Origin of the sequence: Brevundimonas diminuta (assembly GCF_022654015.1) — a bacterium.
Taxonomy (GTDB): domain Bacteria; phylum Pseudomonadota; class Alphaproteobacteria; order Caulobacterales; family Caulobacteraceae; genus Brevundimonas; species Brevundimonas diminuta_C.
The window spans coordinates 1,178,714-1,233,557 of record NZ_CP073063.1 but is presented as its reverse complement, the minus strand read 5'-3'; the positions used below and the strand labels follow the sequence as shown (position 1 = coordinate 1,233,557).

The following is a 54,844-nucleotide window of genomic DNA, read 5'->3' as shown; positions in this document are numbered from 1 at the left end:
CGAGCCGCTGATGCTGGCGCAGGGGACGCCGGTCTGGATCGCGCGCGATCGTGTGGCGGGCGCCAAGGCCGCCGTCGCAGACGGCGCGCAGGCTCTGGTGCTGGACGACGGCCATCAGAACCCGGCCCTGGAAAAGACCGTCAGCCTGATCGTAGTGGACGGCGAGACGCGCGGCGACGAATGGCCGTTCGGCGACGGATCGGTCTTTCCGTCCGGCCCCATGCGCGAGCCGCTGAAGGCCGGGCTGGCGCGCGCCGACGCCGTCGTGGTCATGCTCCCGACCGATGTCGAAGAGGCCGATCCCGAACTGCTGGCGGTCTTCGGCGCCCTGCCCGTCTTCGTCGCGCGCCTGACGCCCGAGGGGCCGCCGCCGTCGGGGCCCCAGGTCGGGTTCGGCGGCATCGCCAAGCCCTGGAAGGTCGAGCGCTCGCTGAAGGCGGCGGGCTGCGACCTGATCGACTTCGTCCCCTTTCCCGACCATGCGGCCTACAGCGCCGCCGACATGACGTTCCTGACGGACCGGGCGGCGGTGTTCGACGCCGGCCTGGTCACGACGGAAAAGGACTGGGTCCGGCTGACGCCCGAGCAGCGCAAAGATGTCGTCGCCTGGCCGGTCGTCGCCCGGTTCGAGGACGAGGCGGCTTTCGCCGCCTTCCTGAAGGACAGGATTCAGTCGGCGCGATAGACCACGCCGGACTTCATCACGAACTTCATCCGCTCCAGCTCGGTCACGTCCGTCAGCGGATCGCCCGAGACGGCGACGATGTCGGCAGGCATGCCTACGGCGATCTTCCCGGCCTCATTGGCGATGCGCAGGTGTTCGGCGGCGCCGACCGTGGCGGCCTGGATGGCCTCGAGCGGGCTCAGGCCGGCGCGGACCAGAAGCGCGAACTCCTGGGCGTTGTCGCCGTGGGCCGAGACGCCCGAGTCGGTGCCGAAGGCGATCTTGACCCCGCCTTCATGCGCGCGGCGCGCCATGTCCAGCATCTTGGGCCCGGCCTCCAGCGCCTTGGCCGTCTGGGCGGGGGTGAAGAAGTTGTCGGGTCCCGAGGCGATGCGCGCAACGAAATCCCCGGCCAGCAGGGTCGGGATCAGCCAGGCGCCGTTCGACTTGAACAGGCGGATCGACTGATCGTCCAGATAGGTCCCGTGTTCGATGGAATCGCCGCCGGCCCGTAGGAAGGCGTTGATGCCGTCCACCCCGTGGGCGTGCGCGGTCACCTGGCGGCCCATGCGGTGGGCGCTGCCGACGATGGCGGACAGTTCGTCGTCGCTGAACTGCTGGTTCAGGCCGGCGGCGGTGTTAGACAGCACGCCGCCCGTCGCGGTGATCTTGATGATGTCGGCGCCGGCGCGAACCTGGGTGCGCACGGCCCGCATGCAGTCCTCAGGCCCCGAGCAGATGCTCTCGGACGACAGCAGGTGCATGACGTCCTCGCGATAGCCGTTGATGTCGCCATGCCCGCCGTGGATCGACACCGACGACCCTGCCGCAATGATGCGCGGTCCCGGCACGTCGCCGTTCCTGACCGCGTTCCGCAGGGCGAAGATGGCCTGGTTCGAGGCGCCGAGATCCGCCACCGTCGTAAAACCGGCCATCAGGGTGCGACGCGCATAGCGGGCGCCGACCATCGCCTGATCCGCGTCTGAAAGCGTCACCTCTTCAAGGCGTGCGTTCGGGTTCTGCTGGCTCGTCAGATGGACGTGGCTGTCGATCAAGCCGGGCAGGATGAAGGCTTGGCGCAGGTCCACGACCTTGCCCTGAGAGGCATCGCCGACGAAGCCGTCGCGCACTTCGACGATCTGGTTCCCTCTGATCACGAGAGTTTTATCGCGCTGCACAACGCCGTTCGATGGATCAGCAAGCAACCTTCCGGCTTCAACGAACGTTGTGTCGGGTTGCGTCGAAACGCCTGTGGACACGGGGGTTTGCTGGGCATGAGCGCTTGCCGCCGACGCCATCAGCGCCGCCAGCGCGATTCCGAAACGTTTCATCGATCTCTCCCCGCGACGCGTCGGCCGCAAAAATGCCCCACAAGGCTCAGGTTGCCTCGCCCGTAACCAACTGAAACAAACACGCCTCAAGACCAACCGCAACGAGGGCGTCGCATGCGGCTATCGAGACGAGGACTTATTCTGGGCGGATCGGCCATGCTGGCGGGATGCGCCAGTGCGAGCGCTACGGCGCCGCTGACGACGGCTCAGAACGGGACTCCGATCGCCATGCCGCAGGTCGGTCTGCCCACGGTCCAGACCTCCGCCCTGACGCCGCCACCGCTGGATCCACGCGGTCACGTTCGCAAGGAACTGATGGAGCGCGCCATGACCGCGCTGGACACCCATCATCACCGCTTGCCTCTGCGCGACCGGATGTATCTGGTCGATTTCCAGAAATTCTCGGGCGAGGAGCGGCTGTACGAAGTCGACCTCATCGCGGGTGAAGTGAAGGTGCTGCGCACCTGCCACGGTCGAGGATCGGACCCCAGCCACACCGGCTATGCCCAGCGCTTTTCCAATACGCCGGATTCCAACATGTCCTCGATCGGCGCCTATGCGACCGCGGGCGCCAACTGGGGCGCGCAACAGGGGCCGAACGTGCTGCTGGACGGGCTGGAATATTCCAACGACAAGGCGCGCGAGCGGGCCATCATCGTCCACGGCGCAGACTATGCCGATCCCGACTTCCTGGCGCGTGAAGGCAAGCTGGGTCGCAGCTACGGCTGTTTCTCGGTCGCCCACACCGACCTGCCGGCCTTGCGTGAACGCATGGGCGAAGGCCGACTGCTGTTCGCAGCGGCGTAGGCTTCAGCCCCGCTCCAGCGCGCGCCAGCCGATGTCGGAGCGGTTGAAGCCGCCTGGCCAGTCGATCTTCTTGATGGCGGCATAGGCGCGTTCGCGGGCCTGGGCGATGTCGTCGCCCTCGGCGCAGACGTTCAGGACGCGGCCGCCCGAGGCGGCCAGCAAGCCGTCGTCGCGGCGCTTCGTCCCGGCATGGAAGACCTGGACGTGGGGGCCGAAGTCCTGATCGGCGCCGCGGATGATCGAGCCTTCCAGCGGGCTATCGGGATAGCCCTTGGCCGCCATGACCACGCAGATCACCGTCTGAGGCTTGAAGGCGGGCGAAGCCAGTCCCGAGACGTCGCCGCGCGCGCAGCCCAGCAGATAGGGCACGATGTCGCCCGCCATCCGCATCATCAGGACCTGGCATTCCGGGTCGCCGAAGCGGGCGTTGAACTCGACCACCTTGGGGCCGTCCTGGGTCGCCATCAGGCCGGCGTAGAGGACGCCGCGATAGGGCGCGCCCTCTTCGGCCATCTTGCGTATCGTCGGCTGGACGATCAGCGCGTCGGCCTGCTGCACCAGCTCGGGCGTAAAGACAGGCGCGGGCGAATAGGCGCCCATGCCGCCGGTGTTGGGGCCAAGGTCGCCGTCGAAGGCGCGCTTGTGGTCCTGGGCGCCGCCGAACAACAGGGCGCGTTGACCGTCGCACAGGGCGAACAGCGAGCCTTCCTCGCCGTCCATGAACTCCTCGATCACGACGCGAGCGCCGGCCGCGCCGAACCGGCCGCCCAGCATGCGCTCGATTTCGGCCTCGGCGTCGGGGCGATCGGGGCTGATGGCCACGCCCTTGCCGGCGGCCAGGCCGTCGGCCTTGATGACATAGGGCGGTCGGAACACGTCCAGCGCCGCCTTGGCGTCCTTGACCGTGTCATAGACGCCGTAACCGGCGGTCGGGATCTCGTGGCGCTCAAGAAAGCCCTTCGAAAAAGCCTTGGAGGTTTCCAGCTGCGCCGCCTTGGCGGTCGGCCCGAAGCACGGAATGCCGGCTGAAGCCAGACGGTCGGCAAGACCAGCGGCCAACGCCACCTCGGGCCCCACGACGACCAGGTCGGCCTTGATCTCTCTGGCCAGGGCGGCCAGGCCGTCGGCGTCGTCCGCCTTGATGGCGCGCAGCTCGCACAGCTTCTCAATGCCGGGGTTGCCTGGTGCCGCCACTAGGCGCGTGACCAGCGGCGACTGGGCGATCTTCCAGGCCAGGGCGTGTTCGCGGCCGCCCGATCCGACGAGAAGAATGTTCATGAGATCGGGCAATGACCGGCCGGCGCCGGCCGGTCAAGCGCCCGTCAGACTTAACGCCGCATTCAGCGTCCTATCAGCGCGCTGGTGGGGTCCAGGCCGGCAGGGCCTGAAGCTGACCGGGCGTCAGATCGGTAACCAGATCCCGGTCGCCGTTGCGGTCGATCGGAGACACATCCGCGACCGGAACCAGCACCTTCATGTCGCCGGGTCCCTCCAGTTCGACGACCAGATGGGTCAGGGCGCCCGAGGCGTCCAGCACCAAGGTTTCCACGTCGCCCAGATCGACGTTGGCGCGCGAATACAGATCCGCGTCTTCCAGTTGGTCGCGGGTCATGTTGAAGGCCAAGGCGGCGTTCGAGGCGGCGGCATCGGCCTGCTGGCCCGGAAAGGCCACGGGCGCCGCGCCGGGCGCAGGGGCCTGGACCACATCGTCGTCGCGATCCGAGCAGGCGACGACGCCGCCGGTCAGGCAAAGCACGGCGGCGAGCGGGACGAAGCGGTTCATACGGCCTCCTTGGGCATTAGAGCAGCGCCGAGACGACATAGACGCCGAGCCCCAGCAGAATGATGCAGCCGATGATCAGCCACGGGCTCATGGCCCCGCCGCCCCCGGCGCGGCGCGACAGATCGCGCTCGTGCGGGTCGCGGTCAGAAGGATCGGTTCCGGGCGGGTCGGCGGGCATGAAAGTCGAACGACAGGGCGCGCGCAGCGTTCCCGGACGGATCGACGCAGGCTAGGGTGGGCCCCATGAGCGACGACTCCTACGTATTCGAAGGCCCGGCCGAGGTCCCTGCCCCTCGCGACAACAATCCGCCCCTGTCGATCTCGGAGTTGTCGTTCGCGCTGAAGCGCACGCTGGAAGACCGTTTCGGCCATGTGCGGCTGCGCGGCGAGGTCTCCAAGGTCAACCGCCACGCATCGGGCCACGTCTATCTGACGCTGAAGGACGACAAGTCAGCCATCGACGGCGTGGTGTGGAAGGGATCGGTGCGCGGCCTGGGCGTCCAGCCAGAAGCAGGGCTTGAGGTCATCGTCACCGGCAAGATCACCTCCTATCCGGCGCGGTCATCCTATCAGATCGTGATCGAGAGCATGGAGGCGGCCGGCGCCGGCGCCCTGCTGGCCCAGTTGGAGCGGCTGAAGGTCCGCCTGCGTGAGGAAGGTCTGTTCGAGCCGGGTCGCAAGAAGCCCCTGCCCGCCTTTCCCGCGACCATCGGCGTGATCACCAGCCCGACTGGCGCGGTGATCCGCGACGTGCTGCACCGGATCGCAGAACGCTGGCCCTGCCGCGTCATCGTCTGGCCTGTGGTCGTTCAGGGCGAATCGGCCTGCGGCCAGGTATCGAACGCCATCCGCGGCTTTGATGCGATGACTGCGGACGGGCCGATCCCCCGCCCCGACCTGCTGATCGTCGCGCGCGGCGGCGGGTCGGTCGAGGACCTGTGGTGCTTCAACGACGAAGGCCTGGCGCGGACCGTGGCGGCGGCGCGCATTCCGATCATCTCGGCCGTGGGGCACGAGACCGACACCACCCTGATCGACTTCGTCTCGGATCGCCGGGCGCCGACCCCGACGGGCGCGGCCGAAATGGCGACGCCGGTGCTGGCGGACCTGCGCTATGCCGTCGCCGACATGGACCGGCGCATGGTGCAGGCGGGCGGACGGCTGATCGAGGATCGACGCACGCGCCTGCGGGCGGTGGCGCGCGGTCTGCCGGCGCGGCCCGAGGACCTGCTGGCCCTGGCGCAACAACGGCTGGACCATGTGTCGAGCCGGCTGGGATCGGGCTTGCAACGCAACGTCGCTCTGCACGAGCGGCATCTGGCGGTGACCGGCGGCAAGCTGAGCCCGGCCCTGCTGCGCACGCGGATCGAGCGGGGGCAGGATCGGCTGCGCGGCGCCGGCGACCGGTTGGGCGCCGCGCTTCAGGCGGGCGTGGCGCGCGGCGAGCGGCGATTGTTGCAGGTCTCGGCCCGCCTGTCGCCCGAACCGCTGCATCGACGGCTAGACCAGCGTCAAGCCCGGCTTGAAGCCGTCGGTGCGCGGTTGGATGCCTTTCCCAAGCATCGACTGGAACGTGAGACGGTTCGCCTGGCGGCGCTGTCGCGCGCGCTGACGACCCTGGACCCCGGCCGCCCCAAGCCCGGCTTCGCCCGCGTTGAAGATTCAGACGGCGCTTGGATCACCTCGGCCAAGGCGCTGGAGGCGGGTCAGGCGGTCCGGCTGGTGTTCGGCGACGGCGTTCAGCCCGCGACAATCGACGGCGGCGAACCCCGTCCGTTCCCGCCGCGTCCGGCGGCCAAGCCGAAGCCTTCCGCCGCCGATCAGGGCAGCCTGTTCTGACGGCGGCGGATATGATCCGCGTTTTCCGCTTCGCCCCGGCGCCGCTTCCTGCTAACGGCGCCGCATGAAGATCACGCGCCTCGCCGTCACCGCCTATGTGTTCGCCCTCCTGATCATCGTTCTGGATCAGCTGACCAAGGCCTGGATCATCAGCGGCCTGTCGCTGCAGGAAGTCGGCCGCATCCCCGTCTTCCCGCCGATCCTGAACTTTAGCTGGGTCGAGAACACCGGCGTCAGCTTCGGCCTGTTCGGCGGCGGCGAAGCCCGCTGGGGCCTGGCCATCTTCTCCATCGTCGTCTCGGCCGGCCTGGCGTGGTGGGCGACGCAGTCGAACCGTCGCCTGCTGATCACCGCGATCGGCTTCGTCATGGGCGGAGCGCTGGGCAATGTGATCGACCGGATCCGCTTCGGTTATGTGGTCGATTTCATCGACTTCTCGGGCACCGGCGTCTTTCCCTGGGTGTTCAACGTCGCCGACAGCGCCATCACCATCGGCGTCGTGCTGCTGATCATCGACAGTCTGGTGTCTGACAAACCCGCCAAGGTTGGCGCGGCCGTCGAAAAGTCGTAATCACCCCGTCTTCACTATGCCGACTGCGCCATCGCGGCGCTTCCTGCATCAGCCGACCAGAGCCTGAAACCATGCGTATCCGCAGTGTCGCCGTCCTGACCCTCGTCGCCTCCTCCGCGCTCGCCGTCTCGGCCTGCGGCGGCATCAAACAGGGCATCGGCCTGACCAAGGTGGTGCCGGACGAGTTCGTCACCGTCTCGACCGCCCCGCTCAGCGTTCCGCCGGAATACGGCCTGCGTCCGCCCGCGCCGGGCCAGCCGCGCCCGCAGGAGCTGGCCCCGGAAAGCGCCGCGCGTCAGATCCTTCTGGGTCAGCGTCAGGCCGTCACCCGCACGCCGGGCGAACAGGTGTTGGTGGCCCAGGCCGGCGGCGAGCAGGCCGACCCGCTGGCCCGCTATGTCGTCGATGACGAGTTCGGCGATCTGGCGCACAAGGACGAAAGCTTCGCCAACCGCCTGATGTTCTGGCGCAAGGACGACGCTTCGACCCAGGCGCCAACGGTTCGTCAGACCGCCGAAGGCCAGAAGACCATCGACGCCTCGACCGAGGCCGCCCGCCTCCAGGCCCTGACCGGCGGCCAGCAGGCCATCACGATCCAGCCACGTCGCGGCAGCGGCTTCAAACTGCCAGGCCTGTAAGAACCGATACGACGGACGCTTGCCACGAGGGCGTCCGTCCTTATTGTAAACGGACCTGATCAGGAGCCGTTTGCATGACCGAAACCGTCGATATCGCCGCCCTGTCCGGGATCGACCAGCTGCGCCTGGGCATGACGGGCGGCTTCATCGCGCCCATCGCCCGCACCGTCGGTTTCGAGCTGACCGAAGTGGAAGAAGGCCGCGTGGTGTTCGAGGCTATCCCCACCACCGCCGTCTATAATCCGCTCGGCACCGTGCATGGCGGCTGGATCGCGACGGTGCTCGACTCGGCCTGCGGCTGCGTCGTGCATTCCACGCTTCGGCCGGGCCAGACCTATATGACGCTGGAGCTGAAGACCGTTTTTCACAAGGCGCTGACGGCCGGCACGCCGGTTCGGGCCGAGGGTCGGATCGTTCAGGCCGGTCGCCGCGCGGCCTTCTCGGAGGCCGATCTGCGCGGCCTGGACGGCAAGCTCTACGCGACCGCGACCTCGACCTGCCTGGTGATGGAGCGCTGAGGGCAGCAAGCGTTTGCCGCGCCTCGCTTTAGCCGCTATCAGCGGCGAGCGTTGATGATCGGCCGCCGATCGTCGTGCGCCCTCTCTCGCTGTCGGAAAAATAAGCTGATGCGTCGCGTGTTCACCGCCCTGGCCGCCCTCTCCATCGCGGCCTCCATCCTGCCCGTCGCCGCCGAGGCCCAGACCTCCCAGCGTCAACGCGAGCGCAGCGGGCAACAGCAGCAGGCCTCGGGTGAAGACGCCGCGCCGTCGCGCGCGCCGCGCATCGCCCCCCTGCGTCGCCGCGCCAACGCCGGCCCCTGCCCCTATGTGAAGATCCTCTACGACGCCGCCCGCTACGTCGAGCTGGAAGGCGGCCGCGCCGCCGTAGCCAATGTCGGCTACACCGGCGAGATCGAAGGCATCTCTTCGGACTGCGAATATCGCGAGGCCGATCCGATTCGCGTCGACATGGACGTGCTGTTCAACCTGGGCCGCGGACCACAGGCGACGGGCGAGCAGCGCACCTACCGCTACTGGATCGCGGTGACGGAGCGGAACAACGCCATCCTGTCCAAGGAATATTTCGACCTGCCGGTGAACTTCGAAGGCCAGCGCACCGCCTCGGTCACAGAAAAGCGCACCATCGTCATTCCGCGCGCCGGCATCGAGACAAGCGGCAGCAACTTCGAAATCCTGGTCGGTTTCGACGTGACGCCGGAAATGGCCGAGTTCAATCGCTCGGGCAGCCGCTTCCGCGTCAACGCCGGCACGACGCCGGCCGCCCCCGCGCCTGCCTCCGCACCGAGCCAATAATGTCTGATCTGAAGACCGTCCTCAGCGAAGCGGTCGCCGCCGCCTTCGCCGCCGAAGGCGTGGCCCCGGCCCTGGCCCGCGTCACCGCGTCGGACCGCCCTGACCTGGCCGATTTCCAGTCCAATGGCGCGCTCGCCGCCGCCAAGGCGCTGAAGGCCAATCCGCGCGAACTGGCCGGCAAGATCGCCGAGCGGCTAAGCGCGGATGCGCGTTTCGCCTCGGTTGAGGTCGCCGGACCCGGCTTCATCAATCTGAAACTCTCCGACGCGCTGCTGGCCGAACGCGCGACCGAGGTGGCGAACGACGCCGCCCACGCGGGGGCCGCGACTGTGGCCGAGCCTCGTCAGGTGGTCATCGACTACGGCGGTCCCAACGTCGCCAAGCCGATGCACGTCGGCCATCTGCGCAGCGCCATCATCGGCGAGAGCCTGAAGCGGTTGTTCCGCTTTCGCGGCGACCATGTCACCGGCGACGCCCACTTCGGCGACTGGGGCTTCCAGATGGGCCTGCTGATCGTCGCCTGCGGCGACGAAGGCCTAGCCGAGGCCTTTATGGCCGAAGGTGACGGCCCCTTCCCGGCCGAAAGCCCGGTCACCCTGGCCGACCTGGACCGCCTTTATCCGCAGGCCGCCGGCAAGGCCAAGGAGGATCGGGCCTTCCGCGACCGCGCCCGCAAGGCGACGGCGGAACTCCAGAACGGACGTTCAGGCTATCGCGCGCTGTGGCAGCATTTCGTGGCGGTCAGCCGTGAGGCGCTGAAGCGCGAATACGGCGACCTGTCGGTCGATTTCGACCTGTGGAACGGTGAAAGCGACGCCGATCCGCAGATGCCGGAAATGCTGGCGCATCTGAAAAAGACCGGCCTGCTGGTCGAGGACGACGGCGCCCAGGTGGTCCACGTCGCCAAGCCCGGCGAGACGCGCAAGAAAAAGCTGGCCGACGGCTCGGTGATCGAGGCCCCGTCCCCCCCGCCCCTGCTGGTCATCAGCTCGGAAGGTTCGGCCATGTACGGCACGACCGACCTGGCCACGATCCTGGACCGCAAGAAGGCCCTGTCGCCCGATCTCGCCCTCTATGTCGTCGACGAACGCCAGGCCGAGCATTTCGAACAGGTCTTCCGCGCCGCCTATCTGGCCGGTTACGCCGCAGAGGGCGCGCTGGAGCATCTCGGCTTCGGCACGATGAACGGACAGGACGGCAAACCCTTCAAGACCCGCGCGGGGGGGGTGCTGAAGCTACGCGACCTGATCGATCAGGCGACCGAAAAGGCGCGCGAGCGTCTTCACGAGGCCAAGCTGGGCGACGACCTGTCGCCGGAAGAGTTCGAGGCCATCGCGCACAAGGTGGCCATCGCGGCCCTGAAGTTCGCCGACCTGGCGAACGCGCGCACGACCAGCTACGTCTTCGATCTCGACCGCTTCATGAGCTTCGAAGGCAAGACCGGGCCGTATCTTCTGTATCAGTCGGTCCGTATCAAATCCCTGCTGCGCAAGGGCGCCGAACAGGGACTGACGCCCGGCGCCATCGTCATCGCCGAACCGGCGGAGCGCGATCTGGCCCTGACGCTTGACGCCTTCTCGACGGCCGTGTCGGACGCCTACGACAAGCGGATGCCGCATCTGGTCGCCGAACACGCCTATCGCGTGGCCCAGTCCTTCTCGAAGTTCTACGCCGCCTGCCCCGTGCTGATCGCGCCGGACGAAGCGACCAAACGCTCGCGTCTGGCCCTGTCTGCTGCGGCTCTGCGCCAGCTTGAAATCGCGTTGAGCTTGTTGGGCATCGACACGCCTGAGCGGATGTAAGCAGGTCTCGATCCTCCCCCGTTCACGGGGGAGGGGGACCGCGAAGCGGTGGAGGGAGCGGATACGCCCGCCGCCCGCCGGTCAGAACCGAGCCTGTTTTCGCCCCCTCCACCATGATGCGCATGGTCCCCCTCCCCCACCATGCGGGGGAGGATCGCCGTTTCGGATGACGCCTCGAACCTGATCCTTTAGGCTGGCGGCCGTTACGGAGCCGCTCCTCATGTCTAATCTCGACGCCTATATCGCCGGCCTGCCCAAGGCTGAACTGCACCTGCATATCGAGGGCTCGCTGGAGCCCGAGCTGATGTTCGAACTGGCGCAGCGCAACGGCGTGTCCATTCCCTACGACAGCGTCGAGGCGGTCAGGGCGGCCTATGATTTCTCGAACCTGCAGGACTTCCTGGACATCTATTACGCGGGGGCAGCTGTCCTGCTGACGCGGCAGGATTTCGAGGATCTGGCCTTCGCCTATTTCCAGCGCGCGGCGGCGGATAATGTGCGCCACGCCGAAATCTTCTTCGATCCCCAGACCCATACCGATCGGGGCGTGCCGTTCGGCGTGGTGGTCGAGGGGCTGATCGCGGGCATGGACCGGGCCAGGGCGGAGCTGGGCGTGAGCAGCGGCCTGATCCTCAGCTTCCTGCGCCACCTGACCGAGGACGAGGCGTTTGCGACGCTGGAGGCCGCCAAACCCTATCTGCATCATTTCATCGGGGTGGGTCTGGATTCGTCGGAGGTCGGTCATCCGCCGTCCAAGTTCCAGCGCGTCTTCGCCGCCGCGCGTGAGCTGGGCCTGAAACTGTGCGCCCACGCGGGCGAGGAAGGCCCGCCCGCCTATGTCCATGAGGCGCTGGACCTTCTGAATATCGACCGGATGGACCACGGCAATCGCTCGATGGAGGACGAGGCGCTGGTGCAGCGGCTGGCCGCCGAGCAGATGACCCTGACCGTCTGCCCTCTGTCGAATCTGAAGCTGTGCGTGGTCGATGACCTGAAGCACCATCCCGTCCCCGAGATGCTGCGCCGGGGCCTGCACGTCACCCTGAACTCGGACGACCCGTCCTATTTCGGGGGATATGTGAACGACAACTACAGCCGGCTGGCCGAGGCCGTCGGCCTGACACGCGATCAGGTGACGCAACTGGCCAAGAACAGTTTCGAAGGCTCGTTCCTGGGCGAAGCGGAGAAGGCGGCGTTCGTGGCTGAGGTCGAGGCCTACGCGAAGCGCTGAACCCTCCCTTCTCGTCATTCCGGGGCGTCCGAAGGACGAACCCGGAACCCAGGAGGCTCACATCCGGCCTCAGCTGTATCGTGCAGAGAGGATGCGGCCCTGGGTTCCGGGTCTTCGCTACGCTGCGCCCGGAATGACGAAAGGGACAGGTGATCGCTTCCTCGAACCAGATGTTCCTGATATGTTCCGTCGATGGACCAGGCTGGCACCAAGGCTGAAGACAGCGCGAACCTCCGCTGGCTGTTCGTCGATCTGAACGCCTTCTTCGCCAGCGTCGAACAGCAGATGAATCCGGCCTGGCAGGGCAAGCCGGTCATCGTGCGGCCGGCCGAGAGCGAATACACCGGCGCCATCGCCGCCAGCTATGAGAGCAAGGCCTGGGGCGTTCATACCGGGATGCGGGTGTCCGAGGCGCGCAAACTGTGCCCCGATCTGATCGTCGCCGAAGCGCGCCCCGACCTCTACGTCAAAATCCATCAGCAGATCATGGCCGAGATCGACCGCCATGTGCGGGTGTGGAAAGTCGGATCAATCGACGAATGCTCGTGCGAACTGCTCGGTTCAGAACGGCTGGAGGCGAACGCCGTCGCCCTGGCCCGGCGGATTCAGGCGGGCATCCTGCAAAACGTCGGCGACTGTCTGCGGTCGTCCGTCGGGCTGGCCCCGTCGCGGTTCCTGGCCAAGACCGCCTGCGGCATGCAGAAGCCCGCCGGGCTGACGGTGCTGCGCGCCAACGAGTTGCCCGGTCCCTTGCTGGACCTGCCGCTGTCGAAATATCCGGGCATCGGCTCCCGCATGCAGATCCGGTTGCAGGCGGCGGGCGTCACCGACACGGCCGGCCTTTGGAACATGAGCGCGAAACAGGCCCGTGCGATCTGGAACAGCATCGAGGGCGAACGCATCTGGCGCGGCCTGCACGGTCTGGACAGCGAACCGACGCCGGAGAAACCGCCCGCCTCGATCAGCCACAGCCACGTCCTTGCCCAGGCCATGCGGACCCCGGACAAGGCGCGCGCCGTGGCGCGGCGGCTGGTGGTCAAGTGCGGGGCGCGTCTGCGCCGCATGGGCCTGACCGGCGCCAGCCTGACCCTGCATCTGGACATGGGGCCGAAGGCGACGCCCCGAAGTGGTCGACGCGGTTGGGAAACGGCGGCGATGAGTTGTCCCATCGCGCCGACGCAGGACACCTTCGCCCTTCTGGCCGCGCTCGACAGTCTGTGGCGCAAGGTCGAGCCGGAGCTGGAGGCGGGACGCCTGAGCTATGTCGGGGTCGGGGTGCACGGCCTGAAATCACGCGACGCCTTCGAGACCGACCTGTTCGCCGCCGGCCCGGATCAGGACGGCGAGGCCCCGTCCCTGCGCCTGTCCCAGGCGCTGGACGCGCTGAACCGCCGCTATGGCAAGGACACCGTCAGCATCGGCCCCAAGGCCGGCCTGCCCGACTATATCGGCGCCAAGATCGCCTTCACCCGCATCCCCGAGGCCGAGGATTTCTGGGAGTGAGGCCCACCTAGCTCAGCAGGGACGCCGCCGCGATCTCCGCCACGCCCAAGGCCCGGAAACTGTCCCGAGCCGCCTCGGTTTGCGGCGCGATGGCCCGACTGGCGTCGGCGATCACCACGGCTTCGAACCCCTCGCGAACCGCGTCCTCGGCGGTGAAGCGGACGCAGTAGTCGAAGGCCAGACCGCACAGGAAGACGCGCGTCACGCCCAGTTCGCGCAACAGGCCGGCCAAGCCCGTCGGGGTGCGGTGATCATTTTCGAAGAAGCCGGAATAGCTGTCGACCGCCGGATTATAGCCCTTGCGGATCACGGCCATGGCCTTGTCGACCGTCGGCGCTGCATCAGGATGAAAGTCGGCGCCAGGCGTGCCCTGAAGACAATGATCCGGCCACAGCATCTGGCGACCGTAGGCCACCTCGATCTCGGTGAAGGGCGCCGCGCCGTGGTGGTTGGAGGCGAAGCTGATCTGATCCGGCGTATGCCAGTCCTGGGTCACGATCACCCGGTCGAACCGGGCCGACAGGCGGTTGATCAGCGGCATGATCCCCGCACCGCCCGCCACCGCCAGACGGCCGCCTTCGCAGAAGTCGTTCTGCGGATCGATGACCAGAAGGGCGTCGCCCATCACACGCCTGCGTAGGCGTCAATCTCGTTGGCCGAACCGAGCGCGACGGGGATGCGCTGGTGCAGATGCTCGGGCTGCACGTCCAGAATGGCCTGACGACCATCCGTCGTCGCCTTGCCGCCCGCCTGCTCGACCAGGAAGGCCATCGGATTGCCTTCGTACATCAGCCGCAACTTGCCCGGCTTGTTCGGCTCGCGCCGGTCCCAGGGATAGAGGAAGACCCCGCCACGCATCAGGATGCGGTGAACATCCGCCACCATGGCCGCGACCCAGCGCATGTTGAAGTTCTTGGCCCGAGGCCCCTCATCGCCCTTCAGCAGGTCGCCGACATAGGTCTGCACCGGCTCGGCCCAGTGGCGCAGGTTCGACATGTTGATGGCGAACTCCTTGGTGTCCGGCGAAATGGCGATGTCGTCGTGCGTCAGGATCCAGTCGCCGTCGTTCGACAGGGTGAACCCCTTTACGCCCGCGCCCGTCGTCAGCACCAGCATGGTCTGCGGCCCATAGACGGCGTAGAGGGCGGCGACCTGATTGCGGCCCGGCTGCATGAAATCAGCCTCGGTCGGGGTCGCGGTCGCGGACTTCAACACTGAGACGATGGTGCCGACGGGGGCGTTGATGTCGATGTTGGACGAACCGTCCAGCGGGTCGAACAGCACCAGATAGTCGCCGGCCGGGTTCGAGGCCGGCTGGACGTCGTCCATCTCTTCCGACGCGACCCCGGCGACGGCCGGGCTGGCCAGCAGGGCCTCGGTCAGCATGTCGTTGGTCATGACGTCGAGCTTCTTCTGCTCCTCGTCCTGCACATTGATCTGTCCCGATGCGCCCAGCGCCCCGGCCAGGGCCCCGCCCGCGACGACCTTGCTGATGTCCGCGCAGGTGGCGGCGACCACGGTCAGAACCGTCTTCAGCCCATCGGGCGCATCCAGGGCGGCGATATGGGCGTCAAGGCGTGTGCGGGTCATGCGGTCGGTCCGGTTCTGGGCGTTGCGCCGTTTTGGCGGGGGACAGGCCCCAGGGCAAGGCGGCAGGGCGAAGCGACAACGAAAACGCCCCGGCGAAAACCGGGGCGCTTCCTTATCCTTCGGCGTCGTTGATCAGATCGGCAGGATCGCCGTACCGAACGCCCGCTTCAGTTCGTGGGCGGCGAAGGTCTGGGCCGCCGCCGCATCCGGCACGACCGCCGCCATGCCGAAGAACTCGTGCGTCGAGCCGTGGAAAGTCTTGTGACGCACGTCGACGCCCGCCTGCTCCAGCTTTTCGGCCAGAAGTTCGCCTTCGGTGCGCAGCGGATCGATCTCGGCGCAGATCACAGTCGTCGAGGGCAAGCCCGACAGGTTCGCCTTCTCGACGATATTGATGCGCGGGTCCTGCGCATCGGCCTCGTTGGCGAAGATGTGCTTCACGAACCACTTCATCATCGGCTTGTTCAGCGGCTTGGCGTCGGCGTTCTCGACGTAGGACTCATTGTCCATGTCCACGCCGGCGACCGGGTAGACCAGCACCTGATGTTTGGGCGCCGGCAGTCCGGCGTCGCGCGCCATCATCGACACGCCGATGGCCAGGTTGCCGCCTGCGCTTTCGCCCATCACGGCCACCTTCTGCGGGTCGCCGCGGAAGGTCTGCGCATTCTCCAGCACCCAGCGGTAAGCCGCCAGGGCGTCGTCGTGGGCGGCGGGGAAATGATGTTCCGGGGCCTGGCGATAATGGACCGAGACCACGATCACATCGGCCATCTTGGACACGCCGCGCGGGCCGCCGTCATAGACGTCCAGATCGGCGATCACGAAGCCGCCGCCGTGGAAATAGACGACGACCGGGTGCAGCTTGTCTTCGGAATGGTCGTGCGGCTTGTAGATGCGCGCCTGGATCGGGCCGGCGGCGCCGGGAATGGTGATGTCGCTGGTCTTTACGCCCATGTCGTCGCTGGGGTCCTTGCCGTCCTTACGCAACAGCGATTTCACCGCATCGGTCGGGGTCGGTTGCTGGCGGGCCTCCTCTGGCGACAGGGTCTCGATCGGCTTGCCGCCGAGGGACGCCAGTTCGTCCAGAACCTTCTGCATCGGGCCATCGGCCTTGGCAGGCGTATCGCGCGGCTTGTCGTTGTCGCCGAACAGCTTGTCTATAATGGACATTTTCGCATTCCTAGGTTTGGTTTCGGGGTTCGGAACGACAACCCGCCGCACGCATCCTTGTTCCCGGCCCGCTTGACTTGGCGCTTGAGTCGATGCCTTAGGTCGCAGGCTCTCGCGGGAGAGATCGGGCGCTGGAAACAGGGTTCGACGCCGAAGGCGCAACCGCCCCGGAAACGCTCAGGCAAACGGACCGCGAAGCATACGGACGCTGGAAAGTCGCCCATTCGGGCGCGCCGACGGAGCAAGGCGACATGATTTGGTCGCCGGAATCTCTCAGGCTTCAGGACAGCGGGGGCGCGAGGACGGCGGAGCTCCGCCACAACACGCGACCGTGAAAGCCTGAACCATGACCGACCAGACCCTGAAGACCACGCCCCTGAACGCCGCGCACCGCGCGCTGGGCGCCCGCATGGTGGGCTTCGGCGGCTATGACATGCCGGTCCAGTACGAAGGCGTTCTGGCCGAGCACCGCTGGACGCGGGAACACGCCGGTCTGTTCGACGTCTCCCACATGGGCCAGTGCAAGATCACCGGCGAGGACGCGACCGCCCAGTTCGAGCGTTTCGTGCCCGGCGACTATGCGATCCTGAAGGCCGGCAAACAGAAGTATTCGCTGCTGCTGAACGGCGAAGGCGGCGTCATCGACGACCTGATGGCCGGACGGCCGGATCACGACGGCCTGTTCGTCGTCGTCAACGCCGGCAACAAGGACGAGGACTTCGCCTTCTGGGAAGCCAACCTCGAAGGCGACGCCAAGCTGACGGTGCTGGACCGCGCGCTGATCGCCATCCAGGGGCCGGAAGCCGCCGAGGTCATGGCCGCGCACGAGCCTATCCTGGCCGAAATGGGCTTCATGGAATGCGCCCGTCTGATGCTGTTCGGCGCCGACTGCTACGTCTCGCGCTCGGGCTACACCGGCGAGGACGGCTATGAGATTTCGGTCCCGGCAGATCAGGCCGAGCGCATCTGGAACACCATTCTGGAAGACGCTCGCGTCAAGCCGATCGGCCTGGGCGCCCGCGACAGCTTGCGTCTGGAAGCGGGCCTGCCGCTGCACGGCCACGACATCGACCCGACCACCTCGCCGGTGGAAGGCGCCCTGACCTTCGCCCTGTCCAAGTCACGCAAGGAACGCGCGGACTTCGCCGGCGCCGAGCGCATCCTGAAGGAACTGGCCGACGGCCCCTCGCGAGTTCGCGTCGGGCTGATCGTCAAGGAAGGCGCCCCGGCCCGTGAAGGCGCCGAAATCGCCGACGCCGACGGTAACGTGATCGGCAAGGTCACCTCGGGCGGCCCCTCCCCGACCTTGGGCAAGAACATCGCCATGGGCTACGTCCCGCCGGCCCATGCCGCACTGGGCACGGCGCTGAAGGTCATCGTGCGGGGCAAGACCGCCGCCGCCGAAGTCGTCGCCATGCCCTTCGTGGCCCAACGCTATTACCGCAAACCCAAAGCCTGAGAGATCAGACCATGAAGTTCACCAAGGATCACGAGTGGGTCAGCCTTGACGGCGACATCGCCACCGTCGGCATCTCCAAACACGCCGCCGACGCCCTGGGCGACGTGGTGTTCGTCGAAGTGCCTGAAGTCGGCAAGACCGTCTCCAAGGGCGACAGCTTCGCCGTGGTCGAGAGCGTGAAGGCGGCGTCGGACGTCTACGCCCCCGTGTCGGGCGAAGTGGTCGAGGCCAACGACGCCCTGTCGACCGCCCCGGAAACCGTCAACTCGGGCGCCGAGGCCGACGGTTGGTTCGCCAAGATCAAGGTCTCGGACGCCTCGCAACTGGACGCCCTGATGGACCAGTCCGCCTACGACGCCTTCCTCGCCACCCTCTAAGCCCCATCGGACCCGCTGATTAGTCAGCGGGTCTTCGGCCTTTCACGGCCCAGGACACGACCATGCGTTACCTCCCCCTGACGCCCGACGACCGCACGGCGATGCTCGCCGCCATCGGCGCGAAATCCATCGATGATTTGTTCGTGGACGTGCCCCAGGCCGCCCGTCTGGACGGCCCCGTCGATCTGCCGCGCGTCGCAGGCGAGCTGGAGGTCGAGCGCGCCCTGTCCGCCATGGCGGCCAAGAACGCCACGGCCGGCGCCGTGCCCTTCTTCTGCGGCGCAGGCGCCTACAAGCACCATGTCCCGGCGACGGTGGACCACGTGATCCAGCGCTCGGAATTCCTGACCAGCTACACCCCCTACCAGCCTGAAATCGCGCAAGGGACTCTGCAGTACCTGTACGAGTTCCAGACCCAGGTCGCGAACCTGACGGGAATGCCGGTCGCCAACGCCAGCCTGTACGACGGTTCGACCGCCATGGCCGAGGGCGTGCTGATGGCGACCCGCGTGACCCGTCGCAACAAGGCGGTGATCTCGGGCGGCGTGCACCCGCACTACATCAAGGCGACCGAGACCGTGGTTCACGCCGTCGGCGTCGAGACCCTGGCTCTGCCCGCCGCCGTGGACGCCGAGGCCGCCGTGATCGACCAGATCGGTCCCGACACCGCCTGCGTCGTCGTGCAGACGCCCAACGTCTTCGGCACGGCCACCGACGTGACCAAGATCGCCGAGGCCGCCCACGCCGCCGGCGCCCTGCTGATCGTCGTGGTCACCGAGGCCGTGTCGATGGGCCTTCTGAAGTCGCCCGGCGAGATGGGCGCCGACATCGTCGCGGCCGAGGGGCAGTCGATCGGCAACGCCTTGAACTTCGGCGGTCCCTATGTCGGCCTGTTCGCCACGCGCGAGAAGCTGATCCGCCAGATGCCCGGCCGTCTGACCGGCGAAACGGTGGACGCCGACGGCGAGCGCGGCTTCGTCCTGACCCTGTCGACCCGGGAGCAGCACATCCGCCGCGACAAGGCGACGTCTAACATCTGCACCAACTCGGGCCTGTGCACCCTGGCCTTCACCATCCACATGAGCCTGCTGGGCGAGACGGGCCTGCGCAAATTGGCCCTGCTCAACCACGAAAAGGCCGTCGCCACGCGCGACGCCCTGGCCGCCATTCCGGGCGTGGAAATCCTGACCGATCGCTTCTTCAACGAGTTTGCGGTGCGCCTGCCGAAAAATGCAGCCGAGGTCGTGGATACGCTGGCCGCCCATCACGTCCTGGCCGGCGTGCCCTACAGCCGCCTGGCCCCTGACGCCGGCATGGACGACGTCCTGCTGGTCGCTGCGACCGAGACGACGCTGGATGCAGACATCCAGATCCTCGCCAAGTCGCTCTCCAAAGTCCTCGGCGCGTAAGGGATACTGACTATGAGCACCATGAACACCGTCGGCCGCCCGACCGCCCCGAACCAGGTCCAGACCAAGCCCGCCACCCTGACTGGCGGCCGCGGCCTGTTGCAGAACGAGGCTCTGATCTTCGAGGGCGACGGCTGGGGCAAGACCGGCGTCGATCTGCCGGACCCCAAGACGGACGGCTCCGATCTGGGCGACCTGGTCCGCAAGGATCCGATCGGCCTGCCCGGCCTGTCCGAGCCGGAAACCATGCGCCACTATGTGCGCCTGAGCCAGAAGAACCACGCCATCGACCTGGCCATCTATCCGCTGGGGTCGTGCACGATGAAGCACAACCCGCGCCTGAACGAAAAGATGGCCCGCCTGCCCGGCTTCTCGGACATCCACCCGCTGCAGCCGATCTCGACCGTTCAGGGCGCGCTCGAACTGATGGACACCCTGGCCCATTGGCTGAAGACCCTGACCGGCATGCCCGCCGTCGCGCTGTCGCCCAAGGCCGGCGCCCACGGCGAACTGTGCGGCCTGATGGCGATCCGCGCCGCGCACGAGGCTTCGGGCCAGCATGAGAAGCGCCGCAAGGTTCTGGTGCCCACCAGCGCCCACGGCACCAACCCGGCGACCGCCGCCTTCGTCGGCTATTCGGTGGTCGAAGTGGCCCAGACCGAGGACGGCCGCGTGGACGTGGCCGACCTGGCATCCAAGCTGGGTGACGACGTCGCCGCCATCATGGTGACCAACCCGAACACCTGCGGCCTGTTCGAGCGGGACATCCTGGAGATCAGCCGCCTGACGCATGAGGCCGGGGCCTATTTCTATTGCGACGGCGCCAACTTCAACGCCATCGTCGGCCGCGTTCGTCCGGGCGACCTGGGCGTCGACGCCATGCACATCAACCTGCACAAGACCTTCTCGACGCCCCACGGCGGCGGCGGTCCGGGCGCGGGTCCGGTGGTGCTGTCCGAAGCCCTGGCCCCCTTCGCCCCGGCCCCCTGGGTTGTGCATGACGAAGGCGACTATCGCCTGATCGAGCGCGAGGAGGATGAGGCCGAGCAAGCCTTCGGTCGTCTGTGCGCCTTCCAGGGCCAGATGGGCATGTACACCCGCGCCCTGTCCTACATGATGTCGCACGGCGCCGACGGCCTGCGTCAGGTCGCCGAGGACGCCGTCCTGAACGCCAACTACATCAAGGCCCGGCTCGGTGACTTGATGTCGGCCGCCTTCCCCGACGGCCCCTGCATGCACGAGGCCCTGTTCGACGACGAATGGCTGAAGGGCACGGACATCACCACGCTCGACTTCGCCAAGGCGATGATCGACGAAGGCTTCCACCCGATGACCATGTATTTCCCGCTGGTCGTCCACGGCGCCATGCTGATCGAGCCGACGGAAACCGAGTCCAAGGCCGAGCTGGATCGCTTCATCGAGGCGATGCGCGCCCTGGCCGGGGCCGCCAAGGCCGGCGACGTCGATCGCTTCAAGGGCGCGCCCTTCCACGCGCCGCTGAAGCGCCTGGACGAAACCCGCGCCGCCCGCTCGCCGGTCCTGCGCTGGACCGCGCCGGAAGGCTCCAACAAGGCGGCCTGATCCCGAAGTCGCCCCTTCCTGCGGGAAGGGGCTGACGTGGGGCGGATCCATCGCTAGGTCATGGCCATGACCTGGACGACGAACGACATCCCCGACCTTTCCGGCCGACTGGCCATCGTCACCGGCGCGACCGGCGGGCTGGGGCTGGAAACCGCCATTGTGCTGGCTGGCAAGGGCGCGGAAGTCGTGTTGGCGGCCCGCAGTCCCGACAAGGGGACCGAGGCCGAACGGCTGATCCGGTTTCGTCATCCGAACGCCGCCGTGCGGTTCGATCTGCTGGACCTCGCCAGCCTGGCCTCCGTCCAGGCCTTCGCCGAGCGGTATCTGGCGACGGGACGCCCCATCGACATCCTGATCGACAATGCGGGTGTCATGGCCCTGCCGACGCGCCAGACGACCGTCGACGGGTTCGAGATGCAGTTCGGGACCAACTACCTGTCCCACTTCGCCCTGGTCGGCCGCCTGCTGCCGTTGCTGATTAGGGCAAAGGCCCGCGTGGTCCAGCTGTCCAGCGTCGCCCACCGCAGTGGCCATATCCGCCTGGAAGACCTGAACTATCAAAGCCACTACAGCCCGTGGCCGGTCTATCAGCAATCCAAGCTGGCCATGCTGATGTTCGCCCTGGAGCTTCAGCGCCGCAGCGACGCCCACGGCTGGGGCCTAACCAGCGTGGCGGCTCATCCCGGCTTCGCCCGCACCGACCTGATCGCCAACGGCCATGCCGGCAAGCCCGGCCTGTTCGCGCGCGGCGCCCGGCTGCTGGAGGCCGTGCTCAGCCATTCGGCCGCCAACGGCGCCCTGCCGATCCTGATGGCCGCGACCCTGCCGGACCCGACGCCCGGCGGCTATTACGGCCCCACGGGTTTTCAGGAGATGAAGGGGCCGCCCGGCGTTGCGGTGATCAAGCGCCAGGCCAGGGACGCAGACGTGGCCAGGCGTCTCTGGACGGAATCAGAGCGTCTGACGGGGGTCGCCTACGGCTGACGGCGCGAGACGTGTCCGCCGCGCCACGGCGCGTCGAGATCGTCCCTTCATGACCAAAGCTTCACCCGCCGGACATCCATCCGCCATGGACGCAGGGCGTTAAGGTGTCTTGTGGCAAGGTCGTCACGGTCGCCTTTTCCTTTCCCGACGAGGGATCGCGCGTCCGTGGCGACCGTTGTCATGACGATCCCCCTCCCCATCTGGCGTATTCGTGACCTCACTTCCCGTTCCCCTCGTCCGCTCTGACAAGCCGCGCGCCTCCACGCTGCGGGTCGTCAAACGCTGGGCGCTGATGGTCGGCGGTCTGTTCGTCGTGCTGCTGGGCATTCTGATCGCCCCCCTGCCCGGCCCGGGCGGCATTCCCGTCATCGCCGTCGGCCTGATGCTGATCCTGAAAAGCTCGTTCTGGGCCAAGCGCCAGTTCATTCGCGCCCAATATGCCCGGCCGAAATGGGTCTATCCCTTTCGTCGCCTGATGCGAAAGAAGCCGGAGTTCGCGCCGGTCTTCTGGCAACAGGCCCTGCGCGCCGAAAAGATCGTGACCAAACGCTCCGGCCGCCGCCTGTCGCGCGGCCGCAAGAACGTTCGCAGATATTTCCGCAAACTATTCCGCTAGTTGGCGTTTGATCTCGCGGTTGCGTTGCTGCAACCGCTAACCACAGGATCGTGAACACCGCTCTCCCAAGTCAGGCGTATCCTGTGTGCGCGTTATCAGAGAACCACTTAGGCGTTGGGAGGCGCTAAGGTCATGATGTCACGCGTACAAAAAGGTCTGATCGCCGGCGTTGCGGCGACCGTGGCTGTCTCACTGCTCGAAATACCCAATATGTTCCTGAACTGGTTCGATCCCTTCCAGGGGGTCATCGCCAGTATGCTCGGAATGCCCGGCAATCTGGCCGTCGGCTGGGTCGTCCATGTCATCAGCGGCGTGTTTATCCTGGGGCCCTTGTTCGCCGTCCTGTGTCCCCGCCTGCCGACGGACACGCCCGAGACCAAGGGCATCGTCTTCGCCGTCGGCGCCTGGATCCTGATGATGGCGGCCATCGTGATGTTCGGCAACTACCGCACCTTCACGGCCGGCGCAGGCTTCGGCACCTTCGCCTGGCTGCTGATCACCCACGCGGTCTTCGGCATCGTGCTGGGCAACGTCTATGCTCGGCTGGTGGCGCGCGACAAGCGGATGGGCGCGACCATCATCGGCGGCGCCCACGCGCACTGATCACGGCTTGATCGCTCAAGAAAAAGGCCCCCGACGGCGACGTCGGGGGCCTTGTTTCATTCAGGATCAGCCCTGATCAGTTCAGGCGATCGCCGATCTGGGCGATGGCGCTGTCGAGCAGCGGATCCTTGGCGCCGCTGGCGAGGCGTGCGGCCAGAACCTGTTCCGCCGACTTGGCGGCCAGATCGGCGGCGGCGGCCTTCACCTCGGCCGAGGCCTGGGCTTCGGCTTGGGCGATGCGGGTTTCGGCCATCTTCTGACGACGGGCCAAGGTTTCTTCCAGCTTGGCCTTGGTCTCGACTTCCAGACGGCGGGCGTCGGCCTCGGCCTGAGCCATCATCTCCGCGGCCTGGGCTTCAGCCTCGGCCTTCTCCTTGCGGATCTGGGCCAGCAGGGCTTCGGCTTCGGCGCGCAGGCGTGCGGCCTCGTCCAGATCGGCCTGAATCTTGACGGCCTTGGCGTCCAGCGCCTTGCCTGCCATCTTGGGCACGCCGGCGGCGATCAGGATGCCGAAGAAGATGATCAGGCCGATGCCGACCCAGATCTCCGCATTGGCGAAGCTCCAGATGCCGTGTTCGAAGATCAGGTTCATCAGGCGGCTCCCTTGACGGCGGCCAACTCGGCGGCGGTCGCGGCCTTGCCGGTCAGACGTTCGACCATGGCGGCGGTCGTGTCGGAGGCGATGGTGGAGACATTGGCCATGGCGGCGTCGCGGGTCTTGCCGATCGAGGCTTCCGCCTCGGCGATGCGGGCGTTGACCACGGCTTCTTCGGCGGCCTGACGGGCGTTCGCTTCTTCAGTCACGCGGGCCTTGGCGGCCTCGGCCGTGGCGCGGGCGTCAGCGCGAGCCTTGGCGACTTCGGCCTGAGCCTGGGCGGCCTGTTCGGCGGCTTCGGCCTGAACCTGGCGTGCGGTCGCAACGGCGGTGGAAATGGTGTCGGCCCGTTCGTCCATCACCTTGCGAAGGCGTGGCGCGAAGACCTTGGAAACCAGAACGTACAGGATGACGAACAGGATCAGCAGATAGCCGATCTGGCCCGCCCAGTGTTCGAACTGGAATTGCGGCAGGCCGCCCGAGCCGTGCTCGGCGGGGGTCGCCGTCTCGGCGTGCAGGTCCGCTTCGACCGAAGGCGGGACCGCGTCGATGGTGTGGGTGCTGGCCATGAACCGTCTACTGCAGGATCAGATGAAGCGGCGCGCGGGCGAACCCCGCGCGCCGTGATCGACTGATATCAGCCGAAGATCATCAGGATGCCGAGCACGAAGGCCAGGATGCCCAGGGCTTCGGCCAGAGCGGCGCCGACGAACAGGTTGCCGACTTGGCCGGCGGCGGCCGACGGGTTGCGCAGGGCGCCGGCAAGGAAGTTGCCGAAGATGTTGCCCACGCCCAGGGCAGAACCGATCATGCCCAGGGTGGCGAGACCAGCGCCGATGTACTTCGCGGCTTCAGCGTCCATGATTGTATTCCTAGATTAAAGTCGTTGGTGGTTGGGGTGAAGAGACTGGTCCGGCCCTTTAGTGGGCGTGGTCCAGGTTGACCACATCGTTCAGATAGATGCAGGCCAGAACGGCGAAGACGAAGGCCTGGAGGAAGGCCACCAGGAACTCCAGAGCGGTCAGGGCGACGACCATGCCCAGCGACAGGGCCGCAACCGGGAAGGCCAGCAGACCGATGCCGCCGCCCAGGCCCAGGAGACCCAGCGACACGACGAAGCCGGCGAAGATCTTCAGCGCGACGTGACCGCCCAGCATGTTGCCGAACAGACGCAGCGCCAGGGTGACCGGGCGAAGCAGGAAGGACACGAACTCGATCAGGCCGACCACCGGGCGCAGCGCCAGCGGCGCGCCCATCGGCCAGAACAGTTTGAAGAAGCCCAGGCCGTTCTTGGCGAAGCCGACGACCAGCACCAGACCGAAGGTGATCAGAGCGAAGGTGGCGGTGATGGCCAGCTGCGAGGTCGCCGTGAAGGTCAGGAACAGACCCAGAATGTTCATGCCCAGGATCAGGATGAACAGGGTGAAGATGAACGGGAAATACTTGCGGCCTTCGTGACCGATGATGGAATCGGCTAGATTGTCGATCAAGCCGAACAGGCCCTCGCCGGCGGCTTGCAGCCGGCCGGGCACGACCTGGGCGTTCGCGGTCACGGCGGCCAGGAAGCCGACGATCAGCACGAAGGCGACCGTCATGGCGATGTGCGAGTTGGTGATCGCCAGATCGACCGTCCCCAGCACAGGCAGGGTGACGTCGCCAAGGTCGACGACCTTCTGAATCGCAAACTGATGAATCGGATCGGCCATGAAGCCCTATCGTTCCCCGTCTTCGTCGGCCTCGACGTAGGGCTCGGCCGGAGCCGTCGTCCCTTGCGCCTTGGCCTGCGCCATCAGCCGGTTGGCTGTGCGACGCGCCATGTAAATCGACAAGGCGAAGCCCAGAAGGACCCCGCCGATCAAACCCCACGGACGGGTCCCGAGGGCCCAGTCTGCGATCGCTCCGAACGCCAGTCCCACGAAGACGCCGCCGAGCAACTCGGCGATGATCTTGTAGGCCTGACCCGACACCTGATGGCCGGTCAGTTCGGCGGATTTCTCCGCCGTGGTCCGCGCCTCCAATGCGGATGCGCTGTCTTGGAGGCGTTTGATCGCCTCTTCGCGCGATTCCGACATGGGGGATAGGACCTGTGCGTTCGGCGTCCAGACGGTGCGTCCGGACGGGTCTGAATTCGGCGCGGAAACTAATCGTGAGCGGCCTACAGGTCAAGGCGTCGTGATCATGCGCTAAGGCATTGTACAATATCGTCTTTCTATTCGCAGCCGCCCGCCGTGACGATGCGCCGCTGCTGCGGGCGACAGAATCCGTCGCATCCGCCCTTCGGCTCCGATGGCGGTCAGCGCCGCAAACGACTAGGTTCGCCGCCATGAATGCGCATGTTTCTGTCCCCAACGCTCCGCTTCGCCCGCTTTCGGTGCGGTTGGCCACCCCGCGGGGCTTTTGCGCCGGGGTCGATCGCGCGATCCAGATCGTCGAGCGCGCGATCGAAAAGTTCGGCGCCCCCGTCTATGTGCGCCACGAGATCGTCCACAACAAACATGTGGTCGAGCGGCTGAAGGCCATGGGCGCCGTCTTCGTCAAGGAACTGGATGAATGCCCCGACGACCGGCCGGTCGTCTTCTCGGCCCACGGGGTGCCCAAGTCCGTGCCGGCGACGGCGCGGGCGCGCGAACTGGTCTTCCTGGACGCGACCTGCCCCCTGGTGTCCAAGGTGCACGTCGAAGCTGAGCGTCATCACGCGGCCGGCCGCCACATCATCCTGATCGGCCACGCAGGCCACCCCGAGGTCGTCGGCACCCTGGGCCAGTTGCCGCCCGGCGCCATCACCCTGGTCGAGACCGAGGCCGACGCCGAATCGTTCGAACGCCCCGGCGACGCGCCCCTGGCTTATGCCACCCAGACCACCCTGTCGGTGGACGACACGGCGGGCATCCTGAAGGTGCTGAAGCGCCGCTTCCCCGAACTGCCCGATCCGCACAAGGAAGACATCTGCTACGCCACGACCAATCGCCAGGACGCCGTCAAGGCGCTGGGCGAGGGCTGCGACCTGGTGCTGGTCGTCGGATCCAAGAACTCGTCCAATTCGGTGCGCCTGGTCGAGGTCGCGATGCGCGCCGGCGCCCCGGCCGCCTATCTGGTGGACGATGCGTCCCAGGTGGACTGGTCCTGGTTCGACGGCGTGAACACCGTCGGCGTCACCGCCGGCGCCTCGGCGCCCGAGCCGCTGATCGAGGCCCTGGTCGACGCCATCCGTGCGCGCTTTGACGCCACCGTGACCGAAGACGACGGCGCGCGCGAGACCGTCACCTTCAAACTGCCGCGCCTGCTGACGGCCTAGGCGACCGCTTTCAACGGCAGGACGACGCGGAAGGTGCTGCCAGCGCCGGGCGCGGTGACGATCTCGATCTTGCCGCCCATCAGGGCCGCCAGACCGTGCGCCGCCGTCAATCCCAGTCCCAGCCCTTCGGCGGTGCGCGTCGCGCTTTCATCGCCCTGGGTGAAGGCCTCAAACAGGCGCGCGGCCTCCGCCGGCTCCATGCCCGGCCCCGTGTCCTCGACCTCCAACGCCAGGCCCGCGCCCGCACCCGCCCCTGCAACAGCGCGCAGCATTACCCCGCCGGTGCGCGTGAACCGCACCGCGTTGTCCGTCAGCGCCGCCATCAGCTTTTCGACATGGACCGGGTCGCCCAGCCATTCGCCCTCGGCCGCCTCGACCGAAATCTTCAGCCCCTTGGCCTCGGCCGCGCCCCGGAAGTCGTTGGCGACCCGCCGCAACAGGTTGTCAGGCCGGAACGGCCGGGTCTCCAGCGCCACCGCCCCGTCGCGCAGCCGCACCACGTCAAGCAACTCCTCGACCAGCCTCAGTTGCTGACGCCCCGACGCCTTCAGGATTTCCAGCCGCTCGCGCTGCTGCGGCGTCACCAGATCGGCCCCGATGATCTCGGCCATGCCCAGAACGCCGTTCAGGGGCGTGCGCAGTTCGTGACTGACGTTGGACAGAAACCGCGTCTTGGCCCGGTTCGCCGCCTCGGCCCGCTCCAGCGCCGCCGACAGGGCGACCTCGGAGGCCTTGAGGCGCCGCACGTCCGCCGTCGTGTTCCACAGCAGCGACCCGGTGCCGATCAGCAGCACGATGAACAGCAGCAGCAGCAGCGGCCCGGCCTTGGTCAAAATCTGATAGCCGGGCTTTTCCGGCGCCCAGACAACTCGGCCCAACAGGGCGCCGCCGACATCGCGGACATCGACGCCGATCATGCCCTTGGGAGGCTCCGCATCGCCGGGCTGGAAGTGAATGTGGTCCAGCGCCAGTCGCGTTCGCAGCAGATCGAGCTCGCCGGCGAAGGGTTTGAACGACGCGACCAGCGGATCGGATGACGGCGTCAATCCGCCCGCCGTATGCCTCACCACGGTCGAGGCCCCCAGCACATAGACGTCGTCGCCGACGCGAACGAACGCCGCCTTCAGACGCACCCCGGCATCCGCCGTGACCGATCGATCGCGCCCGGCGGCCTGGGCCCTGAGCGCATCGATCAGCGGACGGGCCGCCTGGCCGAATGGCTCGCCGATCTGCGCCTCGGCCGGTCGGCCCAGTGTGCTGATGCGAAACAGCCGCCCGGTCCCGTCATAGCCGAGGGTGAACTGATGCTTGTGCTGGGCGGCGTAGAAGGCGCCGAAGTTGCGGTCGTACCAGGCCACATCGCCCGCCGTCATCCGATCGACGGCCTCGTCCCAGACCGAGGCGGTGGTCAGGTTTTCGCCAATGGTCTCCAGCGCGCGCGTCAGACGTAGGCGCACCAGACCTTCTTCCTTGCTGGCCTGGTGGGCGTCGATGCCGCGGCTGACGATGGCCAGAACCCCGGCCATTCCGACGATGGACGACAGCATCAGGATCATTGCGATCCTGAACGTGCTCCACGCCCGCCAACCCGTCTTCGATGTCACGCCACTCATACGGTCTGGCTTACGGCGCGCAGACTAAGACGGCGTGAACATCACGCTGGGTCAGCTTCGTTCGCCGACGAAGTCCTGCGCAAACTCGGGCGCCTCGTCTTCCAGCGGCAATGTGCCGTCCTCGTCATCGGCCTCCGACGCGCGGCTGGGATCCGGCACCTCGAACCCGACCGGCAGCGACAGATCGAGCAGGCCCGCCGCCTTCATCTCCTGCACGCCCGGCAGGTCGTACAGGGTCGCCAGGCCGAAATGCTCCAGGAACCGGTCGGTGGTCGCATAGGTGACGGGCCGTCCCGGCGTGCGCCTGCGTCCGCGCAGCCGCACGAACCCCATCTCCAACAACAGATCCAGCGTGCCCTTGGAGATGCTGACGCCGCGCACGCTCTCGATCTCGGCCCGGGTGACGGGCTGGTGATAGGCGATGATCGCCAGCGTCTCCAACGCGGCCTTGGACAGACGGCGCGGCTCCTCGCGCTCCTGCGTCATCATGAAGGCCAGGTCCGGCGCCGTGCGGAACCGCCAGCGGTCGGCGACGCACTCCAGCTCGACCCCCCGCCCCTCATAGCGGGCGCGCAGACCCGATATGGCGCGGGCGACATTGCAGTTCTCGGGCAGGCGCGCGGCGATCTCGGCCGCCGTCAACGGCCCGGCGGCGGCGAACAGCAGGGCCTCGACCCGCCGTTCGATCTCGGCCTCGTCGGGCTGGAACGACAGGTCGCTCACGGCGTCAACTCCAGCGGCTGGCCCGGTCCACGCCGCTTCAGATACAGGTCCGCAAACGCTTCGCTCTGCCGAATGTCCATCGCCCCCTCCTTCACCAGCTCCAGACTGGCCGACAGGGTCGAGGCGGTAAAGCTGGCCTGACTGGGCCCCTCTTCGTCCTCACGATGGGGCGCCACCTGTTCCAGCGGCGTCCAGTCGGCCAGCTTGGGCATGATCTCGCGCAGCCAGTCGCGCGCGGCTTCCAGCGGAAAGGCCTCGACCCGCTGGCCGGGGGCGTAGCGCCGGGCCTCTTCGCGCCGACGCTGCACCACATAGGCGCTCATCAGTTCGTACAGGCTGGCGTCGATCCGGTCCGACGGCACGATCACCGTCGCTTCGGGATCGCCGCGCGTGAAGACGTCGCGCTTCAGCTGGGGCCGGGCCATCAGCTGCTCGACGGCCTTGCGCATCGCCTCCAGCTTCTGCAGCCGGAACGCCAGGGCGGCGGCCATCTCTTCGGCCGGCGGCTCTTCGGCCTTGCCCTTGTCGGTGCGCGGCAGCAGCAGGCGCGACTTCAGATAGGCCAGCCACGACGCCATCACCAGATAGTCCGCCGCCAGGGCGAAGTTGCGCCTGCGCGCCTCGTGCACGAAGGCCAGATACTGTTCCGCCAACTGGGTGATCGACAGCTTCAGCAGATCGACCTTCTGGTTTCGCGCCAAGGCCAGCAGAACGTGCAGCGGTCCCTCATAGCCTTCCAGATCGACGACGAAGGCCTCGCGCTCCTCGACCTCCTCGGCGTTGAAATCCAGGTTTGGCTGGAAAGACTCCGTCATAGGTCCTTAGGCCTGCGCCTCACCCACGTCCGGCCCCTTGGCGGCGTCCATCCGACCGCGCATGGCCTTGAAGAAGCGATCGTGCCCCGCGACGGGATCCAGCGGTTCGGGCGTGCGCACGATCCGGGCCAGCGCGGCGTCCGCCCGGCGGCGCGCCCCGCCCTTCAGCGGCCCGACGCCCTCGGCGACCTGGCGCATTTCGTCCATGTCGCCGTTCCAGTGCACGACGAGATCGCACCCTGCCTTCAGCGCCTTGTGCGCGCGCTGGGTCAGCGAGCCCGAAAGGGCGTTCATCACCAGATCGTCGGACAGCAGCAGGCCGCCGAATCCCAACCGCTCGCGGATCAGGCGAATGGCCTTCTTCGACTGCGTCGCCGGGTGTTTTTGATCGATCGCGGTGAAGACGATGTGCGCCGTCATGCCGATCGGCATGTCCGACAGGGCCTTGAACGGCGCAAAGTCCCAGGCGTCCAGCGTGTCCAGATCGGCGTGAACCGTCGGCAGATCCTTGTGCGTGTCCGCAAAGGCCCGGCCATGGCCCGGCATGTGCTTGATGCAGGGCAGAACCCCGCCCGCCAGCAGGCCTTCCGCCGCCGCGCGGCCCAGCACAGCGACCGTCTCGGGATCGACGCCATAGGCGCGGTCGCCGATGATGTCGTGGGCGCCGGGAACCGGCACGTCCAGCACCGGCAGCAGGTCGACGGTCACCCCGACCTCGCGCAGATCGTGCGCCATCAGGCGCGCGCCCAGCCGCGTCAGCTCACGCGCCTGCGCCAACTCGTTCGTCGCCTTCAGATAGGCGTTACCCGGCGGATATTTGGGCCAGTGGGGCGGCCCCATCCGCTGGACCCGACCGCCTTCCTGGTCGATCAGGATCGGCGCCTCGGGATCGCCTATGGACGCCCGCAGTTCGTCGGTCAGGGCCCGCACCTGTTCCGGCGTGTCGATATTGCGCCGGAACAGGATGAAGCCCCAGGGTCGGACCTCGGCGAAGAAGGCCTTTTCAGCCTCCGTCAACCGATGTCCCAGGCAGCCATAGATGGCGGCGGACGTCACCGGACGATGCAGTCCCGGCCCGCTGCCTTCAGCGCGTTGCAGAAGGCTACCGCCCGTTCGCGCGACAGGCCCGAGAAGGCTGTGCGGTACAGGGTCGATCCGCTGGACGAGGTCACTTCGGTCACGCGCTTTTCGGCACCCGAGGCGAACGCGCCGAAGCGGCCGGCGACGGCGGCGTATTCCCGGTCCGCGATCTCGGTCGAGGAGAAGGCGCCGATCTGGACCGAGGCCGATCCGCCGGTCGCGGCCGGAGCCTTGGTCGCCGGCGCAGCGACGGGCGCAGTGGGAGCCGTCGGACGCGGCGCAGGCGCGGCCGTTGTGGCCGTATTGGCGGGCGGCAGGCCCTGTCCGGTCGGTGCGGCGGTCGGCGGCGCGGCCGGACGCGGCTGGGGCGCCTCGGGCGGCGGGGTGAAGGTCACGGGCGCATCGGTGGTCTCGGTCTCGTCGCGGTAGACGCGCACGCCCTCGGCCGGATCGATCGGCTGGGCGTCGATAGGCGCGGCGGTCTTCATCTCGCCGACCGGCTGACCCACGGCCGGCGGCGCGTCGGTCGAGGCGCGCATGCCGGACCGATAGAAGAAGATCACCGCTACGATCAGCAGCAGCAGGACCACCGCGCTGATGATCAATGTCACCGGCGGCGCCTTGCCCCCGCCCGAGCCGACATTGCGGCCGCTGCGCGGATCGTAGCTGTTGCGACGGAACGGTAGGTCGTCGTCGGTCGGCGGCGTATAGGCGCCCCGGCCGGGTTTGTTGTCGTCTTCAAAGGACATGGTCGCGCTCCGCCGTCTGTCGGCGCGAATCGGCGCGCCGAACGATCACTCTACGCCCCCGCGTGCATCTTTCGAATCACAGATCGAGGGCGAGGTCGAGGCTGAACAGCTTCTGGTGCACTTCTATGGCGTAACGGTCGGTCATGCCGGCGATATAGTCGCACACGGCGCGCGCCCGCTGTGTCTTGTCCGGGGTCATGGCCGGTTCGCCCCACTCCGGCGGCATCACCTCCGGCTCGGCCATGAACAGTTCGAACAGCTGCGACAGCACGCGCCGCGCCTGGCTGCGGGTGCGGTTGACGCGGTAGTGGCGATACATCCGCTCGAACAGGAACTTCCTCAGCACCGCCAGATCGACGTGCATGGCGTGCGAGAAATCCACCATCGTGCGCCTGGCCATCCGCACGTCCTCGGTCGTGACGATCCGGTCTTCCTCGAGCCGCCGCGCCGTCTCGGCCAGCACGTCCTCGACCATCACGCCGATCATCCGCCGCACCGCCTCGATGCGCAGCATCCGGTCGTCGATGTCGGGATATTCGCGGCGCACCTCGGCCAACATGGGCCCGATCAGCGGCACCTGATCCAGATCGCGCAGGGTGATCAGACCCGCCTGCACCCCGTCGTCCACGTCGTGATTGTTATAGGCGATGTCGTCGGCGATGGCTGCGCACTGGGCCTCCAGCGAGGCGAACGTCCCCAGCCGCAGGTCCCACCCCGCCTCGCCGCCGGCCGCATAGGGGCGCACGACCGACCAGGCCGGCTCGTCCAGCCGGTGCGACACCGGGCCGTTGTGCTTGATGACGCCCTCGACCGTCTCCCAGCTCAGGTTCAGCCCATCGAATTGCGGATAGCGGTTCTCCAGCTCGGTCACGACGCGGAAGCTCTGAACGTTGTGATCGAACCCCCCATGATCGCGCATCTGCACCACCAGCTCGTCCTCGCCGGCATGGGCGAAGGGCGGATGGCCCAGGTCGTGGGCAAGGGCGATGGTTTCCGCCAGGTCGTCGTCCAGCCTCAGCGCATGGGCCAGCGACCGCGCGATCTGCGCCACCTCCAGCGAATGGGTCAGGCGGGTGCGGTAGTGATCGCCCTCATGCGCCACGAAGACCTGGGTCTTCTCCTTCAGCCGCCGGAACGCAGTCGCATGGATGATGCGGTCACGGTCCCGCGCAAAGGCGGTGCGCGTGCGGCTGGCGGGCTCGAAAACGCGGCGGCCCTGGGTCAGGTCGGCGCGTTCGGCGTAGGTGGCGAGATCGGTCTGGCTCAAGTCATCAACTTTAAAGCGGCGGCCCTTTGCGAACGGCCCTGCCCGCCTCATATAGACAGCCGTGAGCACCGTCCAATCCACAGAACCATCCACACCCGCCTTCACCGTCGCCACGCGCGCGCCGGAAGGCATCATCCTGGCCGCCAGCGCCGCTAAGCGGCTGGCCAAGCTGGGCACGGCCGAGGGCAAGACCCTGATGCTGCGGGTCGCGGTGGACGGCGGCGGCTGCTCGGGGTTCCAGTATCGGTTCGAACTTGTCGAGACGGCCGAGGACGACGATCTGCGCATCCAGACCGACGGCCAGACCGCCTTGATCGACCCCGTCTCGGTTCCCTTCCTGAAGAACTCCGAGATCGCCTATGTCGATGAACTGGCCGGCGCCCAGTTCGTGGTCAGGAACCCGAACGCGGCCTCCAGCTGCGGCTGCGGCGTCAGCTTCTCGATCTGACGACGGCCCAGCCGGTCGCCAGGATGGGCGAGGCCAGCAAGGCCGCAAACACCCAGTCCCACACTCCATCCTGCAACAGCGCGCCCACCAGCCCGATCAGGCTGAGCGCGAACAGAACGATGGGGGCGCGGAAGATGGCCCACAGGCTCAGATCCCTCGGATTGTGACGGCGACGGCTCACGCCTTCCGTCTCCCCTTGCCCAGCCACAGATAAAGGCCGGACCCCAGGATCACGATGGTGGCGATGTCCAAGAGCGCCCACAGGATCTTCAGCGCCAGCCCGCCATAGTCGCCGAAGTGCAGCGGCTGCGACAGCGACAGGGTCTTCACATACCAGGGCATCGGCGCCACCGCCGCCAGTTCGCCCGTCCGCGCGTCGATCAGGGCCGGCGTCGTCATATGCGTCGTCAGCGGCGTGTCGCCGTGGAAGAAGACGGCATAGTGGTGGTCGGTCGAATAGTCGGTTCCCGGAAACGCCACGAACTGCAGTTTCATGCCCGGCAGCGCCGCCTTGGCCCGTTCCACCGCCGCATCCAGCGAGGCCCGGCCCTGGGCGGGGGCCGGCGCATCGTAGGCGACCGTCAACTCCTTCAGCGCCGTCTCTTTCCAATAGGCCAGGATGGGCGTGGCCAGGGTGTTCACCACCCCTGTCAGCCCCACCACCAGCACCCAGGCCGCTGTCACCACGCCCAGCAGATTGTGGTAGTCCAGCCACCGCGTCCGCGCCGCCTTCTTGACCCGCACCGTCCCGAACGGCAGCCGACGCATGAAGGGCGCATACAGCACCACGCCCGACACCACGGCGACGACCAGCAACAGCCCCATCGTGCCCAGAAACAGCATTCCCGGCAGACCCAGGAACATGTCGGTGTGAAGCTGAAGCAGGAACTCCATCGCCGGATGACCGGCGACCAGCGGCGCGCCCTCGCCGCTGGTCTGGTCGATGGGCTCGAAACTGTATTTGCCGGCCGGGGCGTCGGGGGCGCGGCTGGTGACGTTCACCACCGGCCGGTCCTCGTCGAAGCTCATGAAGGCCGGAACCTCGCCCGGATGTTTGGCCAGACCGGCGGCCAGCACCTCGTCCAGCGTCAGCAGTCGGCCGTCCGGGTTCTTCGGCGCCCACGGCTCATGCAGCAGCGCCTCGTTCAGCTCGTGGCTGAACACCAGCGGCAGTCCCGTGACGCACAGCATCAGCAGGAACAGGGTCGAGATCAGGCTCGACCACTTGTGCGTCCAGGTCCAGGCGCGGATCGTCCGGGCGTGCATCGGCCGGCGCGGATCAGAACTCGGTCGAGACCGACAGACGCCAGGTCCGCGGCGCGCCCAGCGTCAGATAGTTTGATCCCGGATAGCCGCCGACCGCGACCCACTGATCCTCGTCCGCGACATTCTCGACCCGCGCCCGCAGCGTCACCGGCTTTTCGCCCGCCACAAAGGCGTAGCGCACGCCGGCGTCGAACCGGGTCCAGCTTTCCAGCTCCAGCGTATTGGTCGCATTGGCCGGCTGGGCGCCGGTATGGACCGCCCGGCCCTCGACCGTCAGGCCGCTGACCATCGGCACGTCCCACTCGACGTTCAGATTGGCCTGAAAGTCCGGCACGCCGATCGCCGACTTGCCCGCATTGGCGGCGGCCAGCGACCGATTGATCTCCGCGTCCAGCCATGTCGCGCCGCCGATCAGACGCAAGCCTGCGACCGGTTCGCCATAGACCGTCAGCTCGACGCCCTTGTTTTCCTGCTCGCCGCCGTCCGAATAGACAGCGGTATTCGGATCGAAAAAGGCGCTGGGCAGGGTCGTGCGGAAGACGCTCAACGTGCCGCCATATGAACCAGCGTCGTATTTGGCGCCGATCTCGGCCTGCTCGGCGCGGAACGGCGACAGCACGTCGCCACCGTTCGCCACCGTCACGCCATTGACCACCGCCGGCGCGGTCGTGCCCGGAACCAGGGCTTCGGCATAGTTGGCGTACAGCGAGATCGCGTTGCTGGGCTTGTAGACCACGGCGAAGGCCGGCGTCGTCGCGTCGCTGGAATAGCCCGACGTGAAGGCGCCGTCGGCATAGGCGTAGGATCGGGTTTCGATCTCCTGATAGCGGACGCCGACGGTCGCCAGCAGCCGTCCGTCCAGTAAGGATAAGACATCGGCGACGGCGAAACTGGTGTTCTTGACCCGCTCTGTAACGTTTGGATCATCCAGATCGCCCGAGACGCTGGCGATGGCCGGCGCCGGCGACAGCAGCGGATTGGTCAGCGTCCCCATCGCATAGCCGGCGAAGCTCGACGCCGCCCAGGCGTTCTTCGACTTGGACTGGATCTGCGAGGCCGAGGCGACCAGGCGATGCTCAATCGGGCCGGTCGTCAGGTCGGCGCGCACGCCGATGTCGCCTGACCACACCGTGTCCTCGCGAATATTGTCGAAGCGATAGCCGCGGATCGCACCCGCCGCGTCGGCGCGCGGATTGGCCAGGCTGTTGTCTTCCTCGCCCTGACGCCCGCCGAAAGCGGCCCAGGCGCTGATGCTGTCGGTCAGGTCCAGCTCGCCGCGCACGGCGCCGAACAGCTGCTCCTCGTCGGTGTAGGTCCAGCGCTGGGCGAAGTTCTTGTCGGCCGAGGGCGCGTCCGGGATGGCGGTTCCAGGCGTCACGCTGGGACGGGGCGCGTCGATCCGGTGATCCTGCCAGCCCAGATCGGCTGAAAACCGGGCGCGATCGCCTCGGCGGTCCAGTCCAAGGCCCACGACCCGCAGTTGGCCGGTCTCATCCTCGACGGCGCTTTCGCCCGCACGGCTGGCGATATTCAGGCGCGCGCCCCATTCGCCTTCATCGCCGAAACGGCGAGCCAGGTCGGCGGCGGCGTAGATCTCGTCACGGCCCGATACGCCTCCGGTCAGGCGCGTCAGGGGGGCGTCGCCCGCCCGCTTCGGCGTCAGGTTGAAGGCGCCGCCGACCCCCGTTCCGCCCGGCGCAGCGCCGTTCAGGAAGGTGCTGGCGCCGCGAAACACCTCGACCCGCTCGACCAGTTCGGCCGCCACGAACTGGCGCGGCAAAACGCCATAGAGCCCGTTGTAGCTCATGTCGTCCGAATAGACCGGGAAACCGCGAACGACATACAGCTCCTGGAAGTTGCCGAACCCCTTGGACACCCGCACCGTCGGATCGTTCTGCAGCACGTCGCCGATGCCGCGCGCCTGCTGATCACGCACCAGCTTTTCGGTGTAGTTGGCGGTCGAGAACGGCGTGTCCATAACGCCCAGATTGCCCAGCAGACCAATGCGTCCACCGCGCGCCACCTGACCGCCCGCCGCCGGCGCCGTCAGCCGAACCTGCGATCCCGTCACCACGATCTCCCCCAGCTCCGCCGGGGCCGTCGCCTGCTGCGCCAGGGCCGGCGAGGCGAGCGTCAGGGCCAGGGCGCTGGCGGTAAAAAGAACGGAGGCACGGCGAAGGCAGGGCATTTTGATACGCATTCTCAAAATCAAGTTGCGCGTCCCTAGCCCGATCGCTCGGTGCAATGCAATCCGCCGCACCCGCGACATATTGCATTTAGCCGATTTCCTAATTAGGAAGGTCGCTATGAACACCTTGTTCAAGGCCCTGTCGCATCCCGTGCGTCGTCGCATCATCGCCATGCTGCGCGCCGGTCCGCTGGCCTCCGGCGATATCGCCGCCGCCTTTGACATGAGCTGGCCCACCATCACCGGCCACCTCAACGCCCTGAAGGAGGCCGGCCTGGTCAGCCCGGAGCGCGAGGGCCAGACCATCCGCTACCGTTTGGAAATCTCGGCGGTCGAGGAGGCCATGGCCTTTCTGATGGACATCGTCGGAACCGGCGAAGCGACCGAACCCCTGCCCCAGCCCTCAAAGGAACCACGCCGATGAAGGATCGCCTGTCCCTGCTGGACTATCTGACCTTCGCCGTCTTCGGCGTGCAGGCGGCCTTCGCCCTCCACATCGGCGTCAATGGTCCGACGACGCCCATGCCGATGCACTGGAATGCGGACTGGCAGGTCGACCGCTGGGGCGACCGGGTCGAGTTCGCGACCTTCGCGGGCGGCCTGGCGGTGATCGGCTTCATCGCCGCCGCCGGCCTGGGTCTGGCCGCCCTGCGCGCCGAGGATCAAGGCGACGCCTCACGTCGTCGCTCGATGCGGATCGGTCAGGGGCTGACCGTGTTCATCGTCGCCGCCGTCGGTCTGGTCATCGCCTGGGCCAGCTTGGGTCACGCCAGCATAGACAGCGGCCCTGCCGTCCTGACCGGCGCCCTGTCGCTGATCCTGCTAGTCGTCGGCGCCTTTCTCGGCCGGGTCGCGCCCAATCCCCTGATAGGCGTGCGCACCCCCTGGAACTACAAGAGCCGTCTGGCCTGGGATCGCTCGAACCGTCTGGCCGGCCGGTTGTTCTGCCTGGTCGGTCTGGTCGGTCTGATCGCCGCGCCGCTTGCGCCCCCGCCCTATGGCGTCATGGCCCTGATCGCCGCCGTCATCGTGGTCGCAGGCCTTTCGATCTTCGAAAGCTGGCGCGTGTGGCGCGCCGATCCCGACCGCCAACCCTTCTGAAGGAGACTGCCATGCTGACGCTGACCCACGCCCTTCTCGCCGCCAGCCTGCTCGCGGGCCCGGCCTCGACCGACATCGCCCTGCCCGCCCAGCCGGCGCCCTTGCATGGCACGCTGCTGACGCCGGAGGCGTCCACGGCCGTCGCTGTCATCCTGCCCGGCTCAGGCCCGACCGATCGGGACGGGAACAGCCCGATGGGCGTCGCCGCCTCCACCTATCGCATGCTGGCCGAGGGCCTGGCGGAACAGGGGATCGCCACCGTGCGCATCGACAAGCGCGGCATTGCGGCCAGCGCCCCTGCCGGGCTCGACGAAACCAAGCTGCGCTTCGACGACTACGCCGCCGACGCCCGCGCCTGGGCCGCCGAGGCCGCCTCGCGCACGGATCAGTCGTGCGCCTGGCTGATCGGCCACAGCGAAGGGGCCCTGGTCGCGCTGAAGGCGGTCGAGGGCGGCGACGACAAGGTCTGCGGCCTGATCCTGTTGTCTGGCGCCGGTCGTCCGGCCGGCGTGGTGATCCGCGAACAACTCCAGGCCGGCCTGCCCGAACCCCTGAAGACCCAGGCCTTCGCCGTCCTGACCGTGCTCGAAGCCGGCCGCACCGTCGCCGACACGCCGCCCGCGCTGGCGGCCCTGTTCCGCCCGTCAGTCCAGCCCTATCTGATCTCGTGGCTGCCGCTGGACCCCGCCGCCCTGCTCGCCACTTACGACGGCCCGGTCTTCATCGGCCAGGGAACCACCGACCTTCAGATCGGCGTCACGGACGCCCAAGCCCTGGCCGCCGCCGACCCCAAGGCCACGCTCAAACTCTGGGACGGCGTCAACCACCTACTCAAGACCGCCCCCGCCGACCGCGCCGCCAATCTGGCGACCTACGCCGACCCGGCCTTACCGCTGGCGCCAGGCGTGGCGCAGGATGTGGCGACGTTCATTCGGGAAACAGAAAGCACTCATTAGATCTAAGCCTTCAACGCCATGATCTGGCCGACCGTCATGTGACAGGAGCGAACGGTCCGACCACCCATTCCATCACACGCCAGTCGCTGTGAGGCGCGCGTCGCCAGACCTGACGATAGGTGGCGTAAACACTCTTCCCCTGGCGATCAGCAGGTCGGCATGATGCAAAGCCATCGACTTCGACGACTGTCGATGACACCCCATGAAGCTTGCCAGGCTCAAAACTCAATCCAGGACATTCGCCTTCCCGGGCGATCAAGAAGTCGGTTGCACCGCCTTCATCATGGCCGACGCGATTTCTTGGAATGTCGCGCCCTGCCCACTGAAGTCGGGTCCAAGGATCGACCCCTGTTACCCGCCGCCACTCCAGTCGTTTGCGGGTGATCGAGTCATCTTTCAGGATTCGCAAATCCTGCCTCGCGCGACTGAAGACCTCAGCCGCCGCCATCTCGTCGCCGCTAAATCGAAAGCAATTCGATAGTCGGAAAACGCCGTCGGGCGCGGCATCTCCTGAAATCGCAGCGCACGCTGGAAACAGCGGCTCAGCAAGCTTGGCCGCAAGACGTGCGAAGGAGACGATCGCATTGCTCTCACAGCTGCTTGACGACAGTTGCTTGATCCTCGCCCGCGATCGATTGTCAGGAGAGGGCAGCCCGATCTCGGCGAAGATGGCTCCACCATCCATACAGACATCGATGGGCGCAGGCGTTCTGACCTCCACGGGAACGAGCAACTCGTCGCCAGCCTGCTGGATTTGCCGCCAAACCTCCTGCGGTACATCGGCAGTCATCTTGCGGTTGGCTCCAGACGACACTTCCACCGACGGGCTGTGACCGGGACGTCTGACAAAGGCGACGGCGGGTAAGCCTCCCCCGCCCTCGAGGTAGAAGGCGCGATAGACCTCGACGCCGTCGGCTGTCTCAGCCTGCAATGGCTTCACGTCCAATGCGGCCCTCAGTGCGGCGCGCCCTTCTTCGGTACACACCTCACCTTGTCTCGCCCCTGTGCAGTTCGCAGTCGACGAGGCCGCCACGGAGGCCTGCAACATGAGCGCTAAGATTAAAGACATCGGCATCCTCCGGACGCCATATGTCTATGTTCGCCACCTCATGTCGATCATCCCGTTTTTCCAAACAGAGAACGGCGAACACAACCAGCTTTAGTCCTGTGATTGATCGGACGGCCGAGGATGGTTCTCTGAGCCAGCCCGCGCCTCGTCCGCCAGGGCGAAGAACCGATCCCTCACCTCCGCCGCGAAGGGGTTATCGCGTTCGATGGCGCGGAAGACGGCGGGGCTGTCGTGGCGGACCATGTCGACGGCCTGCATCAGACGGTCGAAGCTGGCGGTGGTCATGCGCGTCGGCAGGGGCTCCATGGCCATCAGGACGCGGGCGATCAGATGGGTCAGGCCCTGCACCGTGGCGGCCTCGCGGTCATGGTCCTCGGGGCTGACCTGAAACACCTTCAGCCCCAGCGCGCGGCGGCAGAAGGCGGCGACGCGGCGGGCGTCTTTCGCCCCCCGCACCTCGCACACGGCGATCCGCAGGCCCGCGATGCCGTCCTTGCCGCTCTGCGGTCCGAACAGGGGGTGCGTGCCCACGATCCGCACGCCGGGCGGCAGCAGGGCGTTCATCGCCTGCGCCGGCTTCACCTTGACCGAGCCCACGTCGATGACCAAGGCGTCGGGCCTCAGGTGCGGGCCGATGGCGATCAGCGTCGCCTCCAACGCCTCGACCGGCACGGCCAGCACCACCGTAGGACAGGCGGCGGCGGTCGCCAGATCGGTCAGGGTCGCGAGGCCTTCGTCATCGCTGGCTGACGGATCATGCGCCAGGATCTCGAACCCGGCCGACAGATGCCGCGCCGTCAGCCGCCCGAAGGCGCCGAAGCCGATCAGGCCGAGCCTGTCCCTCACAGCGTCTCCATGAACCGCACCGGGCGCCCGTGCGCCGATCCGATCAGTTCGCCGTCCTGCATCACCACCCGACCGCGCACGATGGTCGCCATCGGCCAGCCGGTCGCCTCGACCCCATCGAACGGGGTCCAGCCGCAGCGAGTCGCCTGTTGATCGTGGGTGATCGTCCGCTTCGCCTTCAGATCGACGATGGTCAGGTCGGCGTCATAGCTGACGGCCATCCGTCCCTTGTTGGCCGTGCCGAACACCCGCTGCGCCCCCGCCGAGGTCAGGTCGATGAACCGCTCAAGCGACAGCCGCCCGTTTGCGACGTGCGTCAGCATCAGCGGCACCAGCGTCTGCACGCCCGGCATGCCCGACGGCGAGGCCGGATAGGGTTTGGCCTTTTCTTCCTTCGTGTGCGGCGCATGGTCCGAGCCCAGCACGTCGGCCACGCCTTGCTGCATCCCCCACAGCCACAGCGCATCCACATGCTCCTGCGACCGGATCGGCGGGTTCATCTGGGCATAGCTGCCCAGCCGCTCATAGGCTTCCGATCCGACCAGGGTCAGGTGCTGGGGCGTGATCTCGACAGTGGCGACATCCTTGTGGAAGCGCAGATATTCCATCTCGTCCCGGGTCGTGACGTGCAGCACATGGATGCGCGCGCCCGTCTCCTTGGCCAGGCCGACCAGCCGACGGGTCGAGCGGATGGCGCTCTCGGCGTCGCGCACCTCGGGGTGGCTGGTCCAGTCGCCGGTGCGGGCCAGACCGCGTCGCTCGACCAGACGGTATTCGTCCTCGGAGTGGAAGGTGGCGCGGCGGCGCACATTGGACAGCACCTTCCTCACCCCCTCGTCATCGGCGATCAGCAGGTCCCCGGTCGAGGCGCCCATGAAGACCTTGACCCCGCAGCAGCCGGGCAGCCGCTCCAACTCGCCCAGATAGTCCGCGTTCTCGTGTGTGCCGCCGACGTAGAAGGCGTGGTCGGTCCACATCCGATCCTTCGCCCGCGCCAGCTTGTCGGCCATGGTGTCGGGATCGGTCGTGTTGGGATTGGTGTTCGGCATCTCGAACACGGCGACGACGCCGCCCAGGGCCGCCGCGCGGCTTCCGGTCTCCAGATCTTCCTTCCACTCCAGCCCCGGCTCGCGGAAATGGACCTGGGTGTCGATCACGCCGGGCAGCACGGTCAGGCCCGTCGCGTCGAAGACCTCGCCCGCCGAGGCCTGGCTCAGGTCGCCGATGAAGGCGATCTTGCCGTCGATCACCCCGACATCCGCCATGCCCCGCCCCGCATGGTTCGCCACCTCGCCGCCACGGACGATCAGGTCATAGGTCTGGGTCATGGGAAATCCTGCGCGTGTTTCGACGGTTCTAGCGGATGCAGCCTCGTTCGCGAAAGCGGCGAAAGTTTCTCCCTCCCCGGGGAGAGACATCGTGTTCAGCCCCGCGCCTTCAACATCCGCTGCGCCGCCTTCAGCACCCGCTCCCACGGCAGATCCATCATATGCTGGATCGCCTGGTTCAGGCGCGGATCCAGCTTCTTGAACTCTTCATAGGTCCGCGGCCCGCGCACGGCCTCGCCCTTCCACGGCCCGCGCACGGTCTCATCCGAAGGTCCGAAGGCGGCGACCACCGGCACGCCCGAGGCCACGGCCAGCTGGGTCCAGATCGAGTCCGCCCCGATGTACAGCACCGACTTCGTCAAGGCTGCGACCGTCTGTAGCCGCGTCAGCTTGCCCTGAAGCTCGATCACCCGCGCGCGCGGCACGGCGTAGCGGATCGTGTGCGCCGCCTCCCGGTCGATCTCCTCGCCCACGATCATCAGCCGCCCGCCCGCCAGCGGCCCGTCGTCGGCCAGCAGCTTGGCCGCCACCTTGGCGTAGCGTTCGGCGGGCCAGCGCTTGCCCATCCATTCCACGCCCGGCCCGACCGCCAGGATCGGCCCGTCGCCGCCCGTCGTCGGGATCAGCGCCTCGACCTGGGCCTGCGTCTCGTCCGAGACATAGAGTTTCGGCGCCGGGATCTCGTCCGGCTCCAGCTTCAGCACCGCCGCCGCCGCCTCGACCGCATGCAGGCCCGGCTGATCCTTGCCCCGCACCGCGCGCTTGTGCCGCCTCAGCTTGCCCGACAGGTCCGAGCCGCGCATGTCCACGACCAGCCCCCATTTGGTCGCCCGCACCTGGTTCCACAGGGCGATCCATTCGAAATGGCCCTCGCGCTCCAGCACGATCAACTTCGTCAGGCGCGGCGTATCGGCGAACAGCGGCGCGCTGGCGGCAGATCCGACGATGGTGAAGGTCGCGTGCGGCAGGCTCTCGACCAGATGCGCCAGCACGCCTGAGGACAGCACGGCGTTCTCGGCGTCCGCCTCGGCGATGTACAGGATGGGAAACCGCCCGATCATCCGTCGACGGATACAGGGATTCTATCTGCGGTTCAGCGCCAAACGCGTGTTTCCACAGGAAGGCCCCATGCGCTACAGCGACGCGCATGAGCCAGACGCCCGACCTAGCCCCCGATCCAGAAGCCGCCGCTCTCGAACGTTTCAAGGCCCAGCGCGTCACGGCCATCTATCGGCTGGACCTGATCGCCAAGGGCGCGACGATTTCCTACGAGGACGGCACGCCGATTGACATGGCCTCCGAAAAGGCCCGCCTGGAAGCGGTCGTCGCCGACATGGATCGCCGCATCGCCCGGCTGGAGCGTTCGGCCGGGTGAGTCTGCCCCTTCTCCCCGGCCGGACCTGCGGCGGTTGCGTCGAATGCTGCCGGGTCATTCCGCTGAACCTGCCGGAACTGGCCAAGCCGACGGGCGAGCTGTGCGCCTATTGCGTCGATGGCGCCGGCTGTTCGGTTCACGCGATCCGGCCTAACACCTGCCGCATCTGGTTCTGCCTGTGGCGCGTGGTCGAGCTGTCCGACGACTGGCGACCGGATCGCAGCGGCGTCATCGTCCGCCCCGACGGCGTCGAGGACGGGGTCATCACCCTGTATGTCCTGCGCCGCTCGGACTTCCTGGCCTCGCCCGACTTCTTCGTGACCGTCGCCGGCTGGGTCGCGGAAGGGATCGAGGTCGCGCTCAGCATTCCCGGCCCGGTCGGGACCTATCCCGCCCGCGCCGTCGTCACCGACTGGCTGCGACCGGCCATCGAGGACGGCGACCCGGACGCCTTCTCGGCGCGCGTCCTGATGTCCCTCGACCGGCTGGCCGAGCACGACTTCCAGCCGGACGGCGTCGTCGCGCGATATGCGGTGACAACCCAGGATCGGCCGAAAGCTTAGCCGAAGCTTAAGCCCTTGGCCCTACGGTGAAATCCGTAACGCCGTCGCTGGAAAGGGCACGCCGTCGATGCAGGCCTGGGACGCGCTGAAACGACCGATCTGGATGTTCGATCCGGTCGCCTTGCGCGGCGTCTACGCCAATGCGGCCGCGCTCGACCTCTGGGGCTCCGACAATCTCGACGCCCTTTTGGCGCGCGATTTCAGCAACGTCTCCCCCGCCGTCCTGGCCCGCACCGAGCGTCTGGCGCGCGAGACGGCGCACGGCGAGACCCTGACGGAAGACTGGACCTTCTACCCGCACGGGCGACCGCTGACGGTGTCGGCGGTGATCTCGACCTATCGCCTGACGGACGGCACGCCGGTCCTGCTGTTCGAGGCCGCGCCCATCACGGTCGAAAACGAGGAGCGTCGCGCGGTCGAGGCCCTGCGCCACACCTCGACCCTGATCACCCTGTTCGACAGCGAAGCCCGCCCGATCTTCTCCAACCCGTCGGCCTTCGCCGCCTACGGCTCAACGGCGCACCCCTTCGAGGCCCGGTTCGCCGAACCCGAACGCGCCCAGCCCATGCTGGCGACCGCCCTGTCCGGCGCCGCGATTTCCGACGTCTGCGAGATCATCACGCGCGAGGGCGTGCGCTGGCACCACCTGGACATTCGCCCCGTGACGGACCCCGTCACGGGCCATCTCGGCGTCTTGCTGAACGAGATCGACGTGACCGAACGGGTCGAGGCCGAACAGGCCCGCGTCGCCGCCGAGCAGAAGACTTCGATGGCCGAGGCCCGGCAGAAGTTCCTGACGGACATGTCGCACGAACTGCGCACGCCCCTGAACGCCGTCATCGGCTTTTCCGACCTGTTGTCCAAGGCCGGCCTGCCCGACGAACAGGCCGATCAGGCCGCCCGCATCAATGGCGCGGGCCAGCGCCTGCTGTCCGTCGTCAACGACATGATCGACCTGTCGGCCGACAACGTCGTTCCCCTGGCGCCCTCAGACACCCCGGCCGAGCCCGCCCCGCCGGCCAATGAGGACGCCCCCGCCCTGCGCGTCCTCTACGTCGACGATCACGACAGCAACCGCGCCCTGGTCATGGCGGTGTTGACGGCCCAGGGCATCGTCTGCGCCACCGCCAACGACGGCGAACAGGGCGTCGAGGCCGCCCGCACCGGCGACTGGGACGTGATCCTGATGGATATCCAGATGCCCGTAATGGACGGCGTCGCGGCGACCCGCGCCATCCGCGCCCTGCCCGGTGTCGTGGGCCGCACCCCCATCCTGGCCCTGACCGCCAACACCCTGCCGGAACAGCTGACCCAGTACGAACAGGCCGGCATGGACGACTGCATCGCCAAGCCGATGAACATCGTCGACCTGGTCATGCGCGTCACCGCCTGGGGCGCCAGCGACTGGCGCACCTTCGATCCCGGCCTTGAGGATGCGGCGGCCGCCGTCGCCTAAATTCGGCGCGGCGTCTTCTGAAGCCGCGCCGTCGGCCCTATCTTCGCCCCATGCCCATCGCCCGTCTCGACAGTCGCGCCCTGATCTCCGTCACGGGCGAGGAGGCGAAACCCTTCCTGCATAATCTGTTGACCCAGGACGTGGAGACGCTGGCCGACGGCGAACTGCGGTTCGGCGCCCTTCTGTCCCCGCCCGGCCGGCTGCTGTTCGACCTTTTCCTTCTGGGACAGGCTGACGGCGTCGTTCTGGATGTCGCCGCCGAGCGTCGCGACGCCCTGATCCAACGTTTGTCGATGTACAAGCTGCGCGCCAAGGTCGAGGTCGCCGCCGAAGACCGCCCGATCTTCGCCGCCTGGCCGGATGCGCCCGCCGGCTTCATCCCCGACCCCCGCACGCCCCTGATGGGCGGCCGTCTCTATGGCCAGGCGATTCCGGACGCCTCCGAGGCCGACTACGACGCCCACCGCCTGTCCGTCGGCCTGCCCGATCCGACCGCCGACGCGCCCCAGGACAAGACCTATCCGATCGAGGCCGATTTCGACCTGCTGAACGGCATCGATTTCCACAAGGGCTGTTTCGTCGGCCAGGAAACGACCTCGCGGATGAAGCGCCGGGGCACGATCAAGAACCGGATGCTGCCGCTGGACTTCGACGGCCCGCCCCCCGCCTTCGGCGCCGAGGTGCTGAAGGGCGAACTCCGCGCGGGCGAGGTCCTCTCGGGGCAGGACGGTTCGGTCATGGCCCTGCTGCGCATCGACCGCCTCGACGGCGACCTGACCGTGGACGGCCGCCCGGTGCGCTTGCGCAAACCCGCCTGGATGGGCGAGGACGTTCTTCCCGTCCCCAACCGTTGAGTCCCCCCATGAAGATCGCCGATCAGATCGTTCTCGTCACCGGCGGGGCGCGCGGCGTCGGCGCCGCCTGCGTCCGCGCCTTCGCCCATGAAGGCGCCCGCGTCGTCATCAACTGGAGAAACAGCGGCGAGGCGGCAGACGCCCTGGCCGCCGAGATCGGCGAGCGCGCCCTCGCCCTCCAGGCCGACGTGACCGACCGCGCCGCGGTCGACGCCATGGTCGCGGCTGCGCACAGCCGTTTCGGCGCCCCCGTCACCACCGTCGTCAACAACGCCCTGGACTACAGCTTCAACGGCGACGCCCGCTCCCAGATGACCGCCATCGGCTGGGACGAGATGGATCGCCAGTTCTCGACCGTCGTGCGCGGCGCCCTGAACCTGATCCAGGCGACCGCGCCCGGCATGACCGCCGCCCGGTTCGGCCGCATCGTCAACATCGGCACCAACCTGTTCCAGAACCCGGTCGTGCCCTACCACGACTACACCGCCGCCAAGGCCGCCTTGCTCAGCCTGACCCGCACCGCCGCCGGCGACCTGGGGCCCGACGGGATTACCGTCAACATGGTCTCGGGCGGCCTGCTTCGCACCACCGACGCCAGCGCCGCCACGCCCGAGGCCGTCTTCGACCTGATCGCCGGCATGACCCCGCTGCGCTCGGTGACGACGCCCGAAGAGTTCGCCGACGCCGTCCTCTTCTTCGCCTCCCCGTGGAGCCGCGCCGTGACGGGCCAGAACTTGGTCGTGGACGGCGGATTGGTCCGAGACTGAATGATGACCGTCTCCTCCCTAGCGCGTAGCGATGGGGAGGTGGCGCGGCGCTCTTGCGCCGTGACGGAGGGGCTCTTAGCCGCCTCACCGCCGCCTGTGGGACTTCAAAGAACCCCTCCACCGCTTTGCGGTCCCCCTCCCCATTTCATGGGGAGGAGACGAGATACATCCTATTCGCGCAGGATATTTTAAAGGACTTCAGTCGCTTAGCTTTCAGCAGCGTCAATCGACCACCCCCTCCCCTCAAGCGTCCTTACAATGCGCAGTTTGACGATCAAGGGAGATGAAGACCTGGATTCATTGGACTGCTTTTCCGCCGTCCAACTTCACACCTCGAAATTGCACTTTCTTGCACTTTGCACGCGTTCTTGAGGTGCAGTGCAATTTCCAACCACCACCCTGAGATTAGACGAATTAGACACTTTAGACGGTGTTTTTCCTCCATCGCCCCGACGCCTACGACCCTTCCCTCAATCGGAACAGACTGGCAACTTCAGGCCATGATCGACTCACACGCCCCAGAGGGTCTCGGCGGCCGATGCGGCTGGTGCGGGACCGACCCCCTCTATGTCGCCTATCACGACACCGAATGGGGCGTACCCGAGCGCGATCCCCGCGCCCTGTGGGAAAAACTGGTGCTCGACGGCTTTCAGGCCGGTCTCGCCTGGATCACCATCCTCAGAAAACGCGAGGGCATCCGCGACGCTTTCGACGGTTTCGATCCCGAGATCGTCGCCCGCTACGACGAGGCTGATATCCAGCGCCTGCTGAACGATCCGCGCATCATCCGCTCGCGCGCCAAGATCAACGCCGCCATCCGGGGCGCCCAGATCTGGCTCCAGATGCGCGATGACGGGGAGGACTTCTCCGCCTGGCTCTGGTCCTTCGTCGGCGGCGAACCGATCCAGACCCCCTACGCCGACTATCGTCAGGCCCCGACCCAAACCGAACAGTCCGTCGCCATGGCCAAGGCGCTGAAGAAACGCGGATTCAACTTCTGCGGCCCGGTCATCGTCTACGCCTTCATGCAGGCCGTCGGCATGGTCAACGATCACCAGACGACTTGCTTCCGTCACGCCCAGGTTCGTGCGATGGCGAGCCATGGCTAGAGCCCCTGCAAATCCGAAAGCCTTCCCGACCCTCGCGCTGGAAACGGTGCTGATCCAGCGCGTCAACGGTCACGTCTGCGGCGTGGACGAGGCCGGACGTGGTCCCTGGGCCGGGCCCGTCTCGGCGGCGGCCGTAATCCTGAACCCTGACGACCTGCCGCCCGGCATCGACGATTCCAAGGCCCTGACCGAAAAGCGTCGCGCCGCCCTGGAGCCCGAGATCAAGGCCCGCGCTGTCGCCTGGGGCGTCGGCTTCGCCTCGGTGGACGAGATCGAGGAACTGAATATCCTGCACGCCACGGGCCTTGCCATGTGCCGCGCCATCGAGGCCTTGCAGGTCCAGCCGGTCGCCGCCCTGGTCGACGGCAACTATCGGTTCAAGCTTCCCTGCGAAATCCAGACGGTCGTCGGCGGCGATGGATTGTCGCTCTCCATCGCGGCGGCCTCGATTCTGGCCAAGACCGCACGGGATCGATTGATGATCGATCTGGATGCCCAATACCCCGGCTACGGCTTCGCCAGCCACAAGGGCTACAACGCCCCGATCCACCAGAACGCCTTGAAAACCCTGGGCCCCTGCCCCGCCCATCGGCGCAGCTGGTCGCCGATCAAGGCGCTGTTGCAGGAGGCCTGACGCCGTCTCAGATGTGCAGGAAGCCGCCCAGCAACGCGCCCATCAGGGCCGCCACAGCCGCCCCGGCGATCGCCATCATCCAGCGCGGCGGCGGCGCCACCTCGGGCTCGACATCGATCTGCTCGACCGGCTGAACGGCCTCGACCGGCCGCGTATAACGCGCGGCGTTGTGGGTGAAGGTCGCATCCGCCGTCCGCGGCGCCCACGAGCGCGGCTCAGCTGCCGGACGCACGCGGTAGTCGTCGCTGCGATCGGTCTTCGGGGCGGTGTACGGGTGCGGTTGCATAGTTCCACAACGGCACGCAACGATTCGCGTTCCGCCCTACCCTCCGTTGTTTTCATTGGTGTCTATGCGGCCACGGGCAGGGAGACCGGCCGCTCGGTCACCACGAACAGGTGCTCGACATTCTTGAGCCGCCCGACCTGCCCGACCTTCTCACCCTTGGGATTATGGATCCCGATCCGGGCCCCGACATAGCGGGGATGCGCCATCTCCAGGACCTGCACATGACCCCGCGCCGACAGCATCTCGACTAGGTCGGCACGGCTCAGATACCCCTCGTCGTTGAAGCTGACGATCAGGTTCGGCGCCTTGACCCGCTCGATCACGGTCCGCAGCGCCGGGCCGATGCCGGGCCGGCTGTTGAAGGCGCTCTTGCGCGTCCTCACGTCCACCCGCTTGTTGGCCACCCCATAGGTCTCGGGCCTGTCCCACAGCACCAGGCTCTCCCAGCAATGGTAGTTCCCCAGATAGGAATGCTGGTTGTAGGGCGGGTCCAGATAAACCAGGTCCGCCTCGACCTGTTCGGCGATCTCGACCGCATCGCCCTGCGTCGCGCGGCATGGCCCGTTCACCGCCGGGACCAGATCCGGGGTGCGCAGCTCCAGCGTCTTCAGCGCCCTCGGCGCCCACTGCTTCATATAGGCCATCTGAACCCCGGCGGTGGAATCCACCCGATCCGCCGCCTCCATCAGGCTGACCAGGGTGATGGCCTTGAGTTCCGGCTCCAGTCCCATCGCCTCGATCCGGTCGCGCATGGCGTCGATCCGCGCCCCGTTGTCCGGGTGGAAGTACCGCGCATCCTGACAAAAGGCCTGGGTGAACCAGCCCGCCTCGGGCTTCACCGTCCGCAGCTCGGCCAGCACGCCCTCGGCCCGCGCGACCCACCGCTCCCGGTCCGCCTGGACATAGGTCGTCGCCAGAGCGTGGGCATAGGCGTTCAGGTCGTTCGACCAGACCTGAAACCCCTGCTTCTTCAGGGCGTGCCCGACCCGCGCCGTGCCCGAGAACAGATCGCAGACCCGCCCGCCCTGCGGCAGCACCCCCGCCACCGCACCCGTCACATGCCCCAGCAAGGCGCGCTTGGAGCCGATATATTTGATCATGACGCGGCCCGACTCATCGCGGCAGCATAGCGGCTGTCGCCGGGCGCGCGAAGTTGCCCGGTCGTCGGGATCCAAGCACCGCGCCTGGCTTCAAACCATCGATCGGTCCATGCTTGGTGCGACGACCACGGAGAAGGCGCATGCCCCACAGTGAAACCCATCGGGTCGATCGGATCGGCTGGCTCAGGGCGGCGGTGCTGGGGGCCAATGACGGGCTGGTGTCGACGGCCAGTCTGGTGGTGGGCGTCGCGGCGGCGGCGACCAGTCATGGCGGCATCCTGATCGCGGGCGTCGCCGGATTGGCGGCAGGCGCCATGTCGATGGCGGCGGGCGAATATGTCTCGGTCAGTTCGCAGTCCGACACCGAAAAGGCCGATCTGGCCCGTGAGGCGGTCGAACTGGCCGGCGATCATGAGGCGGAGACGCGCGAACTGGCCGGCATCTATGTCGGGCGAGGCGTCGCGCCGGATCTGGCGACCGAGGTGGCGCGTCAGATGATGGCGCATGACGCGCTGGGCGCCCATGCGCGCGACGAGCTGGGTATTTCGGAGATCACCACCGCGCGGCCGATCCAGGCGGCGCTGACCTCGGCGATCACCTTCTCGGCCGGAGCCGCCCTGCCTCTGGTCGTCGCCGCCGTTGCGCCGCTGGACACGCTGGCGATCTGGGTCGCGGCTTCCGCCCTGCTGGGTCTGGCCGTGCTGGGCGCCCTGGGCGCCCGCGCAGGCGGCGCGCCGGTCGGACGATCGGTTTTGCGTGTCGTCTTCTGGGGCGCGCTCGCCATGGCCATCACCGCAGGCGTGGGCCGCCTGTTCCACATCGCCGCCTGATCAGAACCGCGCGGTCAGGGCCAGGCGGGCGGTGAGCGGTCGTTGCGGGGTGCTGATGTCGCCTGAGGCGTAGAAGGAATTGCCGAAGGTGAAGGTGTCGTCGCTGCGGTTGAACAGATTGTCCACCGACGCCCTGATCGCCCAGCGATCGATCTCCACGCCGACGCCCAGCGAACTGGTCAGATAGCCGGCCGAGGCGCCGGTGGACGTCGGCGACAGGGCGATATCGGTCGGGCCGACATAGCCCAGACGAAGCTCGGATCGCACCGTCGCATGCGTCAGATGCGCCTCGTGCACGACGCCGCCTTGGACGCTGAAATCGGCGACCGCGGGCAGTCGCGTGTCGGTCCCCAGCGCAAAACCGGGGTCCGGTCGGGTCAACTCGGGATCATTGACGACGGCGTGCGCATCAAGCGTCCATGGGCCGTCGCGCCATTCGACCTCGCCCTCGATCCCGCGATTGCGGCCATCGCCCAGATTGGCGGTGAAGGGCAGGCCCCGGGCGTCGAACCGGTCCGACTGGATGTTGCGCCAATCGGCGACGAAGACCGCGCTTCGCCCGCGCAGTCGCCCTTCGAACAGGGTGAAGCGCGCGCCCGCCTCGCCGGCGACGATCTCGTCCGGCTTCACCCGTCGCGCGGGCTGCTGATCGCCGCCCGGCACGGCGCCCGCGTTGAAGCCCGGCCCGCGATAGCCCTCCGTCGCCAGCGCGTAGAAGACGAAGGGCCCACGATCATATTCGACCACCAGACGCGGGGTGATATCGACCAGGGCGTCTTCTCCAGACACCTGCGTCGGATCGCCATCGGTTTCGCTGCGATGCTCGACCCCGATGCGGAACAGGCGCGCGCCGGCCGTGATCTTCAGATGGTCGCTCAGCGCATAGGCGGCGTCGCCGAACAGGGCGGCCTCGTCCACATGGTCGCGCCTGTGCTGTCGATAGACCCCCGGCCCGCCCTGCCCGTCCGAGATTCCTACGGTGCGGGTGTGGGTATATTCCGAGAAGAACAGCCCGGCGCTCCACTTCAGTCGCGCGCCGAAGTCGCCGTTCAACCGCACCTCATGCACCGCAGCCGACAGGTCGTCGGCCTGGTCCAGCGCCGCTGTTCCCGTAAGCCCGAACAATCCGGCCGCAGGCGTCGCATCGTAGCGCGCATCGAGGCCGTGCGACTGAACGCTGGATGAGGCCCGCAGCCGCGCCCAGCCCAAATCCCCATCCACCGAGGCCCAGACGCCGTCGAAATCGTTGCGGCTGGGCTCCGTCAGGCTGCGACGACGCGAATAGGGTTGGTCGGCGCCCAGGTTGGCGTACTGGCTGTCGTCGACGTCGATGGTCTGGGCCAGAAAGCCCGTCTTCAAGGTCCAGCCGGGGGTCAGACGCAGCAGCGCCGCCGCCCTCAGCCCCTGTCGATGCATGCCGCCGGTATTGCTCAGTCCGAGGGCCTGATCATCGACGTAGCCCCCGACCGTCTCGTCATAGCCGACGACCCGGACCGCCAGGCGATCACGCAGGATCGGGGCGTTGATCATCAGCTCGACGGCGTCGCCCGGCGCGCCGCCGGCCGTCAGCGCCCCCTCCGCCGTCAGGCGTCCATAGACGCCGTCCAAGTCCGGCGCGCGGCTGACCATCTGGACGACGCCGCCCATCGAACCGGCGCCGTACAGCGCCCCCTGCGGCCCGCGCAGAACCTCGACCCGTTCGATGTCGGCCAGACGCAACGCCGGGTCGGGCGCGTCGTAGGTCAGGCGCACATCGTCGAGATAGAGCCCGATCAGGCTTTGCGCCTGTCCCGCAACGGGTCCGTCCGCCAGGCCTCGAATGAAGAGCTTGTCGCGCCCCGGCCCCAGATTGGTGACCGTCAGGCCCGAGACGCGCGCGGCAACGCCGTCGAGGTCGCTAACCCCTGCCCGTTCAAGCGTCACCCCATCCAGCGACGACAGGCCGTAGGGGGCGCGCGACAGCAGCAGATTGTCCGTGCGTGACGCCGTCACCACGACTTCATCCAGCGTCGTCGGGGCCACGGGCGCGGGCGGCGCTGCAATCGTCCGCGCGACGGCAGGCGGCGCGGCGGCGACCCGCACGATCCTGTAGGCGCCGTCGCCGACGCGGGTCGCGACGCAGTGCGTGCCCAGCATCAATCTGGACAAGGCGGCGTCGACGGAAAGTCGGCCTCTCACCCCGCGCGTTGGGCCGCATCGCTCGGTTCCGGCGGCGTCGATGCTGACGCCCGCCTGCAGACCGAAGTCGAGGACGGCAGTCCGCAAGGGCTGAGGCGAGACCGACACCTGAAGCGCGGAACGGCCTTGAGCCATGCCGATCGACGGCGTGGTCACACCGCAAACGACGACCAGCGCGCAGAGGAAGGCTCGTACCAAAAGGCGACGTCCGAAGCAGGTTCAGCGCCGTTCTAGACGAACCCCTTGCGGCCCGCGAGTGGCCTTGATCGGCAGGAACCGTTCCAGCCGGCCGATCACCGCCGCTTCGTCATCAAGAACCAGCGTGCCGGAGAAGCGCAGGTTCGCCGCGTTCGGCGCCACGGTCACCGGCGTAGCGAAGGCGCGGCTGAGGTCGGCGACGATCTCGCGCAGCGGCCGATCGTCATAGGCCCGTCGCCCCTGGGTCCAGGCGGCGGCGGTGCGGACATCGACGGGGGCCACGGTCATGCGGTCGTCGGCGTCGTCGCGCTGGACCGACTGACCGACCGTCAGACGCACCCGCCGCGCGGGCTGTTTCAGGTCGCTGACCTCGACGACGCCCCGCAGCACCGCCACCTGGGTGTCATCGGCGGATCTTCGGATGTTGAACGCCGTGCCGACCACGCGCACCTGGCTTTCGCCGACATCGATCAGGAAGGGTCGGCCGGCGTCATGCGCGACATCGAAGGTCGCCTCGGCCTGATCCATATGCACCAGACGCCGTCCTCGCTCCATCTTCACCGACAGGGTCGAGCCGCCGTTGATCTGAAGCCGCGATCCGTCGTCCAAGGTCACCGTCCGCGTTTCGCCGGGCGCGGTGCTGTAGACCACGGTGGGCGCGGTTTGCAGCATCGGGCCTAGGAAGATCGCCGCGGCGAGAGCCGCAGCCATCGCCGGGACCGCCACCATCCATCGCCGCCCCGGTCCCTTGCGCCGCTCGCGATGCGCCGACAGGTCGATGACTGGCGCCGGCTGAACGTCGGAACGGTCGTCTAGGACATCCGAGGCCGCCCAAAGCCCCTCGGCCTCGTCGAAGGCGCGCCGATGGGCCGGATCTTGATCGA

General features: G+C 67.5%; 58 protein-coding genes, 1 pseudogene and 2 riboswitches (2 of these 61 cut by a window edge). Of the genes and pseudogenes, 30 read left to right on the top strand and 29 right to left on the bottom strand.

Features of this window, described 5'->3' with window-relative positions; translation table 11 throughout:
* On the top strand, positions 1–685 hold the 3' portion of the coding sequence (gene lpxK / locus KAK88_RS06005; protein ID WP_242078565.1) for a tetraacyldisaccharide 4'-kinase. It extends 332 nt beyond the left edge of the window; only the last 685 of its 1,017 coding nucleotides appear in the window; the start codon falls outside the window, past its left edge; the stop codon is at positions 683–685.
* Here the strand turns inward: lpxK and KAK88_RS06000 are convergent.
* The gene (locus tag KAK88_RS06000; RefSeq protein WP_242078280.1) at positions 670–1,995 is read right to left on the bottom strand and encodes a metal-dependent hydrolase family protein; all 1,326 of its coding nucleotides are present in this window, start codon (positions 1,993–1,995) and stop codon (positions 670–672) included. The two genes, lpxK and KAK88_RS06000, sit on opposite strands and share 16 nt — an antisense overlap.
* A gap of 114 nt (positions 1,996–2,109) precedes the next feature.
* Between KAK88_RS06000 and KAK88_RS05995 the strand changes: the two genes are divergently transcribed.
* Positions 2,110–2,802, top strand: a complete 693-nt coding sequence (locus KAK88_RS05995; RefSeq protein ID WP_066552138.1) for a murein L,D-transpeptidase catalytic domain family protein — start codon at positions 2,110–2,112, stop codon at positions 2,800–2,802.
* A gap of 3 nt (positions 2,803–2,805) precedes the next feature.
* Here KAK88_RS05995 and purD read toward each other — a convergent pair whose 3' ends face one another.
* The 3 genes from purD to KAK88_RS05980 all read right to left on the bottom strand — a co-directional run bounded on the left by purD (position 2,806) and on the right by KAK88_RS05980 (position 4,763).
* Positions 2,806–4,080, bottom strand: coding sequence for a phosphoribosylamine--glycine ligase (purD, locus tag KAK88_RS05990; RefSeq protein ID WP_242078279.1), 1,275 nt, complete (start codon positions 4,078–4,080; stop codon positions 2,806–2,808).
* Between the two features lie 73 nt (positions 4,081–4,153).
* Positions 4,154–4,585, bottom strand: a complete 432-nt coding sequence (locus tag KAK88_RS05985) for a PRC-barrel domain-containing protein (RefSeq protein WP_242078278.1) — start codon at positions 4,583–4,585, stop codon at positions 4,154–4,156.
* A 16-nt stretch (positions 4,586–4,601) separates the two neighbouring features.
* A complete protein-coding gene (locus KAK88_RS05980; protein WP_167334148.1) occupies positions 4,602–4,763 on the bottom strand; it encodes a hypothetical protein in 162 nt (53 codons plus the stop codon).
* 65 nt (positions 4,764–4,828) lie between these two features.
* On the opposite strand from KAK88_RS05980, the gene xseA reads away from it, so the two are divergent.
* The 8 genes from xseA (at position 4,829) to KAK88_RS05940 (ending at position 13,482) form a co-directional block, all read left to right on the top strand.
* Positions 4,829–6,424 (top strand): exodeoxyribonuclease VII large subunit, encoded by a 1,596-nt coding sequence (gene xseA, locus KAK88_RS05975; RefSeq protein WP_242078277.1) that lies wholly within the window; start codon positions 4,829–4,831, stop codon positions 6,422–6,424.
* Positions 6,425–6,488: 64 nt separating this feature from the next.
* Positions 6,489–6,995 carry a signal peptidase II gene (gene lspA / locus KAK88_RS05970; RefSeq protein WP_055804071.1) on the top strand — a complete coding sequence of 169 codons (507 nt, stop codon included), beginning with the start codon at positions 6,489–6,491 and terminating at the stop codon, positions 6,993–6,995.
* A 71-nt stretch (positions 6,996–7,066) separates the two neighbouring features.
* On the top strand, positions 7,067–7,633 hold the full coding sequence (locus KAK88_RS05965) for a DUF3035 domain-containing protein (protein WP_242078276.1): 567 nt from the start codon (positions 7,067–7,069) through the stop codon (positions 7,631–7,633).
* A gap of 74 nt (positions 7,634–7,707) precedes the next feature.
* On the top strand, positions 7,708–8,151 hold the full coding sequence (locus KAK88_RS05960; RefSeq protein ID WP_242078275.1) for a PaaI family thioesterase: 444 nt from the start codon (positions 7,708–7,710) through the stop codon (positions 8,149–8,151).
* Positions 8,152–8,259: 108 nt separating this feature from the next.
* Entirely contained in the window at positions 8,260–8,946 is a 687-nt protein-coding gene (locus tag KAK88_RS05955) for a Tat pathway signal sequence domain protein (protein ID WP_242078274.1), read from the top strand.
* Complete coding sequence (argS, locus tag KAK88_RS05950; RefSeq protein WP_242078273.1) at positions 8,946–10,748, top strand: arginine--tRNA ligase; 1,803 nt, start codon at positions 8,946–8,948, stop codon at positions 10,746–10,748. The genes KAK88_RS05955 and argS overlap by 1 nt, the downstream gene beginning before the upstream one ends.
* A 220-nt stretch (positions 10,749–10,968) precedes the next feature.
* Positions 10,969–11,979 (top strand): adenosine deaminase, encoded by a 1,011-nt coding sequence (locus KAK88_RS05945; RefSeq protein ID WP_242078272.1) that lies wholly within the window; start codon positions 10,969–10,971, stop codon positions 11,977–11,979.
* Between the two features lie 192 nt (positions 11,980–12,171).
* Entirely contained in the window at positions 12,172–13,482 is a 1,311-nt protein-coding gene (locus tag KAK88_RS05940) for a type VI secretion protein ImpB (RefSeq protein ID WP_242078271.1), read from the top strand.
* 7 nt (positions 13,483–13,489) lie between these two features.
* Here KAK88_RS05940 and pncA read toward each other — a convergent pair whose 3' ends face one another.
* From pncA to KAK88_RS05925, 3 genes are all read right to left on the bottom strand, one after another.
* Positions 13,490–14,107, bottom strand: a complete 618-nt coding sequence (pncA, locus tag KAK88_RS05935; protein WP_242078270.1) for a bifunctional nicotinamidase/pyrazinamidase — start codon at positions 14,105–14,107, stop codon at positions 13,490–13,492.
* Entirely contained in the window at positions 14,107–15,072 is a 966-nt protein-coding gene (locus tag KAK88_RS05930) for a class 1 fructose-bisphosphatase (protein WP_242078269.1), read from the bottom strand. The genes pncA and KAK88_RS05930 overlap by 1 nt, the downstream gene beginning before the upstream one ends.
* Positions 15,073–15,204: 132 nt before the next feature.
* A complete protein-coding gene (locus KAK88_RS05925; protein WP_017505308.1) occupies positions 15,205–16,242 on the bottom strand; it encodes an alpha/beta hydrolase in 1,038 nt (345 codons plus the stop codon).
* A gap of 105 nt (positions 16,243–16,347) precedes the next feature.
* A riboswitch (glycine riboswitch) is annotated at positions 16,348–16,445 on the top strand.
* 3 nt (positions 16,446–16,448) lie between these two features.
* Positions 16,449–16,533, top strand: a riboswitch (glycine riboswitch).
* A gap of 55 nt (positions 16,534–16,588) precedes the next feature.
* Here KAK88_RS05925 and gcvT point away from each other — a divergent pair.
* The 7 genes from gcvT to KAK88_RS05890 all read left to right on the top strand — a co-directional run bounded on the left by gcvT (position 16,589) and on the right by KAK88_RS05890 (position 23,271).
* Positions 16,589–17,701 carry a glycine cleavage system aminomethyltransferase GcvT gene (gcvT, locus tag KAK88_RS05920; protein ID WP_242078268.1) on the top strand — a complete coding sequence of 371 codons (1,113 nt, stop codon included), beginning with the start codon at positions 16,589–16,591 and terminating at the stop codon, positions 17,699–17,701.
* Between the two features lie 11 nt (positions 17,702–17,712).
* The gene (gcvH, locus tag KAK88_RS05915) at positions 17,713–18,078 is read left to right on the top strand and encodes a glycine cleavage system protein GcvH (protein ID WP_185223822.1); all 366 of its coding nucleotides are present in this window, start codon (positions 17,713–17,715) and stop codon (positions 18,076–18,078) included.
* 62 nt (positions 18,079–18,140) lie between these two features.
* Positions 18,141–19,487, top strand: coding sequence for an aminomethyl-transferring glycine dehydrogenase subunit GcvPA (gene gcvPA, locus KAK88_RS05910; RefSeq protein WP_137721170.1), 1,347 nt, complete (start codon positions 18,141–18,143; stop codon positions 19,485–19,487).
* A 12-nt stretch (positions 19,488–19,499) separates the two neighbouring features.
* Positions 19,500–21,068 carry an aminomethyl-transferring glycine dehydrogenase subunit GcvPB gene (gcvPB, locus tag KAK88_RS05905; protein ID WP_431307209.1) on the top strand — a complete coding sequence of 523 codons (1,569 nt, stop codon included), beginning with the start codon at positions 19,500–19,502 and terminating at the stop codon, positions 21,066–21,068.
* 66 nt (positions 21,069–21,134) lie between these two features.
* Complete coding sequence (locus KAK88_RS05900; RefSeq protein ID WP_242078267.1) at positions 21,135–22,052, top strand: SDR family oxidoreductase; 918 nt, start codon at positions 21,135–21,137, stop codon at positions 22,050–22,052.
* 211 nt (positions 22,053–22,263) lie between these two features.
* The gene (locus KAK88_RS05895) at positions 22,264–22,668 is read left to right on the top strand and encodes a PGPGW domain-containing protein (RefSeq protein WP_242078266.1); all 405 of its coding nucleotides are present in this window, start codon (positions 22,264–22,266) and stop codon (positions 22,666–22,668) included.
* 132 nt (positions 22,669–22,800) lie between these two features.
* The gene (locus KAK88_RS05890; RefSeq protein ID WP_026108441.1) at positions 22,801–23,271 is read left to right on the top strand and encodes a DUF6789 family protein; all 471 of its coding nucleotides are present in this window, start codon (positions 22,801–22,803) and stop codon (positions 23,269–23,271) included.
* A 76-nt stretch (positions 23,272–23,347) separates the two neighbouring features.
* On the opposite strand, the gene KAK88_RS05885 is transcribed toward KAK88_RS05890, so the two are convergent.
* From KAK88_RS05885 to KAK88_RS05865, 5 genes are all read right to left on the bottom strand, one after another.
* Complete coding sequence (locus tag KAK88_RS05885) at positions 23,348–23,863, bottom strand: F0F1 ATP synthase subunit B (RefSeq protein WP_017505300.1); 516 nt, start codon at positions 23,861–23,863, stop codon at positions 23,348–23,350.
* A complete protein-coding gene (locus KAK88_RS05880; protein ID WP_084140311.1) occupies positions 23,863–24,435 on the bottom strand; it encodes a hypothetical protein in 573 nt (190 codons plus the stop codon). The genes KAK88_RS05885 and KAK88_RS05880 overlap by 1 nt, the downstream gene beginning before the upstream one ends.
* 68 nt (positions 24,436–24,503) lie before the next feature.
* Positions 24,504–24,728: a F0F1 ATP synthase subunit C gene (locus KAK88_RS05875; protein ID WP_017505298.1), complete on the bottom strand. Its 225-nt coding sequence runs from the start codon at positions 24,726–24,728 to the stop codon at positions 24,504–24,506.
* 58 nt (positions 24,729–24,786) lie between these two features.
* Positions 24,787–25,572, bottom strand: coding sequence for a F0F1 ATP synthase subunit A (locus tag KAK88_RS05870; protein ID WP_017505297.1), 786 nt, complete (start codon positions 25,570–25,572; stop codon positions 24,787–24,789).
* Between the two features lie 6 nt (positions 25,573–25,578).
* Positions 25,579–25,938 carry an AtpZ/AtpI family protein gene (locus tag KAK88_RS05865; RefSeq protein WP_017505296.1) on the bottom strand — a complete coding sequence of 120 codons (360 nt, stop codon included), beginning with the start codon at positions 25,936–25,938 and terminating at the stop codon, positions 25,579–25,581.
* Positions 25,939–26,189: 251 nt separating this feature from the next.
* Here KAK88_RS05865 and ispH point away from each other — a divergent pair, with 251 nt between their 5' ends.
* On the top strand, positions 26,190–27,161 hold the full coding sequence (ispH, locus tag KAK88_RS05860; RefSeq protein WP_242078265.1) for a 4-hydroxy-3-methylbut-2-enyl diphosphate reductase: 972 nt from the start codon (positions 26,190–26,192) through the stop codon (positions 27,159–27,161).
* Here the strand turns inward: ispH and KAK88_RS05855 are convergent.
* From KAK88_RS05855 to KAK88_RS05830, 6 genes are all read right to left on the bottom strand, one after another.
* On the bottom strand, positions 27,158–28,717 hold the full coding sequence (locus KAK88_RS05855; RefSeq protein WP_242078264.1) for a sensor histidine kinase: 1,560 nt from the start codon (positions 28,715–28,717) through the stop codon (positions 27,158–27,160). The genes ispH and KAK88_RS05855 overlap by 4 nt on opposite strands.
* A 108-nt stretch (positions 28,718–28,825) precedes the next feature.
* Positions 28,826–29,497, bottom strand: a complete 672-nt coding sequence (gene scpB / locus KAK88_RS05850; protein ID WP_045810343.1) for an SMC-Scp complex subunit ScpB — start codon at positions 29,495–29,497, stop codon at positions 28,826–28,828.
* On the bottom strand, positions 29,494–30,312 hold the full coding sequence (locus KAK88_RS05845; protein ID WP_045810344.1) for a segregation and condensation protein A: 819 nt from the start codon (positions 30,310–30,312) through the stop codon (positions 29,494–29,496). Before KAK88_RS05845 ends, scpB begins: the two co-directional genes overlap by 4 nt.
* Positions 30,313–30,318: 6 nt before the next feature.
* On the bottom strand, positions 30,319–31,368 hold the full coding sequence (gene nagZ, locus KAK88_RS05840; protein WP_242078263.1) for a beta-N-acetylhexosaminidase: 1,050 nt from the start codon (positions 31,366–31,368) through the stop codon (positions 30,319–30,321).
* Positions 31,365–32,141 carry an SPOR domain-containing protein gene (locus KAK88_RS05835; RefSeq protein WP_242078262.1) on the bottom strand — a complete coding sequence of 259 codons (777 nt, stop codon included), beginning with the start codon at positions 32,139–32,141 and terminating at the stop codon, positions 31,365–31,367. The genes nagZ and KAK88_RS05835 overlap by 4 nt, the downstream gene beginning before the upstream one ends.
* A 76-nt stretch (positions 32,142–32,217) precedes the next feature.
* On the bottom strand, positions 32,218–33,408 hold the full coding sequence (locus tag KAK88_RS05830) for a deoxyguanosinetriphosphate triphosphohydrolase (RefSeq protein ID WP_242078261.1): 1,191 nt from the start codon (positions 33,406–33,408) through the stop codon (positions 32,218–32,220).
* 130 nt (positions 33,409–33,538) lie between these two features.
* Between KAK88_RS05830 and erpA the strand changes: the two genes are divergently transcribed.
* On the top strand, positions 33,539–33,856 hold the full coding sequence (gene erpA, locus KAK88_RS05825; protein ID WP_242078563.1) for an iron-sulfur cluster insertion protein ErpA: 318 nt from the start codon (positions 33,539–33,541) through the stop codon (positions 33,854–33,856).
* On the opposite strand, the gene KAK88_RS05820 is transcribed toward erpA, so the two are convergent.
* The 3 genes and pseudogenes from KAK88_RS05820 to KAK88_RS05810 all read right to left on the bottom strand — a co-directional run bounded on the left by KAK88_RS05820 (position 33,840) and on the right by KAK88_RS05810 (position 37,322).
* Complete coding sequence (locus KAK88_RS05820; protein WP_242078260.1) at positions 33,840–34,037, bottom strand: hypothetical protein; 198 nt, start codon at positions 34,035–34,037, stop codon at positions 33,840–33,842. The genes erpA and KAK88_RS05820 overlap by 17 nt on opposite strands.
* Positions 34,034–35,226 (bottom strand): annotated as a pseudogene (locus KAK88_RS05815) (PepSY-associated TM helix domain-containing protein). The gene KAK88_RS05820 and the pseudogene KAK88_RS05815 overlap by 4 nt, the downstream one beginning before the upstream one ends.
* Complete coding sequence (locus KAK88_RS05810; protein ID WP_431307208.1) at positions 35,136–37,322, bottom strand: TonB-dependent receptor; 2,187 nt, start codon at positions 37,320–37,322, stop codon at positions 35,136–35,138. Before KAK88_RS05810 ends, KAK88_RS05815 begins: the two are co-directional and overlap by 91 nt.
* Before the next feature lie 106 nt (positions 37,323–37,428).
* On the opposite strand from KAK88_RS05810, the gene KAK88_RS05805 reads away from it, so the two are divergent.
* From KAK88_RS05805 to KAK88_RS05795, 3 genes are read left to right on the top strand one after another with little or no spacing between them, the layout of a single operon-like run.
* Complete coding sequence (locus KAK88_RS05805; protein ID WP_153922996.1) at positions 37,429–37,734, top strand: metalloregulator ArsR/SmtB family transcription factor; 306 nt, start codon at positions 37,429–37,431, stop codon at positions 37,732–37,734.
* Complete coding sequence (locus tag KAK88_RS05800) at positions 37,731–38,411, top strand: SdpI family protein (RefSeq protein ID WP_242078259.1); 681 nt, start codon at positions 37,731–37,733, stop codon at positions 38,409–38,411. The genes KAK88_RS05805 and KAK88_RS05800 overlap by 4 nt, the downstream gene beginning before the upstream one ends.
* 11 nt (positions 38,412–38,422) lie before the next feature.
* Complete coding sequence (locus KAK88_RS05795; RefSeq protein ID WP_242078258.1) at positions 38,423–39,367, top strand: alpha/beta hydrolase; 945 nt, start codon at positions 38,423–38,425, stop codon at positions 39,365–39,367.
* Positions 39,368–39,401: 34 nt separating this feature from the next.
* On the opposite strand, the gene KAK88_RS05790 is transcribed toward KAK88_RS05795, so the two are convergent.
* The 4 genes from KAK88_RS05790 to KAK88_RS05775 form a co-directional block, all read right to left on the bottom strand.
* Positions 39,402–40,313: a hypothetical protein gene (locus tag KAK88_RS05790; protein ID WP_242078257.1), complete on the bottom strand. Its 912-nt coding sequence runs from the start codon at positions 40,311–40,313 to the stop codon at positions 39,402–39,404.
* A gap of 213 nt (positions 40,314–40,526) precedes the next feature.
* The gene (locus tag KAK88_RS05785) at positions 40,527–41,282 is read right to left on the bottom strand and encodes a prephenate dehydrogenase/arogenate dehydrogenase family protein (RefSeq protein ID WP_242078256.1); all 756 of its coding nucleotides are present in this window, start codon (positions 41,280–41,282) and stop codon (positions 40,527–40,529) included.
* The gene (locus KAK88_RS05780; RefSeq protein ID WP_242078255.1) at positions 41,279–42,610 is read right to left on the bottom strand and encodes a dihydroorotase; all 1,332 of its coding nucleotides are present in this window, start codon (positions 42,608–42,610) and stop codon (positions 41,279–41,281) included. Before KAK88_RS05780 ends, KAK88_RS05785 begins: the two co-directional genes overlap by 4 nt.
* Before the next feature lie 95 nt (positions 42,611–42,705).
* Positions 42,706–43,671 carry a glycosyltransferase family 9 protein gene (locus KAK88_RS05775; protein ID WP_242078254.1) on the bottom strand — a complete coding sequence of 322 codons (966 nt, stop codon included), beginning with the start codon at positions 43,669–43,671 and terminating at the stop codon, positions 42,706–42,708.
* A gap of 86 nt (positions 43,672–43,757) precedes the next feature.
* Here KAK88_RS05775 and KAK88_RS05770 point away from each other — a divergent pair, with 86 nt between their 5' ends.
* The 7 genes from KAK88_RS05770 to KAK88_RS05735 all read left to right on the top strand — a co-directional run bounded on the left by KAK88_RS05770 (position 43,758) and on the right by KAK88_RS05735 (position 49,368).
* Positions 43,758–43,985 (top strand): hypothetical protein, encoded by a 228-nt coding sequence (locus tag KAK88_RS05770; RefSeq protein ID WP_242078253.1) that lies wholly within the window; start codon positions 43,758–43,760, stop codon positions 43,983–43,985.
* Positions 43,982–44,548 carry a hypothetical protein gene (locus KAK88_RS05765; RefSeq protein WP_242078252.1) on the top strand — a complete coding sequence of 189 codons (567 nt, stop codon included), beginning with the start codon at positions 43,982–43,984 and terminating at the stop codon, positions 44,546–44,548. The genes KAK88_RS05770 and KAK88_RS05765 overlap by 4 nt, the downstream gene beginning before the upstream one ends.
* Before the next feature lie 67 nt (positions 44,549–44,615).
* On the top strand, positions 44,616–46,004 hold the full coding sequence (locus tag KAK88_RS16020; protein ID WP_277928832.1) for a hybrid sensor histidine kinase/response regulator: 1,389 nt from the start codon (positions 44,616–44,618) through the stop codon (positions 46,002–46,004).
* Positions 46,005–46,054: 50 nt separating this feature from the next.
* Complete coding sequence (locus tag KAK88_RS05750; RefSeq protein ID WP_242078251.1) at positions 46,055–46,858, top strand: YgfZ/GcvT domain-containing protein; 804 nt, start codon at positions 46,055–46,057, stop codon at positions 46,856–46,858.
* An 8-nt stretch (positions 46,859–46,866) separates the two neighbouring features.
* Positions 46,867–47,625 (top strand): 3-oxoacyl-ACP reductase, encoded by a 759-nt coding sequence (locus KAK88_RS05745; RefSeq protein ID WP_242078250.1) that lies wholly within the window; start codon positions 46,867–46,869, stop codon positions 47,623–47,625.
* A 500-nt stretch (positions 47,626–48,125) separates the two neighbouring features.
* A complete protein-coding gene (locus KAK88_RS05740; RefSeq protein ID WP_242078249.1) occupies positions 48,126–48,734 on the top strand; it encodes a DNA-3-methyladenine glycosylase I in 609 nt (202 codons plus the stop codon).
* Positions 48,727–49,368, top strand: a complete 642-nt coding sequence (locus tag KAK88_RS05735) for a ribonuclease HII (protein ID WP_242078248.1) — start codon at positions 48,727–48,729, stop codon at positions 49,366–49,368. Before KAK88_RS05740 ends, KAK88_RS05735 begins: the two co-directional genes overlap by 8 nt.
* A gap of 7 nt (positions 49,369–49,375) precedes the next feature.
* On the opposite strand, the gene KAK88_RS05730 is transcribed toward KAK88_RS05735, so the two are convergent.
* Both KAK88_RS05730 and KAK88_RS05725 read right to left on the bottom strand, forming a co-directional pair.
* Positions 49,376–49,654 carry a hypothetical protein gene (locus tag KAK88_RS05730; protein ID WP_242078247.1) on the bottom strand — a complete coding sequence of 93 codons (279 nt, stop codon included), beginning with the start codon at positions 49,652–49,654 and terminating at the stop codon, positions 49,376–49,378.
* Between the two features lie 62 nt (positions 49,655–49,716).
* The gene (locus KAK88_RS05725; RefSeq protein ID WP_242078246.1) at positions 49,717–50,754 is read right to left on the bottom strand and encodes a DNA adenine methylase; all 1,038 of its coding nucleotides are present in this window, start codon (positions 50,752–50,754) and stop codon (positions 49,717–49,719) included.
* Positions 50,755–50,894: 140 nt separating this feature from the next.
* On the opposite strand from KAK88_RS05725, the gene KAK88_RS05720 reads away from it, so the two are divergent.
* Positions 50,895–51,584, top strand: a complete 690-nt coding sequence (locus tag KAK88_RS05720; protein WP_242078245.1) for a VIT1/CCC1 transporter family protein — start codon at positions 50,895–50,897, stop codon at positions 51,582–51,584.
* Here the strand turns inward: KAK88_RS05720 and KAK88_RS05715 are convergent, their stop codons facing one another.
* On the bottom strand, positions 51,585–53,918 hold the full coding sequence (locus tag KAK88_RS05715; RefSeq protein ID WP_242078244.1) for a TonB-dependent receptor: 2,334 nt from the start codon (positions 53,916–53,918) through the stop codon (positions 51,585–51,587).
* 63 nt (positions 53,919–53,981) lie between these two features.
* Positions 53,982–54,844, bottom strand: partial view of a FecR family protein gene (locus KAK88_RS05710; RefSeq protein WP_242078243.1) — the 3' portion only. 118 nt of this gene lie beyond the right edge of the window; only the last 863 of its 981 coding nucleotides appear in the window; its start codon lies off the right edge, out of view — the gene reads right to left on this strand; the stop codon is at positions 53,982–53,984.

Bases quoted from the DNA above. Each gene is read 5' to 3' on its own strand.
- KAK88_RS06000 (WP_242078280.1), bottom strand. From the start codon at position 1,995: ATGAAACGTTTCGGAATCGCGCTGGCGGCGCTGATGGCGTCGGCGGCA.
- KAK88_RS05995 (WP_066552138.1), top strand. From the start codon at position 2,110: ATGCGGCTATCGAGACGAGGACTTATTCTGGGCGGATCGGCCATGCTG.
- purD (WP_242078279.1), bottom strand. From the start codon at position 4,080: ATGAACATTCTTCTCGTCGGATCGGGCGGCCGCGAACACGCCCTGGCC.
- KAK88_RS05985 (WP_242078278.1), bottom strand. From the start codon at position 4,585: ATGAACCGCTTCGTCCCGCTCGCCGCCGTGCTTTGCCTGACCGGCGGC.
- KAK88_RS05980 (WP_167334148.1), bottom strand. From the start codon at position 4,763: ATGCCCGCCGACCCGCCCGGAACCGATCCTTCTGACCGCGACCCGCAC.
- xseA (WP_242078277.1), top strand. From the start codon at position 4,829: ATGAGCGACGACTCCTACGTATTCGAAGGCCCGGCCGAGGTCCCTGCC.
- lspA (WP_055804071.1), top strand. From the start codon at position 6,489: ATGAAGATCACGCGCCTCGCCGTCACCGCCTATGTGTTCGCCCTCCTG.
- KAK88_RS05965 (WP_242078276.1), top strand. From the start codon at position 7,067: ATGCGTATCCGCAGTGTCGCCGTCCTGACCCTCGTCGCCTCCTCCGCG.
- KAK88_RS05960 (WP_242078275.1), top strand. From the start codon at position 7,708: ATGACCGAAACCGTCGATATCGCCGCCCTGTCCGGGATCGACCAGCTG.
- KAK88_RS05955 (WP_242078274.1), top strand. From the start codon at position 8,260: ATGCGTCGCGTGTTCACCGCCCTGGCCGCCCTCTCCATCGCGGCCTCC.
- argS (WP_242078273.1), top strand. From the start codon at position 8,946: ATGTCTGATCTGAAGACCGTCCTCAGCGAAGCGGTCGCCGCCGCCTTC.
- KAK88_RS05945 (WP_242078272.1), top strand. From the start codon at position 10,969: ATGTCTAATCTCGACGCCTATATCGCCGGCCTGCCCAAGGCTGAACTG.
- KAK88_RS05940 (WP_242078271.1), top strand. From the start codon at position 12,172: ATGGACCAGGCTGGCACCAAGGCTGAAGACAGCGCGAACCTCCGCTGG.
- pncA (WP_242078270.1), bottom strand. From the start codon at position 14,107: ATGGGCGACGCCCTTCTGGTCATCGATCCGCAGAACGACTTCTGCGAA.
- KAK88_RS05930 (WP_242078269.1), bottom strand. From the start codon at position 15,072: ATGACCCGCACACGCCTTGACGCCCATATCGCCGCCCTGGATGCGCCC.
- KAK88_RS05925 (WP_017505308.1), bottom strand. From the start codon at position 16,242: ATGTCCATTATAGACAAGCTGTTCGGCGACAACGACAAGCCGCGCGAT.
- gcvT (WP_242078268.1), top strand. From the start codon at position 16,589: ATGACCGACCAGACCCTGAAGACCACGCCCCTGAACGCCGCGCACCGC.
- gcvH (WP_185223822.1), top strand. From the start codon at position 17,713: ATGAAGTTCACCAAGGATCACGAGTGGGTCAGCCTTGACGGCGACATC.
- gcvPA (WP_137721170.1), top strand. From the start codon at position 18,141: ATGCGTTACCTCCCCCTGACGCCCGACGACCGCACGGCGATGCTCGCC.
- gcvPB (WP_431307209.1), top strand. From the start codon at position 19,500: ATGAGCACCATGAACACCGTCGGCCGCCCGACCGCCCCGAACCAGGTC.
- KAK88_RS05900 (WP_242078267.1), top strand. From the start codon at position 21,135: ATGACCTGGACGACGAACGACATCCCCGACCTTTCCGGCCGACTGGCC.
- KAK88_RS05890 (WP_026108441.1), top strand. From the start codon at position 22,801: ATGATGTCACGCGTACAAAAAGGTCTGATCGCCGGCGTTGCGGCGACC.
- KAK88_RS05885 (WP_017505300.1), bottom strand. From the start codon at position 23,863: ATGAACCTGATCTTCGAACACGGCATCTGGAGCTTCGCCAATGCGGAG.
- KAK88_RS05880 (WP_084140311.1), bottom strand. From the start codon at position 24,435: ATGGCCAGCACCCACACCATCGACGCGGTCCCGCCTTCGGTCGAAGCG.
- KAK88_RS05875 (WP_017505298.1), bottom strand. From the start codon at position 24,728: ATGGACGCTGAAGCCGCGAAGTACATCGGCGCTGGTCTCGCCACCCTG.
- KAK88_RS05870 (WP_017505297.1), bottom strand. From the start codon at position 25,572: ATGGCCGATCCGATTCATCAGTTTGCGATTCAGAAGGTCGTCGACCTT.
- KAK88_RS05865 (WP_017505296.1), bottom strand. From the start codon at position 25,938: ATGTCGGAATCGCGCGAAGAGGCGATCAAACGCCTCCAAGACAGCGCA.
- ispH (WP_242078265.1), top strand. From the start codon at position 26,190: ATGAATGCGCATGTTTCTGTCCCCAACGCTCCGCTTCGCCCGCTTTCG.
- KAK88_RS05855 (WP_242078264.1), bottom strand. From the start codon at position 28,717: ATGATCCTGATGCTGTCGTCCATCGTCGGAATGGCCGGGGTTCTGGCC.
- KAK88_RS05845 (WP_045810344.1), bottom strand. From the start codon at position 30,312: ATGACGGAGTCTTTCCAGCCAAACCTGGATTTCAACGCCGAGGAGGTC.
- KAK88_RS05835 (WP_242078262.1), bottom strand. From the start codon at position 32,141: ATGTCCTTTGAAGACGACAACAAACCCGGCCGGGGCGCCTATACGCCG.
- KAK88_RS05810 (WP_431307208.1), bottom strand. From the start codon at position 37,322: ATGCGTATCAAAATGCCCTGCCTTCGCCGTGCCTCCGTTCTTTTTACC.
- KAK88_RS05805 (WP_153922996.1), top strand. From the start codon at position 37,429: ATGAACACCTTGTTCAAGGCCCTGTCGCATCCCGTGCGTCGTCGCATC.
- KAK88_RS05800 (WP_242078259.1), top strand. From the start codon at position 37,731: ATGAAGGATCGCCTGTCCCTGCTGGACTATCTGACCTTCGCCGTCTTC.
- KAK88_RS05795 (WP_242078258.1), top strand. From the start codon at position 38,423: ATGCTGACGCTGACCCACGCCCTTCTCGCCGCCAGCCTGCTCGCGGGC.
- KAK88_RS05780 (WP_242078255.1), bottom strand. From the start codon at position 42,610: ATGACCCAGACCTATGACCTGATCGTCCGTGGCGGCGAGGTGGCGAAC.
- KAK88_RS05775 (WP_242078254.1), bottom strand. From the start codon at position 43,671: ATGATCGGGCGGTTTCCCATCCTGTACATCGCCGAGGCGGACGCCGAG.
- KAK88_RS05770 (WP_242078253.1), top strand. From the start codon at position 43,758: ATGAGCCAGACGCCCGACCTAGCCCCCGATCCAGAAGCCGCCGCTCTC.
- KAK88_RS16020 (WP_277928832.1), top strand. From the start codon at position 44,616: ATGCAGGCCTGGGACGCGCTGAAACGACCGATCTGGATGTTCGATCCG.
- KAK88_RS05750 (WP_242078251.1), top strand. From the start codon at position 46,055: ATGCCCATCGCCCGTCTCGACAGTCGCGCCCTGATCTCCGTCACGGGC.
- KAK88_RS05745 (WP_242078250.1), top strand. From the start codon at position 46,867: ATGAAGATCGCCGATCAGATCGTTCTCGTCACCGGCGGGGCGCGCGGC.
- KAK88_RS05740 (WP_242078249.1), top strand. From the start codon at position 48,126: ATGATCGACTCACACGCCCCAGAGGGTCTCGGCGGCCGATGCGGCTGG.
- KAK88_RS05735 (WP_242078248.1), top strand. From the start codon at position 48,727: ATGGCTAGAGCCCCTGCAAATCCGAAAGCCTTCCCGACCCTCGCGCTG.
- KAK88_RS05730 (WP_242078247.1), bottom strand. From the start codon at position 49,654: ATGCAACCGCACCCGTACACCGCCCCGAAGACCGATCGCAGCGACGAC.
- KAK88_RS05725 (WP_242078246.1), bottom strand. From the start codon at position 50,754: ATGATCAAATATATCGGCTCCAAGCGCGCCTTGCTGGGGCATGTGACG.
- KAK88_RS05720 (WP_242078245.1), top strand. From the start codon at position 50,895: ATGCCCCACAGTGAAACCCATCGGGTCGATCGGATCGGCTGGCTCAGG.